Genomic DNA, 57,671 nt, shown 5'->3' with positions numbered 1-57,671 from the left:
ACCTTTATGGCGAGAACGAGCGCTGGCGCCGGTCTCCGACCTTCGCCACGGTCGTGCTCGCCGTCCCCGGCCTCGTCGCCGTCTGCTTCCGCGCGCCCGTGGCGCGCCTCGTCCGCGCGAGCTTGCTCGCCGGTGATCCGGCCATCGGCAGGCCCGGCCCGGACCTCATCGCTCCCGCGTTCGACGAGGCCGCCGCGCTCACCCGGCTCCGGCGTATGGGCCACAAGGAGATCGGCGACGCGCTCATGGATCAGCAGGTCGTCGCCGGGATCGGGAACGTTTACAAAAGCGAGATCCTCTTCCACGAGCGGCTCGATCCGTTCGCCCCCGTGGACGCCCATTCCGACGAGGAGCTCGCGCGCCTGCTCGCCTTCGCCCGCCGCATCATGGTCGCCAACGCTACCGCCAAACCCCACGCGAGCGGACCCGGCGCGCATAATGGCCACACACGAACGACCCGCGAGGGCGCGCGTCCCGGCGAGGGCCCTCTCTCCGTCTACCGCCGCGCGGGCGAGCCCTGCTACGATTGCGGCGCCCTCATCGAAATGCGCCGCCAGGGCGAGGCGCGGCGCTCCACCTATTCTTGTCCCCGATGTCAGGCACCTCGACGCGCAGCGCACCGGGAGGCACACGCGTGACGCGGACCCGAGCGAAAACCTCGAAAGGCGGCGCGCTCGCCCATTTCCACGAGGCGACGCGCGCCTGGTTCCAGAGCGCCTTTCCCGGACCCACCGAGGCCCAGGAAAAAGGCTGGCCGCCGATCCAGGCCGGCAAGTCGACCCTGCTCCTCGCGCCCACGGGCTCCGGCAAGACGCTCGCCGCGTTTCTCGTAGCCCTCGATCGATTGGTCTTTTCGGACGAACCTCCGAAAGAGGCTCGTTGCCGCGTTCTCTACGTTTCGCCGCTGAAGGCCCTCGCCGCCGACGTCGAGCGAAACCTCCGCGCCCCGCTCGCGGGCCTCACGAAGACCGCCGAGCGCCTCGAAATCCCGTTCCGCGTCCCCACCGTCGCGATTCGCTCCGGCGACACCTCGCCCGAGGAGCGCGCGCGCCTCGGAAAACGCCCGCCCGACATCCTCATCACCACCCCCGAATCGCTTTTCCTCCTGCTCACCTCGAACGCGCGGGAGATTTTGCGTTCGGTCGACACCGTCATCATCGACGAAATCCATTCCCTTGCCGCCACGAAGCGCGGCGTGCACCTCTTTTCGTCCCTGGAGCGGCTCGAAGCCCTGCGCGGCGAGGGGCCGCGGACCACGCGTATCGGCCTCAGCGCGACGCAGCGCCCGCTCGATGAAATCGCGCGCTTGCTCGGCGGCGGCGAGATCGACGACCAGGGCAAGTTCGTCCCGCGCCCCGTCACCATCGTCGATGCGAGCGCGCCAAAATCGCTGGAGCTCTCGATTGAAGTCCCAGTCGACGATTTGGGGGCTTCGCTCCGCGAGCGGAGCTACGCCCCCAAACCCCGCGACGACATGACCCGCATGGGCGAACCCGGCGAGGACGCGGGGAAGGGGCCGAATGCGGATCCGGCGGCGCGATCGATCTGGCCGAGCATTCACCCGCGCCTCGTCGAGCTCGTCCGCGCGCATCGATCCACCATGATCTTCGCCAACAGCCGCCGGCTCTCCGAGCGGCTCGCGGCGGCGATCAACGAGGCCGCAGGCGCCGAGATCGCCGCCGCGCACCACGGATCCGTCGCGCGGGACGAACGCTCGCGCATCGAGGAAGCCCTCAAAGAGGGACGCCTCCCGTGTATCGTCGCGACCTCCTCGCTGGAGCTCGGCCTCGACCTCGGCGCCGTCGACCTCGTCGTCCAGATCGAATCCCCGCCCAGCGTCTCGGCCGGCCTCCAGCGCATCGGCCGCGCCGGCCACGCCGTCGGGGCCACCTCGCGCGGCGTCGTTTTCCCGAAACACCGCGGCGATCTGCTCGCGTGCGCGGCCGCCACGAGCCGCATGATCGACGCCAAGGTCGAGGCCACGTTTTACCCGCGAAACCCCCTCGACGTCCTCGCCCAGCAGGTCATCGCGATCACGGCGATGGATTCCATCCACGAAGACGCCCTCTTTTCGCTCGTTCGTCGCGCCGCACCCTTCGCGGAGCTCCCGCGCGCGAGCTTCGAGGGCCTGCTCGACATGCTCTCCGGTCGCTACCCCTCGGACGAGTTCGCCGAATTGCGCCCGCGTATCGTCTGGGACCGGACGACCGGCGCGATCCGCGCGCGCGAAGGCGCCAAACGCCTCGCGGTCGTCAATGCCGGCACGATTCCCGATCGTGGCCTTTATGGCGTCTTCCTCGCCACGGAGGAATCCGCAGGCAAACCCGGTCGTCGCGTCGGCGAGCTCGACGAGGAGATGGTCTTCGAGGCGCGCGAAGGGGAGGTCTTCGTCCTCGGCGCGTCCTCCTGGCGCATCACCGAGATCACGCACGACCGCGTCCTCGTCGTCCCCGCGCCCGGCGAACCCGGCAAAATGCCTTTCTGGCGCGGCGATCGCGTGGGTCGCAACGTCGAGCTCGGGACCGAGATCGGCCGCGTCGCCCGCGAGATTGGAAAGGCCGACGACGTCGCGGCCGAGCGCCTCCTGCGCGAAAAACACCACCTCGACACGCGCGCCGCGAAAAACCTCATTCGTTACGTCCGTGATCAAGCCGCGGCGACGGGCGAGGTCCCGAGCGACACCACGATCGTGCTCGAACGTTTCGTCGACGAGGTCGGCGACACCCGCGTCTGCATTCTCTCGCCCTTCGGCGGGCGCGTACACGCCCCGCTCGCGAGCGCCATCGAAGAGCGCTGCCGCGCCGAGCTCGCCCTCGAAATTGAGGCCGTCTGGGCCGACGACGGCGTCGTTCTTCGTTTCCCCGAATCCGAGGGCCCGCCCGACGCGCGCCTCTTGCTCCCCGACGCCGACGAGGTCGAGGATCTCGTCGTCCGCAGCCTCGGCGCTTCCGCGCTCTTCGCCGCCCGCTTCCGCGAATGCGCCGGCCGCGCCTTGCTTTTGCCGCGCAAGCGCCCGGGCAAACGCTCGCCGCTCTGGGCCCAGCGAAAACGCGCCTCGGACCTGCTCGCCGTGGCCGCGCGGTACGGCTCGTTTCCCATTCTCCTCGAAACGTACCGCGAGGTTCTTCGCGACGTCTTTGATCTGCCGGCACTCATCGACCTGCTGAAGAAGATCGAATCTCGCAAGGTCCGCGTGCACGAGGTCGACACCCGCGCGGCCTCACCCTTCGCCGCGTCGCTGCTTTTCGGGTACGTCGGCAACTTCATGTACGACGGCGATCTGCCGCTCGCCGAGCGCAAGGCGCAGATGCTCGCGATCGACCACGCGCGCCTGCGGGAACTGCTCGGCGAGGCCGAGATGCGCGAGCTACTCGATCCGGCCTCGATCGAGCTGCTCGCGCGTTCGCTCCAGCGCCTCGACGGAAAACGCCCCCTGAAGCACGCCGATCAGGTCCACGATCTCCTGCTCTCGCTCGGTGATCTTTCGCGGGCTGAGATCCTTGCGCGCGCCGGGACCGACGAAGATGGCGGAGGCGCAACCCGCGTATCCGGTTTTCTGGACGAACTCACGCGCGCGCGGCGCATCTTCGAGGTCACGATCGCGGGCGAACGACGGTTCGTCGCGGCCGAAGACGCGGGGCGCCTGCGGGATGCGCTCGGCGTCGTGCCTCCGGGAGGTTTGCCCGCGGCCTTCCTCGAACCGTCGGCGGATCCGCTCGTCGACATTGTCTCCCGTTATGCCCGGACACACGGCCCCTTCCGTGCCGAGGACGTCGCGCGACGTTACGGCCTCGGCGTCGGCCCCGTGCGGGCGGCGCTCGCCATCCTCGCCACGCGCCGCCGCGTCACGGAGGGCGAGCTCTTGCCCGGCGGATCCGGCCGCGAGTATTGCGACACCGAGGTCCTCCGCTCGCTCAAGCAACGCTCCCTCGCGCGCCTCCGCGCCGAGGTCGAGCCCGTCCCGCCCGAGGCATACGCGCGTTTCCTCGTGGAATGGCACGGCCTCACGCGCCCGCGCCGCGGCCAGGAGGCATTGCTCTACGCCGTCGAGCTCCTGCAAGGCGCGCCGCTCGTCGCGTCCGCGCTCGAAGCCGAGATCCTCCCGGCGCGTGTAGACGGGTATCGCCCCGGCGATCTCGATGCGCTTTGCGCCGCCGGTGAGGTCATCTGGCGCGGCGTCGAGCCCGTCGGCGATTCCTCGGGTCGCATCGCCCTGTATCTCTCGCAGGCCTATCCCTATCTCGCGCCGCCGCCCGGCAAAGCCGAGGGCGCGCTCGCCGCGCGTGTTCGCGAGACCCTCGCGCGGAGAGGCGCCGTCTTTTTCAGCGATCTCCTGCGAGAAACGGGCGGCTTTGGGCACGACGTGCTCGCCGCGTTGTGGGAGCTCGTATGGGCCGGCGAGGTCACGAACGACACGCTCGCGCCTTTGCGTTCCCTCGGCCGCGAGGAAAAACGCGGCGGTCGGCGGCATTCGAGCCGCGGCGGTCTCTTCGGCGCCCGTCGCGCGGGACCGCCTGGCAGCGAGGGCCGCTGGTCGCTCCTGCCATCCGCCTCCGAGAACGGCCCCAGCGAAACCGAGCGCCGCGCCGCGCTCGCGCGTATTCTCCTCGATCGCCACGGCGTGCTCACCCGCGAAGCCGCGCATGCCGAGGGCCTCGTGGGCGGTTTTTCCGCCGTATACGATGTCCTCCGCGCGATGGAGGAAGCGGGCAGGGTTCGTCGGGGCTATTTCGTCGCGGGCCTCGGCGCCGCGCAATTCGCGCTTCCGGGCGCCGACGATCGACTCCGCTCCTTCCGCGAGCCCTCGGCCGAGGGCCGCACGCTGGTTCTCTCGGCGGCCGATCCGGCCAATCCTTTTGGCGCGTCCGTGCGCTGGCCGGGCGACGACGCCGAGCCGGAGAGCGGTAGCCGCGGCGCCTCGCGGCCAAAACGCGCGGCCGGCGCGCGCGTCCTTCTCCACGACGGCAAATTGCTCGCCTGGATGGGCAAAAGCGAGCGCGGGCTCCTCACGTTCCTGCCGCGCGACGAGCCCGAGCGCACCGCGGAGAGCCGCGCGCTCGCCCGCGCGCTCGCGGACCTCGTCGACGAAGGTCGCGCGCGGATCGTCCTCATCGCCACGGTCGACGGCGAACCCACGGCCCGCTCGCCGCTCGCGGACGCCTTGAAAGAAGTGGGGTTCGTCGCGACGAGCCAGGGATTCCTCAAGCGTCAAGCCGCCGCCGCGGCGCCCCCCTCGCGGCCTTTCGGCGCGCCCGGCGGCTGGGGAAGGCCCTGGTCGAGCAAATTCGCCTCGGCAACGCCCACGCCACAAGGTAGCGAACACGCGCCGCCGCCCGAGGACGATGGCGACCTCCTCGATCTCGAAGACGATTTCGACGGATGACCTCGGCGTACGGCCGCGAGACCTATCGCGCGGACCCTGGACATGTGAATGCGCCTGGAACCACGCCGCGCCTTGCTCAGGCCGCTAGCTGCTCGTGATCCACGTGAGCACCTCCGAAAACACACGATCCCCTTCCGCCAGGTTGCCGTGGGTACACCCGGGCATCTCGAAATACGAGGACCTGATGCCCGCCCCTTCGAGCATCCGCACCGCGCCCTTCATGCGCCGCGGAACGTCGAACGAACAGGACATCGTCGCCACCGCGCGAGCACCCTTCAGCCAATCGAGCCGCGGATCGCGCGGCGAGCCGATGAGCACCACGCGCGGATACCGATCGGGCGACGCCTTCACCAAGTTCTCGATGAGCGTCGCGCCCAGCGAATAGCCAACCAAAATGACATCGGCGGATGCCGGCGTCGCGTGACCGGCAGCGGCGAGAGCCGCCTGGATGCGCGGCTCCTCGTGTTTGGGATCCGAGGAGATGCTGCGAAAATCCTGCAAACCACCACACGGTTTATCGCCGTCGATCGCGACGGCTCCGCCGTGCGCACGCGCCGCTTCTGCAAAACCCCACAGGTAGGCGCCCGCATTCGAACAAAGGCCGGGCAAAAATACGATGCGCGGCGGGCGCCCATCCGCGCTCTTCACGATCGACGCCGGCAGGTCAAAAGGCACAGGAAGCTTCTCGACGACGGCCGGGCTCGCGGGTGCGCTGGCATCTCCCGCCGGGGGCGCGGATGGGCTCGCCGGTGGGCCGGAGGCGCTCGCGTTCGCGGAGCCCGCCGCGCTCGCCGAACCGGCGGCACCGATTGCGCCCGCCGCCGTGCTCGTCTCGGGCGCACGCGCATGATCGGGAACAAGCAAGCCGTCGCGCCCCGCTTCCGTGCAGCTCGCCGCACAGGGAAGCGCAACCAACATGAGCACGAGCAAACGCTTGGTGGACCGTGACGACGAAGGTACGAACGGGTGAGGCGGCTTCATGGCCTTCATCGTCGCGCGGGATACCCAAAGTGTGACGCCGGTCCGCAGCTCCGTCTGTATGAGGAGATAGACGATGACCCCCGGCCCCGATCCCACGCGTGAAGTTTCCGCCGACAAACGAGCTGACGTTCAACCCGACAGACGTGGGCGCATCGGCATTGGGCGCGGCATCCGGACCACCTCCGAATTCCGCACGTGCCACCGTACTACGCCGATTCCACCGACACGTCTGCCTTCCTGGACGCGCTGGATCGCGCATGATCGGCGAGGATGTCCCCCAGCTCGCCCGAGGGCATGGTGAAAGGTCCGCTCCCCACGCCAGGCTCCCAGCCCGAGGCCAGGGCCAGGCGCGCGATCCTGGCGACGAACGCGGGCGTGATCGGCCGATCGGGCCCGTAGGGCTCGGGGATGTAGATCTGCACGGCGCACCCTTTTCGTGAGGCCGCGGCGATCACGACGGCGAGCGAATCGCAGTCGGGGCAGCCGCGCGCCCCCGAGCGCCGCACCCACCAGCGCAGCTCGTGGCCGTCGATGCTCAGTCGGTGGCTCCCTCGCCGCGCGATGGTCATGCGGGTCCCAGGATAGCCCATCGAACATCGCCTCGCAGGACCGTTCCAGGAGGCGAGCGCGTACGAGGCGTTGCGGCGTCGTATACCCGCGCTCGGCGGGAAGGACAACGCAACCGGACGTGCCAGTACTACGGTCGCATGCTTGATCCCACTCGTTTGCTCGCGTTGAACGCGGGCGCCCAGATTGCGTTCTCCTCGCTCCTCGGCTGGTCGATGGTCGTTGCGCGGCAACCCTGGATGCACGATCGCGCGCGCGTCCTGCGTCATAAGGCGATGACCGCTGCTCACCTCGACTGGCTGATGCTCGCCTTCATGCAGGCCGTGGCCGCGTTCCTGCTCGACCGCTGGCCGGTGTCGAACGGCGGGACGACGGTCGCGCTCTTGCTCGTGTACGGAGGCTGGGTGAACCCGACGGCGTACGTGTTCCGCGCGCTCGGTGTCGACGCCTTTGCCTTCGCTGGAGGTCTTGGCCAGCGCGCCGCAGCCGCCTTCGCGGGGACAAGCTCCGTCGCGATCGTCGCCGGCTGGATCGCGCTGCTCGTCGCGCAGTTCACAAGGCCGTGACAGCCGTCGCCAGCCCCCGAGCTACCGCGGAGCCAAACCCCGGAGGACGCGGAAATCCTTGTTTTTTGTCCTCGATGCAAGGAGGGGCGATGTCGAAGGGAGCCATGCACCCGACGTCATCGTCCACGTTCCACAGCATCGTCGTTTCGGCCGTGCTCCTCGCTGCGGCGGGGTGCGGCGCGTCGCCCTCGGGCGGTGCGAACGACGGGGAGCTCGCTGCCGCGGCGCGGCGGCCCCCAGGGCGGCGTGAGGCGGGCGAGTCAGAGCTGTCTACCGCTCCGGCAACGCCTCCGGAATCGGCTTCCCCTCCTCTACGAGCTTCCACAACGTCGGGCAACGCGGGTCTGCATTCTCGTTGCAGTCGCTCTTCACCGCCTTCATGAGCTCCTCTTTCGACGGAGGCGGCGACTTCTCGCGGAACAGGCGGATGTAACGCAACGTCGTGGGTGTCACGCGGATTCGACTTCGGCCGAGCAGGGCGTGCTTGAATGCGAGGTTCGTGTCCTTCGGGACGCCCTTTCCTTTCTCGTAGAGCTCGGAAAGCCGTGCGTGACAGACCTTCTCCCAGTCTCGCACGACCCAGCCGCATTTCTCGTAGAACTTCGCGGCCATCGCCAGATCGGCCGGTTGCCCGAGGGCCTCCTCGGCGAGCCGACCGACGACGTAGGCGGCCAGCTCGTCCCGGTCCTCGAGCCCCGCCTCGGCGTATCGGCGGATCTCCGCGTAATCGCGCCCCAGCTCGAGCATCGCGTAGGCGGCAAAACCGCATGTCGGCTGCCCCTCGGCGCAGCGCTTCGATTGCTCGGTCGCGCTCCGCTCGTGCATGGCGCGCACCTCGGGCCATGCCGTTCGCTCGGGGTGTTCCGGGAGGAGCCGCTCGATGGCATCGTAACAGGTCTGGATGTACGCGTCGCAAGCTTTTTGCGCGAATCGCTTCTGATCTGCGTCGGCCTCGAGGTCGTAGTCGCGAGCATTGGTCACCAGCGCCAAGCATTCCGTGCCGATCCCCTGTTCGCAGGCCTTCCACGTCCACTTGATCCGATCGATAGGTGCCCCGTTGCGATACGAGAAGCACAGCGGATCGCCGCCGGTATCGCAGAGAGCCCTCACCATCTCGTGCCAGCGCTTGTCGTGGCGCACCGGGAGCTTGTCGACCTCCGCCCTCTTGATGAACGCGCAAGCGAGCTTGTTCCCAAGGTCGCAGCCGCGCTTGGCGATGGTCGGAATGCGCTCGACGTTGGGCTCTGCGAAAGGTTTGGCACCGTAGGCGTGCTCCGCCTCGAGCACGAGGACCAGCGCCGCTTCGCAGCCCGTCGCCGCGCCGTCGTCGCATTGCTTGCCCAGCTCCTCGAATCGCGCGTTCGGCGAGGTGCGCCATGGCGCGCGCCGCGGCTGGCTCCCGGCGCTCGCGGAAGTGGACGCGGACGTTATCGGCGCGGGCACGCTCGAGACCGCGGCCTCCGGCTGCGGAGTGACATTCTCCCGGTTGCAGCACACGATCCCGACGAACGCTGCGAGGAGTGCCCATTTCGCGCTCCACCTGCGCCCATCGAGCCTGTCGTCACGCATCATCGCCGACCTCATCCTTCCCTGAAATAATCGAGCAGCGGGCCTGTGAGCGTGCGCAGCCGCTCGGCCCCCTCGACGTCGTCCCGTGCATACGTAAAATCCCATGCGAGGACGGCCTCCGCAGTGTGGCCGATTTTCCCGTCCTTCTCGTGGACCGGCAGGATGACGTTGCGAGGCCCCGAAACACCAGGCAACGGCTTGGTAAAGGCGGGCGGTACGCGTGTCATTCCCTCGGCGACGAGCCGCGCGCCGCTCGGCATCACTGGCTCGCTCTTCAAGCGCCGGATGATCTTTGCGCGTCCCGGGAACGCTGGGTCCGCAATGTTGGTGAGGATCTGCGCTTCGCAGTAGTTGACGTCGATCGAGAGACCGCCATCGCGACCGAACCGGAACCAGTCGCTTTCCTTCAGCGTTTTCGGGCCGTGTTTCGACATGAAGTCCGCGAGCTTCATTTTCCGCGCCCCCACTGCCCACATGCAACGCGCCAGCGCGCCGATGGGCAAGAACAGGAACCACCACGGCTGCACCGATGAGAACCCCGGGGTGTTCCGGAGCGACCAGAGGTATCGGGTCACTGTGTAGTTCTGATGATCCTGATCCCCGTAGGTCCGGAGCAGCTTGCTCACGAAGAGCACGTCCTCGGGCGCGAGCTCGCTCGTCGGCTTGCGCTCCGTCAGCACGAGCCGCGCGAGCCCGATGGGCCGTGCCCTTTTCATGACCTCGATTTGCTTTTGCAGATCGGGCACCGCTCTGGGGATCCCCACGCCATTCGGCCCTCCCGAGGGCAAGCTGTAGATGCTCGAGAAGGCGCACGTATCCATGTTCGCCCCCATCCCGGCCTCGGGGGCGAGGCTGCGGCCGAGGGAGCGCCCCTCGCCGTCCTTCTCGGCCTCCATCGCGCCGCGCGACTGGCTCCCCCCATTGGCGTCGAAGAGCTGAACGCGCGTCTTGTCCTTATGAATGCGGAGCAAGTGGTGGATATGCGAGCCGCCAGGCTGGCCTTCCCACTTCACTTCCACGGGAGCGATGTCCTTACCCGCCTTGTCGGCAAGCTCCTCGAGCTCTTTTCGCTCCTGTTGCTCGATTGCAGCGACGACCTCCTTGAGCTTGTCTCGCCTCCCGCCAGTTTTGCTCTCGATTTCGGTCTTGAGAGGCACCTGCCGGGGGCCCGACAAGGCCTTCACGTGAACGGCAACGTTCGCGAACTGGTGATACTTGTGATACGTGTACACGGATCCAGGCACGAGCGGCGGCGACTCTGCGCACATCTTCGCCACTTCCCGCACGGACTTGTCGTCCCTCCAGAACCAGCCGGTCGTTCTGCACGTTCTCGCGTAGGTCTCGCTCGGCACGCAGAAACAGCTCCTCCGCGCCGGCCGCGTCCTCGAACGAGAGCTCGTTGTAGCCCCGCGCGTTCGGCGTGCTCGATGTGCGGATGCCCGAACGCGTCGCCGAAGGCAGCGGGAACGGGTGCGGGTGCGTCGCGTTCACCATCGAGCCGAGCACCACGGGCCGATCCGGATCACCGCCGAGGAACGATACGAGCACCTCCATGCCGATCCGCGGAATGAACTGCGATCCCCAGCCGGATCCCGCCCATGGCTGGAGGACGCGCACGAAACAGCTCGTTCGCTCTTCCGAACCGCTTCGCAGATCCCAGTGGAAGCGCACACGCACACGGCCATGTTCGTCGGTATGGATCTCCTGGCCGGCGGGCCCGGTGACGGTCGCGCTCTCCAGCGTCTGAACGACACGCCTCTCGGGAGGCGCTGGCCGGTAGGGCTTCTGCTGCGGGACCGCGTGAAAACGGGCCTGATACCGCGTGCGCTGATAGGTGTGCTCGACGCGCGTCACGACGTACGCCTCGTTGAGCGCAGCGATCGGGTGATCGTGGAGCTCGATCAGGAAGCCCGGCGCGAGCAAACGGCAGCCCGTATCGCCCGTCGCGACCTCCGCGTCGTGTCGGAGCTGTTCGAGGAGGATAGTCGCGTTGACCCCGTCCACGTTGCTCTCCTCGTACTCGCCGTGATGTTCGTACAGCGACAAACCAGGCGTGGGCTGCGCTGGAATGGACGACTGCTCGTGGAGGATCGGAGATGCGATCGGCGCGCTCTTGCCGCGGAGCTCGAGCAGAGGTCGCTCGAAGTCGTAGTCGCGCATGAGCACCGACGTGGGCGCCACGCGACGCGTGACGTGGAACCCGGCGGCTTGATCTTCGCGTAATGGGCGATCGCTGGCCATCGTTCCGACGTCGTCGCCAAGCGGCCGCGCGTTGAGCTGCGGTGCTCCGGGAACGGGCTTGAGGAGGGACACGGCATCGCAAAAGACGAGCACCGTGTCTTCGACCGCGTCGGCGAAGTGGTAGTGGATGCCCGCCTCGGCAGCGATTCGCTCGATGAACGAGAGATCGGACTCGCGGTACTGCACGCAATACTCGCGCGGCGGGTACGTATGCGCGGCGTTCCAGCGAAACGCGACGCGATGCTCGGCGAGGACACTCGATGCTGCGGCAGGCATCGCCATGTCCTGGAAGACGCGGCTTAGCGTGCGATGCCCGAGGAGCGCGAGCTGCGGCACGAGCACGAGCTCGAGGACGGCTTCGTGCCCGTCGATGTTCCCCGCGAGGTAGGTGCCGACAGATGCACGCTCGACGACGCCGTGAATGCGGCGTTCGGCCCCGTTGCTCGCGCGGAGCGTGAGCGTCGCAGGCATGCCGAGGAGGCGATCGACGAGGGCACGGGGATCGTCGACGCCGATGTGAACGACGAAGCGGAAGGGGTGGGAGACCTCCTCGACGCCGGAGAGCTGGACGACGGGGCGAGGATCGGCGCCGAAGGCGGCGGCCGAGAGGGAGATGGGGCCGTCGGAAGGGGGGGTGGTCGTTTGCATGGCGTCCGTTACTCGACCTCGACCGAATTGGCCGGATCCGTGATTTCAACCGTTCCGCCCCATTGACACATACACGTCGACCCTTCTGTGAGGACCTTCAATTCCTGTAGCGTCACCTTCGCCGCCCCCGCCGACCAGGGTGCCGGAATAACCGGTACACACGGCTGTGGGGTCAGCACGCCCTGCGCTGCCGTCGTCGCGGCCGCGACCTGCGGGTTTGTCTGCGTTTTGCACATGCCGAACGGCGCGATGTTCACCATCGGCTTGTGATCGAGCACCGTGGCCACCGGCAATTCGGTTGCATCCGCGGGACTCTGGGGCAGGACCGTCAGCGTGGAGGGCGCTGTCCCCTCGCTGCACTCGAGCTTCGCGCCGTTCACGACGAGCCTGGGCATCGAGCATGCTCCTGTCAGCGCACGCGCGTGCCGGACATCCACGCGCGATACTGCGCGACGGCTTGCTGCCACGCGGCAGCAAGCTTCGGATCCACGGCCATGCGCGCGTTCCAGGTCGCATGAAGGCGCGCATGTTGCTCGGCGCTGAGGCCGTAACGGCGCAGGATCTCGGGCCTCTGCTCGGGGTCGAGGTCGAGCTCGACGTGCAAGGACGCGTGCTGTTCGAGCGTGAGATCGGGTTCGCGTGTCGGAGGTTCGTTGCGGGAAGCTTGGGCGCCGAAGGGGAGGAGCTTCCGAGCGATCGAAGAGATCTCCTCGTTTGCCGGGAGCGTTCCGCCGATCGAGGACGCGATCGGCGGGGCCCCCTGCGTCATCTGTGCGTGTTCCACGGCGGATTGCAGGGCCGCGGTGGAGGGGATGCCCTCGACGAAGGGCAAAGGCTTGGTCGTCGCCGGAGCCGCAGTATGGACGGGGATGGCCGCGGGGGAGGCCCATGGCGACACCGCCGCAGGCGAGGGAGTTGCCGGCGCGGCGGCAGCGGCGAGCATGAAGGACGGCAGGCCCGCGGGCTTCGCCGAGACATCCGGAGGTGTGGGCTCGGGCGATGTTGCGGCGGCCTTCGCGGATGCGTCGCCGATCGATGCGATGGGTGGCTGGAGTCGGGCAAGACGCTCTCTGCGGCTGTTGAACGTGGCGGAGAATCGCAGGGCTTGCTCGCGTTGTTGTCGCTTCAGGCCCAGCGCGAGCTCGCGGGTCCACGATTGATCGACGGCACGCTAGCGCTCGAGGCTGAGGCCGAAGCGCTGCACGACCTCCTCGGTACGGTCGGTCCCGAAGTGGACGACGTGCGCGAGGATCTCGGCGTAGCGATCGAGGCGTACGGCCTTGCGGAGCGCGAGGTCTTCGGGGGTGGTGTCATCCACGCGGGTCGTTATACCAGAGGTAAAGGGGCTCGACGATGGATGGGCAAAAAGCACACGGCGGGGAGCGGAGACCACGCGGCGTTCGGTTCATTCTGGCATCGCGGATATCGCTGCGAACAAGATTTGCCGGCTGGTCTGATTGTCGACGCGTATCTGCACCACCCTGCCTTCGCGGACCGCCCGCATGATGTCGGCGCTGTTGATCTGGAATGAGCCAACCGGATCCGGGAAGAATGCGTCATTGTCCGCGACCTCGACGGACAACCGTGTAGCCCCGTTGGTCGAGACGCCGCTCCATGAGGGCGGCCCCGAAAACGTGGGCGTGAACGTGTCCCGTTGAGCTCGTAGCTGCGTCGGGGGGCCGTAGCCGGCGGCCGTCAACAACATCGCGCGGCCGATCACCTCGGGCTTGGCAAGGGCTTGATTTACCGGTGCGGCGAGGATGGCAAGCACCTCGGCATACGGGTTTGGTGCGCCCAGCGCGGTTGCAAGCCGCTCGAGCTGCCCGGGCGCGATGCGACCGAATCCGTCCCATTCACTCCCGTCCATCTTCCCCATTGCAATGGTGACGCCGTGGAGCGTTAGCCGCACCGACGTCGGCATCGGAGCAGGAAGGGCTGGAAAGGGACCCATCCTCGGGCCTCTTTGATATCCCGAGGTACTCGCATACCCCGGTGCGGGTGCTGGGGCGTAGCTCCCCGGCGGAGTGTACGCCCCCGGGGCGCCCGGCGGCGCCGCGTACGCAGGGGCGTACGATCTCGGCGTGGAGGAGCACCCAAGGAGGGCTAGCGCGACGACCAACCACGGACGCATCGGTCTTGCCGCGTCGAGCATCACTGACATTGCCCGGCCCCCCCGCAGTCGCCGTAACACTCCGAGCAAATCAGGCAGTATTGATATGCGAAGAGGTCACTGTCACCGCCTGGATACGTACTGTAGCAATCATCCACGCAGGTCTGGTCGCTGCACGGGGACAGGCAATCCGACAGACCAACGCAGTCCGGGTTTGCGAGGCATGTATCCAGGAGTTCCGAACACGCTCCCTGATCTGCGCACGCGGCGCACGTATTGCAGTCTCCGGTTCCATCACAGGAGCCCCCGCCGCCTCCGCCGCCTCCTCCACCACCGCCGCCCCCGCCCCCATCACAAGGCGGACACGAGCCTCCGCAGTCCACGTCCTCCTCGTCGCCCGAGAGTTCCCCGTCGTAGCAGTTCCAGGGCGAGTCCCCGTAGCAGGGGTCGCAGGGACCGCCGCAGTCCACGTCCGTCTCGGCGCCGTTCTGCACGTTGTCGTAGCAGTCCAGCGGCGCTTCACAGACGCCATCGACGCAATTTGCGCCGACGCAGTCCGCGGCATCCTGGCACGCGCCGCCCGAGCACTCCGGGCACGAACCGCCGCAATCCACACCGGTCTCGTCCGCATCCTGCACGCCGTTGTCGCAATTCGTCGAGGTACATTCTCCGCTCACGCACGCGCCGCTCACGCAATCGTCATCGAGGACGCACTCGTCGCCCATGCTGCACGGTCCGCACGCGCCTCCGCAATCGACGGCCGTCTCGAGCCCGTCCTCCTGTCCGTCGGAACAGTTGCCCGTGTCGATGGGCGCGGCGTCGTTCGAATCGGCCGCAGGAAGAAGGCGTCTTTCATCCTTGTAGAGGTTCAGCGTCGTGCTGGCGAGCGACGTGTGGAGCACCTTCAAGGATGGCGTGGCGTCGACCTGTACGCCGCCGTAGAGGCCCCATCCTGGCGCGGGCTCGCTGGAGGAATAGCTCAGGCGCAGCGAAGGCTTGGCGGACATCTCTAGCTGACCGCCCGTGCCGAGAGCCTTCGTCAACCCGTAAAACCCGACCTTCAGCGATCCGACAAGGTATCCTGTCGCCTGCACCTGCACGTCCGCACCCATTTGCGGGAGCTCGGGGTTCCAAGCCGGGTTGAACGAGCGCACCTTTTCCCAGCCAGAGCCCTGCTCGTAACGGACGCCCATCGAGCCGTCGAAGTCGAAGGTTTGGCCCAGTGTGACGTGCACCTGCCCGTCCGCGTCGAGCGTGAAACCCGCTTTGAGGGCGAGCGAGGCCGTACACGAGACGGGAACCCATCCGATCGGGGGCATCGGCACGCGAAAATCCTTGGATCGCCAGACCGTAACCTCCTTTGTGGTGTGGAGGGCCCACGCTCCCTCGATCTCCACCTCGAGTTTGGAGGAAAATGCTCCATTGGCGATGGCCCGAAATTCGACTGGCTTCGAACCGTCAATCGCGAGCTTGACGTCGAGCGACGGCTTGAAGGACACGAAGCCGTTCGTGATGCGCGCCGTCACGCCGTCGCCGAGGTCGAGGACCTGACCGGTCAGGCTCACGTCGAATGAGAGGAGGTCCCCGGTTGCCTGAGGCGAGAGCCCGGGGAACCCATTCGCGGACGTGGGCTCGAGCGCGGCGAAGTCGACGGTCGTCTCCGTCTCGCCCTGCTCGACGATGTCGGTGAGAGCCGCGTCCGCGGTGTACACGACGACCGCGTCCGGCTTGCTCTCGATCGATTCGACGAGACGCAGGAAGCCCGCATCGTGGTCGGAAACGAGGACGTCACCGGGGCTGACCTCGTCGAGCCAGTTTTCGCTCTCCAGGGGGAACTCGAGGCGATCCTCGAAGACGATCGCGGTTCGGACCTCCTCATCGGACAGGGGGCGGGCCTTGTCGGAGATGATGGGGTCGAGACCGCTGCGCGAACCGGTCGCGGAGCACCCGAGCGGCAAGAGGACCAGCGCTGCGAGGATGAACGGTTTGTGCCTTTGGATCGTCATCTCTACCCCACGTGTAGGTGGACCGCCGCGCCGCGTGCCAGCGTTGCGGAGCCCTAGAGAAGACGACAACGGTTGGTCGGTGTCAATGAGCTCATCAGGCGCCGCATCCACGTCAGCGTACGCGCGTCAATGCCACCAAAGTAGTATTCGTTCGTCCTTGCAGTCCACTGAGGGAGTCAAGCAACTGACGATCGCGAGCGACGCTACGACGCGCGCTAGACCCCCTCGCTTCCGAGGGGGCTCGAACGAATGTTTGTCCGCGGGGTTTGTCTCGACGTGAAGTCCGTGGGTAGGGATCTCGCACACCCCTCATGCGCTAGGGAGGAACCGTGCCGAGACAAACCGAAGCCAGGCCACTCTGCCTGAAAGTTGGCGCTCGTATCCGCGAACTCCGAAAAGAACCGTCGGTGCTCGCGACCGATCTGCACTGAGCCAGCCGTGGTCATCCACGCGGGTCGTCGGAGGGGCGGCGCCGACCGAGGCGGACCAGCGATTCAGCGCGCAACTGGCCGCACGCCGCGTCGATGTCTGCCCCGAACTGCTGTCGTCGCGTCGCCCTGACGCCCAAGCGATGTAGCCGCGCCACGAAGTCATCGACCTTCGAAGACGCCGGGGCGCGGTACGACGGGTCCGCTCCGAAGGCCACGTTGTAGCGTATGACACTTACGTGGAAGAGCTCGGGCCTGGATCGCCGCTGCACGAGTCGCGCGAGCGCAGCGAGATGTGCCTCGGAGTCGTTGAGGCCTTCGATCAGGAGGTACGCCAAGTAGGTCTTCCGGCGTGCGCGTAGAACGTGTCGATCCAGGATCTCGAGGTTCTCCTCGAGGGGAAACCGACGCTCGAGCGGAATGAGCTGGGCGCGTTGTTCAGGGAACGGAGAATGAACCGAGAGCGTCAGGGTGACCTGCGGGTGCATTTCGGTGAGCGTCGCGAGGGCCGGCGCGAGGCCAACCGTCGAGACGGTGATTCGACGCGGTGACAGCCCACCATAGCCCGGCATCGTGAGCACGCTCAGCGCAGTGAGCACGTTCGGGTTTGCGAGAGCCTCGCCCATCCCCATGAACGCGACGCTTTTCGGAGCCCCGCCAAACTCCGAGCTCCAGCGTCGGTGCACGACTTGAGCGCAAATCTCGTCGACGCTCAGGTTGCGATCGAGTCCCAAGGCGCCCGTCGCGCAGAACGAACACGCGAGACCGCAGCCCGCCTGAGTGGACACACAGACAGACGACCAGCCAGCGCGGTAGCGCGAGAGAACTGTCTCGACGCGCGCGCCAGATCGCGTGCGGAAGAGTACCTTCTCGACCTGCTCTCCCGTACGCACCCTTTCGACCTCGAGGGGAAGAACGGTCAGCCCGAAGCGCGAGACGAGCTGCTGTCGGATGTCGTTCGGTAGGTCGCGGACTTCATTGAAACTCTGCGCGCCGCGCTGAAACGCCGACACCAACTGGTGGTAGCGATACGCAGGCGCACCGAGCCCACGTAGGAACGCGTGAACTTCGGTGAGGACGCCCGGAGGCGGGTGCGGGAGTTCGTGTAGGGCGCTGCGACGCATGGCAATGGCTCCTGAAGGGACGTTGGTTGTGGTGGGAGGAAGCGCTCACAAGACGGTGCCGTGCTCCACGCGCAGCGACCGCGTCGTGACGTGAGCGGCGAAGGTGTCGTCGTGGGTAACCAGCACGACGGCGCCCGAGCTTTCTCGCTTCCCCTGGCGAGAGGTGGGCGGCCTCGGCCCGGAGCATACGTTCCGGCTCGCTGCCGACTTCTTGGCGCCGACGAGCCCATAGAAGCCGCGGTCGAGCGTGAGGGATACCGACTCAAAAATGGGAGCAGACGCCGCCCAAGCGACGCTGACTCCGTGCAGTCGCAGCACGGACATGAATCACTCTAAAACCCAAGGGCGCACGGCCTCCGTGCGCGGTTCATTCGAGAGGACGACGTGCGTCCTCGAAGCGGATGGGGATCGGGTGACTCAGGCCATCATGGCGCTGGCCGGACCAGCGCATGCCTCGTGTAGCACGCGCTCTACGGGATTGCATCCCGTTTGAGGCTCAATACCTGCCAGACGCTGCCGCCCAGAGGTTGATGATGACGCTCCCACGTGCGGCCATGCCAGGGGCGATGGGAGCCTTGACGTTCACCGCCATCACGCGGTCGAACGTGGCCTCGTCGGTGGTGGGCGTGGTCGTGGAGGCCCTACTGATGGCCTCCCCTTTCAACCCCCCGCGGCCGCCCTCACCTCGGGCCCGACGAGCTTTACGAGCGTTCGGATCACGTCCGCGACCGCCACCATGCGATCGAGCCTGGTCTTCGGGTTCGCTTCAGCAGCCGAAGCAAGGACCCCCGCTGCCCACGCGTCGAGCGCGTCGAGGATCCTCAGCACGTCACGGGTCTCCGGCAGGGCTCCCGGTCTGGGCTTCAGCTCGGGCCGCATGATAGGAATCAGCACCACAGTGAGGCAGGCGTAGGCGGCGCAGTCGGGCCGTTTTCGGGCCGACGTGTGGGCCGGTCGGGCACGGGTGTAATGAAGCGGGGGTGACTGCGTCTTCGGGTGTGTGCGGCAAAGAGGGCCGCCCGAAAAGGAAAGACGCCATGAAGGAAACCCTGCTCCAGGTCGACGGGATGAGCTGCCCGTCATGCATCCGCCACATCGACAGCGCACTGCGTGGACTCGGCGGCGTCGAGAAGGTCGACGTAAAGCTCCGCGAGGGCACAGTCCTCGTGAAGCACGATCCGTCGAGCGCGCCCACGAATGCCCTCGTCGATGCGTTGGGCGACGCCGGTTACGAGTCGCGCCCCCGCGCTGCCTGAAACGCGGTGAGCAAGCGCCGGTGTTCTCGGGGTGACGGCCCGCGCTCCGGCGCCCTCGTTGCACACTCATTTCCCGGTGAAAGGCCATGAACCAACTCGCCCCCGCAAAATCCATCGTCGCCGCTACATACTCCGCCGCTGCGGAACATTTCGACGATCCACCCCTTGCGTTCTGGTCGCGTATCGGCAACGGCACGGTCTCGCGTGTCCCTCTCCGGCCCGGCGACCGTGTCCTCGACGTCTGTTGCGGCAGTGGCGCGTCCGCCATCCCCGCAGCTCAGGCCGTCGGATCACGGGGCTCCGTGCTCGCCGTGGATCTCTCCGACGCCTTGCTCGACCGAGGCCGCGCCAAAGCCCGCGCCCTCGGGCTCCAGAACATCGACTTCCGCTGCGCTGACTTCGAGGCCATTGATGTACCGCCCGAGCACTTCGACGCCGTCGTCTGTGTCTTCGGGATTTTCTTCGCCGCCGACATACCTCCAGCCGTGCAGCGGCTCTGGCGGTGGATCAAACCGGGCGGCACCCTCGCAATCACCACCTGGGGGCCGGACGTCCTCGAACCGGGCAATACCGCATTCTGGGAGGCCATTCGCGGCCATCGCCCGGACCTCTATCGGTCGTTCAGGCCCTGGGAGCGCATCAACACGTCCGATAGCCTGCGCGAGATGCTCGCGGAGGCCGGCGTGACTGCATCTTCGGTGGACGCGGAGCATTCGCATCAGACGCTCGATCTCCCGGATGACTGGTGGACCATCGCCCTCGGCTCGGGCTACCGCGGTACGATCGACCGGCTCGATCCCGACACGCTCCACGCCGTCAAACGCGACACCCTCGGCCCGCTCCGTGCTCGGAATGCCCTCACCGCACAGACGAACGCGCTGTACGCGGTCGCGACGAAGCCTTCGCTGTCGAGGTGAGCCAATGCGTTCGGTCTGATCGGCCCACCGCTCGTTCAGGCTGCCATCGGCGACGGGGAGGTGCTTTAGCCCTCACGCCTGTTCCAACCTTGCAAGAGGCTGTGGCGCTGATGTTCGACGAGTACCGGCGGCTCGTCAAAGGCCGGCGCAGGCGCAGGCGCCGACGCTTCAACCAGCCGGGCTAGCTATCGCGGTTTTCATGGTGCGGAGCAGCTTACCGACGGCATGGTGCGCGACGCCTGCATCCGACAGCAGCGCCAGGAGCCTTTCCGCGGCATCGTGAACCACATCGGCGCGCTGCAGCACCCAGGAGGCTGACCCGGTGGCACGCAATGGGACCAAGGTCCTATGGCGAACGGTGCCTTGGCCCCGCTAGTGTCCTGAGCCAGAAGGTACCACGGTGCAAGGAGGGTGACGTGAACCGTCATGCCAGCACGCTTATGGCTGGGCCGGGGGTAGCACCCTCGGTCAGGCATTCTTCGGTCGGTGTCGTCGCCGCGGCTGCGCACTGCAATGACCCCAGCCAAGGCCGAATGCCTCGCCGATGCCCACGAGCTCCTCACCACCGTCCGACCGGCGGCCTGCGTCTTCGACTTCGACGGCACCCTGGTCGACACCTGCACCATCAACACCGACGCCGCCCGGGCGACCCTCGCCGAACTCGGCCTTGCCGTCCCCGAACCGTGGCTTCGCGAGGCCCCCCTGGCCGACCTCACCGCCCTGCGCCACTGGTTGCGGGCCGAATTGAGCCTGTCATTGCCCTGCACGGACGCGGAGTTCGTGGCCCGTGCCCGATCCCACTGGCTCGCCCGTACCAGCCTCGTCCGGCCGGTGACGCGAGTGACGGCCCTCGCGCGGCACCTGGCCGCGGCCGTGCCCACGGCCGTGGCCTCGGCCAACGACGGCCAGGTTGTACGCGCCGGCCTCGCCGCGGTCGGTCTCGCCGACCTGTTCCACGTCCTCGTCGCCCGCGAGCACGTCACCCGCCTCAAGCCCGCCCCCGACGCCTACCTGCTGGCCGCCGCGCAACTCGCCGTGGCTCCCCACAGATGCCTGGCGTTCGAGAACACCGACGAAGGGGTCAGCGCGGCCCGCGCCGCCGGCATGCCCGTCATCGACGTCCGTCACAGCGACTGGACCGTACAAGGCCCTCCCCGACGAGCGGCAACATAGCTGAATGCGAAGCGATGAATACCGGCAACTCGTCGTAAACCTGGGTGCGGGGCCTGATCCGGAGTTGGCGCGGTGGTATGTCGAGGGCAAGCGTTCACCCGAAAACCGGGGCAGAGCCGGGCGAGTATCGCTGGATTCGCCCTGAGACCACCCGGGGCAACGGTTCCTCCCTACTCGCGCATGAGGGGGTCCGAAGTCCCTACCACAGACTCCGCGCCGAGACAAACCCCGCGGACAAACATCCATGCGAGCCCCCTCGGAGATACGAGAAAGCCCGCGGTTCGTTGGGTCACCGCCGTTTCATGGTCCGGAGAAGCTTGGCGACGGCCGTGTGCGCAGCCCGCGCGGCCTCCGTGTCGTCATCTGTGTCTGCCATCATCGCCAGGAGCCGGTCGGCAGCGTCATGCGCCACCACCCACGAAGCGGTGGAGCCGGCCCCCGCGCACCGGCAGAAAAGACCTAGGCGCGGATGCTGTCACGCGGGCATGACAGGTGTCCCGGGCGCGTGACAGCGCGCTGTCACGCGGGCATACCACCTGGGGCACGGGCCCCGCGCCGCCCGCGCCGAACGTCGCGCGGTGGCCGCATTCCCGCAGGATCGCGGACGCGTTTGTGTCCCCCCTGCACGGCCGGCATACCACATGCACAGCGTGTGCTCGCTCCTTGACCAGCAACGGAAACGCGAATGCACGAGCGAGCTCGCGCGGCAGGGCGTCGACGTGGACGTCGAAGCATCGGCTCACTCGTCATGGGGCATCCACACCCACGAAGACAGCGGAGTTGCCTCTCGGAAGAGAGCGAGCTGACTGCCGCGCGCGCCGCGTTCCGCGGGTGCGACGACGCTCGAATCTCCGCCCGGCTTCAGAGCGGAGCGACATCTCATGCTTAGAAATTCTCTCTCGTTCGGCATCGCCAGCATTCTGGCCGCCTCGACGTGCCTCCTCGGTTGTCCCCAGGAGGGCGGTGTCGGGGCCTCGGCGGGGCCACTCGGCGTGGACTGCGACGTGCCCACGCCCAATCGCTCGTTCCCCTTGCTCGACGGCAAGTGCTCCATGCCGGCGCTCTGGGGCACGGCCGTGTTCAACGGGGTAGATTGCCAGATCGACAATTGCTTCGCGATCACCCAGGACTGCCTCGACGAGATGGAGGCGACGGTGGCGAGCGTCGTCGAGGGCACGCCGGACTACGGGTCCGAGGACAACAAGAGGGCATTCCTCGTCGCCATGCAGCAGCTCCTCTATGGTCCCATGGCGCGCGAGCCGGCGATTCTGCCGGGTCTCAGCACCATCCTCCCGCCGAGCCTCGATCACGTCGACACGACCGACCTCTGCTACAACGCGACGGAGGGCTCCCCCTCCTTCCACCTCGCGCTGCTCGAGGACATCCACGACTACACGGCCATGCCATACCCCGTCATCTGGGGCAGCGAGGACATGCGGAACGAACGGCATTACCAGTTCGTTTTCGAGCGGCTGAGCCACCTGAAGATCGACAGCACCAACAAGACGGAATACGTGGCCGCCAATCGCGGAAACCGGAAGTTGATCCTCGCGCCCGAGTTCGGTTCGGATCTCGGGACGTTCGGGCAGGCCGGCATCCTGCTCCACGAGCTGATTCACGGCCTGGGTGACGGTTTCTTCGCGCCACACCACCTGGGGTCGCCCCACATCGCCGCCGATTGTCCGATCCCGAACTCCGACCCGGACTACGAGTGTGATCAGGACGAGGCCAGCGCCTATGGAATGGAGGTCCTCGTGATCCACGCCCTCGCCCTCGGTTATCAGCATACGGCCGGCCACATCGTGCACGGGCTGCCGAGGATGCGGGCGGAGTGCGATAGCAACCTGGAGGATGAATTCGCGCGTGCTTGCTGGCTCGCGCGGGAGAGGGTCGTCGACGCATTGACTCCGGTCGCATTTGACTGCAACAGCGAGGCCGCCGCATATCGGAGCTTGCACGCGCCGTCCGGGGTCAACGATCCGGCCTGCCTGGCGCCGGCGGCGACGTTCCGGAACCTCGACTGCGGCAGCGTTCCGCTCGACAAGACGGGCATCGATTTCAGCGCGAGCACGAACCGCGTGACGGTCCCGCCGTCGACCCACGACGAGCTCCTCGAGGACCCCGAGTGGCTGATCGACGACGAATACGCCGCCGGCGTCCGCATCGACGTGACGCAGAACCCCGCCAGCGGCGCCGATGTGTTCACCTTCGCGGCTGTCCCGTCGGGCTCGCTGGCGCATACGCTCGGCATTCTCCCGGGCGATGTCTTGACGCAGGTCAATGGCTCGAACGCGACGGCGGTCGGCCTCGCCTCTATCGTCCTCCGGCCGCATCTGGTGGAGAATCTCACCCTGGCACGGACGACGCCGGGCAGTGGAACACAATCCAGGACGATCAGCATCCGTGAAGAGGAGGGCGGATGCGCCGACAGCGTGCAGGTGATGAATGAACAGACGTTCGCCCCCGGGATGGTCGGCTGCGCGGGAACGGTGGGGTGGGCCGACCGAGCCAATCTCTGCAAGCCAGGCTGGCACGTCTGCTCGTCCGCGGAGTACGTGGAGCGCAACTTCTCCTTCGCCACGACCACGGATGCCCCGGCGTTCCATTACTGGACCGACGACAACCTGAAGTACTCGGGGACGAGCAGCGCCTGCTCGGTCTCGACGACCTCCGGGACGTCCTGCTCGAGCCCGATGCGCGTATGCGCTCCGACCAGCACGGGATACGACCCGCTGAACAACCAATGCAACTGGCAGGGCTGCGGGTACGAAGGCGCGACCGCGAACCGTTACTTCGGTGGATGCGCCGGCAATCTCACGGCCGGCACGATGTGCTGCAAGTAGCTCTCGAGCTGAAGTAGAACCCCCTCCTCCACCCATGCTGGAACGTGTAGGCGATGGAACCGCACCGAGGTAGCTCGATGCCGGGGCATCGCGCTTCGCGTATGTCAGCCATTCGGTGGCCTTCGGCACGGCATTGCACGCCAGGGAGAACTCGACATTCTCGGGGGCATATCCGGCCACGACATCGTCGCAGCTCAGGCCGTACCCGGCGCACACGCTGTCGCACGTGACGAGCTCGGTCGTGATGATGGTCTAATTACACTGAAGATTGTAACAGGAAGGGTCTTGGCCTGGGCACTGGTGTCCGCACTGGCCGCAGTGCGAGGGATCCGACGTGAGGTCGGCACAGACGCCGTTGCAATCCGTGAACCCCACCGCGCACTTCACCTGGCCGGCGATGCAAGAGGCGTTGGGCGGCACGGTGTTTCCGCATTCGCCGCAATGCTCTTTGCTCGTCCGGAGATCCACGCACGTCTGGCCGCCGCAGGTGTCGGCGTTGCTCTTGCAAACCGCCTTGCCATCGACACATTCCCCGGCGCCGACGGCCACCCCGCAGGCCCCGCAGTGGTTCGAACTGGACGACAGATCGCGACACTCGCCGTCGCAGATGCTGCACGCGCTGGTCTTCAGCGAGGCTTCGTATCGATCGTCGCTGTCCTCCGTCGTGTACGCGATGAGCTGCGTCGTCGCCTTGGCAGGCGCGGAGAAGACCACCGAGCAACGCGTGGTTCCCCCAGGGGCGAGGGACGTGCTCGATTTGCACCCGCCGGGGTGCACCTCGGTGAGCGGGTCGCCCATGAATTCCAGTCCATCGGACGTCTGAACCGAGAACAGAGGGGGGACGAGCAGGAGCTTCTGGCTCGTGTTGTTCTGGAGGTTCAGATCGACGACGATGTACGCGTCGCCGGACCGGGCTGGGACCCCGCCGACCATCGTCCTCCGCGTGGAGCTGATGGGGTCGAGGACAAGATCGCCACCGCTGCACGCAAAGACGCTCAGCAGCGAAAGGCATGCGAGCCCCGCACAAACATGCTTCATCGTCACCATCACCGATCCTCGCTGTATCCAAAAATCTGTTTTCGCGACTAGTTTTCCAGCGTGGTGACTTTAGGCAGTGTTCCAGCCAATCGTCAAGCGGCGAAGCGTCGGCGTCCTGCTACCGCCCCCACCTTTACGAACATGCCGCCGGTTTGCCCGTACGTTTCCGACGCGTCCATCTCCTCGACGCGCATCGGCGGCGCGACGAAGCGGCCCAGGTGCACGAAGCGGTGGGGAAGCAGATGCCCGATCCGCGTCGAGCTCATGCTACCGTTCGCCACCGATGGCCACGCCCGCATGCGAGCTCGCGATCTGGAACGGCGCACCGCTCGACATCTTTCCGAAAGGAGCGCACGTCTTTCCGGCCGACCTGGATGCGGTTCGCGAGCTCGTCGACGTGTTGCGAGAGGACCTTCGAGAGACGCATCTCGTTTCCGTCGATCTCGTTGCACGAGCGCAAGGCGGAGAATTCGACCCGGCGCAGGATCCGAGTCTCGCGCAGTCCTTCTCCTTGCCGCGACTCCGCGACTTTCTCGTGCGGCGACGGCCAGCGTTCGATCGTGCTGCGCATCGACGAATCGCTGAGAACACGTTGCGCTACGGGCATGCTCGAATCGAACAACTACGTTCGCTGGGAGCGCCTGGGGTTCTGATCGATCACGCGAGCACGGAGGTCGCGCGCGTGGCCCAATCAGATTGGTCGCCAACGGTCGACATCACATCTCTTCTCCCGAGCGCAGTTGCCACTGCGAGTGCCATCGACATCGAATCGCGCGCCCCCGACGATCTGTTCGTGGATGCCGACATCACCGATCTCGTGTTGTTGGCAGCACAATGCTGCACGCCCCCTGATGCGAACGACCTCGGTGACGCGGTGTGGCTCGATGAGCTCGAATGGCTTCCACTCGCTCCACCAGAGATCGAAGACGATGCTCCGATTCCATCCAACGTCGTCCGCGTTCGCGGCGCCGTGTATGAAGAGCGTGCCCATCGCCTCGAGTTCGCCGTCGTTCCGCCGGACCGCGCCACCCTCGCAAACGCGCGGGCGTTGCTCGCCATATCACTCGCTGCGAGGTCGACGCGTTACGGACCGACCCACAGCGCCATGTAGACGTCGTCGATGTACGCGTTCGGGCCGATCTTCAACCGCCGCGTCTTGCGCCCCTCTTCGACGAACCCGAGCGATCGATACAGCGCGATCGCGCGATCGTTCGACGAGCGCACCTGGAGCTCGACTTTTTCGACGCGCGGGTTCGACCGCGCCCAGCGCAAGAGCTCGTTCATGAGGGCCCTTCCGACGCCCTGGCTTTGATACCCTTCATGAACGGCGATCGTCAGCCGGACGACGTGCGACGTCACCGCGAGCGAGAGCGACTCCAAGAGCGCATGCCCGACGATCGTGCCCGCGCGCTCGGCGACAAGAAAGATGCCGCGGCCGCGCTCTTCGAGGTCGACGATCATCCTTCGAATGGTGTCATCGTCGATCTCGTCGGGCCTCGGCGCGAGCCTCCCCGGCACGCGCGCGATCGCGCGTTCGGCCGCCGCGAGCCGCGGAGCGTCCTCCGGTCGTGCGTTTCGGATCAAAGGCGCGTCCGAGTCCATGACGCCCCGTTACCACGCGACGCCCATTTCGCGCAACCCGCGGTGATAGGTCGGGCTCCTGCCCTGCCAGCGCTTGAAGGCCTTGCTGAAGGACGGGACGCTCTCGTAGCCGACGCGCTCGGCGATCTGGGCAATGGTGTCGTCGGTCTCGCGCAGGAGCTCGGCGGCGCGGGCCATCCGCCAGCGGGCGAGGTACTGGAGGGGCGGGTCGCCGACGACCTGGGTGAAACGTTGGGCGAAGCCGGAGCGGGAGAGGCCGACGAGCGCGGCGAGCTTGGCGACGGTCCAGGGCTCGTTCACGCGGGTGTGCATGAGGTTTAATGCGTGGTGCACGGGGGGGTCGGAGAGGGCCTCGGCCAGGCCGCAGCCCTTGTGGGTGGGGAGGTCGCGCAGCACCTGGACGAACAGGACGTCGGCGAGGCGCTGGAGGACGAGGGTGCTGGCGGGGCCGGGGGAGGCGATCTCGGCGAGCATGAGGTCGATGGTGGCTGCGCTCCACGGCCGCGGCGCGCCGCCGGAGGGGGACAGGACCACGGCCTGGGGGACGCGCGTGAGCAGGATGGGCTTCACGCCGCCGGTGTAGGCGAAGAAGCCCGCGAGCAAGGTGGTGAGGGCTCCGTCGCCGCCGATGCGGGCGGGGCCGCTGGCGGCGCAGCTCGGGCCGTCGTGCACTGTGAACAGGTGACGGGCCGTTTCGTCGCGGAGGGTGTGCGCCGTGCCGTGAGGGATGAAGACGACGTCGCCGGTGGCGAGGTGGCGCGGAGGCTCGCCGTCGACCTCCAGGAGGGCGTGGCCGCGCGCGATCAGGTAGAAGACGGCGCGGTCGCGGGTCGGGACGCGTAGGCCCCAGGGGGAGCGGGCTTCGATGCACTTGAAGAGGGCGTTCGGGAGCATCGACACGCTCAGCACGTCGGCGAGGACGTCGCCGCGGGGGTCCTGGAGGTCCAGCAGTTCTGGCGTCTTGGATATGACGTTTGGACGGCGAGGCATTGATCGTCCATACCGCGGGTCGTATGACTTTGCCATGACGAATGCGACGACAACCGATTCGATTCTCGCAATGGGTGTGAAGGCGTCCGATCCGGTCCTCGTGACGGGCGCGACGGGCAGGCAGGGGGGCGCGGTCGCGCGGGCGCTGCTCGCGCGTGGGGCGACGGTGCACGCGCTGGTGCGCGACGTGGAGGCGGCAGGGGCGCGGGCACTGCGCGAGCTCGGCGCGACGCTGGTGCATGGCGACTTCGACGAGCCCGCATCGCTACGGGCTGCCTGCGCCGGGGCCCGCGGGGTGTTCTCGGTGCAGATGCCGAATATGAAGAACCTCGAAGGCGACGACGAGCGGCGGCAGGGGAAGAACCTCGTGGAGGCGGCACGGGCGGCGGGCGTGCCGCAATTCGTGCATACGTCGGTCTCGGGCTCGGGGGAGTACCAGCGCCGGCAGCCGGGGTGGGGCTCGCCAGCGTCGGGCGTGCACTACTGGGAGAGCAAGGAGTACATCGAGGATCTCGCGCGCAACGCGGGGTTCCGCTCGTTCACCTTGCTGAAGCCGGCGTTTTTCATGGAGAACTTCGTGCGGCCGTCGTTTCTGTTCGCGAACTGGGTGGAGGACCGGCTCCTGACGATGCTCACGCCGAACACGGTGCTCTCGCTGGTGGCGACGCAGGACATCGGGGCGGCGGCGGCGGCGGCCTTCACGGACCCGGTGGCCTGGAATGGGGTCGAGCTGGAGCTTGCGGGAGACAGGCTATCGATGCGGGAGATCGCGGCGGTCCTCTCGGAGGTGCTCGGCACGCCCATCGAAGCGCCCTCGCTCACCGCGGAGGAGGCGCTCGCCCAGGGGCTTTTGCCGGCCTTCGTCGTCTCGCAGCAGCGGATGAACGTCGTCGACAGCCCCGCCCGACCGGAGCACGCGCGCGCGCAGGGGCTCGCGCCCACGGACTTCAGGACCTGGGCGAAGGCGCATTTGGGGCGCCCCGAGGCCGCGAAACCAGCGGGCGCGAGCGTCGCCGGCGTCAGCAGTCGGCCGGCTCGACAGGCTTGATCTCCGTGCCGGTGAAGGCCTTGTACTTGCGCGGGTAGGTCATGCTGTTGGGGGCGACCTTCCAGGTGTCGATGCGGTCCACCGTTCTCGGCACGAGCCTCGCCGCCCAGTTTTGGCCGGCCTGGCACGCCGAGACCGGGCTGCCGATGAGGACGCCGGTGAGCTTGTGTTCGAGCGAGATCGAGCCATCCCCCGAGATCTGCGTGTAATCATAGAACACGGGTGATCCGCTCTGCCCTCCCTCGCCGTCGTTGTCGACGTAGAGCACGCCGCTCAGGTTCAAGTCGGTCGGGTTCAGCCAGCGCCCGAGGAAGCTTTTGCGGCCGGTGTCCCAGAGGGTCCCGGGGATCTTGTCGGTGCCTGGATAGCCGATGGACTGCGATTCCTCGGTCTGGAGGTAGCTCCAGTCGGTGTATCCGTATGGCATCGGCTCAGCGTCCACAGGCGCGTCGTTCAGGATCACCACCGCATAATCCCAGGCCTTGTTGGCGACGGTGTTGGACGTATTGTCGTACTCGTCCGGGACCGTCACGCTGCTTATGTACTGCGTTCCATAAGGTGTCCTGCACACGTTCCCTGGCAATCCGATGCCCCCTCCCGACGGCGGGATGGACTTCCCGAGCGAGAACGACAAGGGGCCCTGCGTGAAGTTGTTGGTCCCTTCGGTGAGGAAGCAATGTGCCGCCGAGAGCACCACGTTGCTGCCGATGAGCGTCCCGGTGCAACCATTGCCGAACCAGCCCACGTACGACCAGGGCTTGACGCCCTTCGTCGGCTCCGTGTGCCAGGTGCGATTGTCGCACCCGATGATCATGTGCTTGGCGTCGCAGTAGTTCAGGCAGAGCGTGGCATCGAGGGGCGTCTCCAGCGCGGACTCGTCCTCGCTCATCGCGACGTCCTGATCATCGTCATCGAACGCGCCGGAATCTCCGCAGGCGGCGAGAAGGGCGGGCAGCAGGAGCGAGAAGAGTTGCATTTTCGAAGCCATCGTGTCCTCCAGGGCGGTGCCGGTCATCCAAGGCATCCAGTATGCCACGGCGTCCCTGCCGCGGATTTGGCCTGGTTCGCGGGTCGGCGTATCGCCCCGGCGCGCCTGCGCTGTCACGCGCGCATGACGGGTGTCATGCGCGTGTGACACGCGCGCATGCTCGGCGCGCGCGTTCCGTCATGGGAGCGTGACGATCGGCCCCTCGACGGCGATGGCGAGAAGGCGCGGAGGTCGGAAGTGACCTCGGAGAACGGTTCCGTCACCCCTGACCCGGCGTGACCCGCGCGATCCGCTTCCGGCTAATGACAGATCGCCCCCGTTGACGCGTGGTGGTGCCAGTTCGGATCCCGAGGCCGCCGTTTCCGCCGCCCCGCTGGCGCATGGTGGTGGCACTTCGGACGTTGCCGCCCTTTGGGGCTCTGGTGCAGATCCACGCGCGGGCCTTCTCGCGGTGCTCGTTCAAGGGGAGGTTGCCGCCGCCTCTTCCGGAGACCTTCTCGCCGCCACCATCGCGCATGGGGCAGCCGAGCGGCTCCTGGCTGCGATCCCCGAGCATGACGAGAGGACGGCCGCCGCGCGAACCATGCACGAAGCGGTGGGGAAGCTCCTCGCCAGCCGGCCCCCGCGAAGCGGCACGAAATAGAAGTGGCGCCCAAACCCCCCGGAGCGACCGACCGCCCGGGGGGTTTGGGCCCGGAGCCCATCGCCTCCGCCTGGCGCCTCCGCCTGCTCCGTCTCCGCCTCGGATTCCGGGGGCCATGACTCGCCGCAACCCGCTTGATCATCGTCTAGCTGACGACAGATCCGCCCTGCTGGCGCCCGTTGGTGCCACTTCGGACCCCGTGGCCGCCCTTTGGGGCATCCCCGGAGCCGACCCGCGCACGACCCTTCTAGCTGTGCTCGTGCAAGGCGAGGTCACAGCGGCGGCGGCAGGCGACATCAACGCGGCAACCGTCGCCCACGACGCGGCAACACGACTTTTCGGGATGATGCGGGACACCAATGCCACGGCAGCCGCAAGGGCTGCACATGACGCCGTGGGCAAGCGCATTCGCGCCATGAAACGGCGGTAGTTGCGCGTGCCGGGCCTCTCACACCATGAGGGGGGCCCCGCGCGGCCCCCTGGTCACCTGGCGGGCCGGGCGGTTACTACCGACCTTCGGTTTAGGAAAAGAACGAGACGGTCTTCACTTGCACCTCGCTAAGGTCTGACGATGGCACACAAAACAGGCTGATCGAAGGCACTTCTGCAATAGCGAGGGGGCAAGCAAGACTGGACGGGACGCGACGCAAAACGACACTGAGCGACCCGTTCGTGACAACAGAAGTGGAAACGAGATCAAGGGACCTGCGTTCCAAGAAACCACAGGTCACCAGCTCGTGCGGCGTGTGCTCCATCGTACGCGCCGGAGATCTGGCTCGTGCGGCGGCCGCGTTTTCACCGCCTCCAGGGAACGGCCGATGGCTTGTGCCCCGCATCTGGAGTATCGTGTCCGCGATCCGTGTTACACGATGAGTTCCTTGTCACTCTGATCTCCCGGTTGATGGCGGCAACCTCCTTCGAGGAGGCTGCAACCGCGGTTCTACAAGCCATGCTGGGCTGCGCCGAAGCGGCGCTCACGCAGAGTACTTACGCCGCACGCGGGCGGCTGCTGCGCGGCGTGGTGCATCTCCGTCCCGCGGACAGCTATCAGCGCCTCTTCGGCATCGAGCATCGTGCCGGCGTCCGCGTTGAGGAAGTTGGTTATCTTACGTCCGCAAACGTCTGGCGGTGGTTGGTGGAGCATGGTTGCTCCGTGTCCATCGATCTGCAGCTCGGCAGGCTACGCGCCTGGACGCCGGACGGGCCGGTTCACACCGGGGACGCCCTCGATGCCACCGGATTGCCTGGGCAGGTGACGCGCGAACACATGCTGGGCCGCAACACCACCCACGTGCACGTGATTCCACTGCGCGCGCCCGGCGGCGCTGTCGACGGGATGATCACCCTCGAAGCGCGCTGCCAGGCAGCCATCGGGCGGGATTTCATCTGGCAGGCGTGCCACGAGGATCTCGCCACGATGGCCCACGTCAGCGCGCCGTACCTCGGCGGCCTGCGTCCTCGGTTGCCAGACGCGGAGCGCACCGACGAGCTCCTGCCCGTGGTGGGCGCGTCGACCGCGGCCCTCGTCGATATGCTGCGTGTGTTCGCAGGTCAGGAAGAGACGATTTTGATCGGCGGCCCGACCGGCTCGGGCAAGTCTCGGCTCGCCCGCTGGTGCCACGAGCAATCACGACGCAAATCACACCCCTTCGAGACACTCGATCTGCTGAGCGTGCCGGAAGATCTCCAGATGGCCGAGCTCTTCGGATGGAAGCGGGGCGCGTTCACGGGCGCCGTCAAGGACAAACCCGGCGCGATTGCGCGGGCGGCGCAAGGCACGCTCTTCATCGACGAGATCGACAAGCTCTCGCTCAAAGCTCAGGCAGGGCTGCTCCACGTGCTCGAGGAGCGTCGCTACCGGCCGCTCGGAGACGAGGGCGCCGAGCGTCACGCGGATGTGCGCTTCATCGTCGGCACCAATGCCGATTTGCATGCCGCCGTGCGCGCCGGCCGTTTCCGCGAGGACCTGTTCTTCCGGATCAACATCCTGCCCGTGCGGTTGCCGGCGCTGTCGGAGCGGCTCGACGAGCTCCCGCGGTGGGCGCAATACATGCTCGGCCGGCGGCACAGGGAGAGCGGCGGCGAAGGTGCGGCTCGAATCGCGCCGGACGCCGTGCAGCGGTTGCTCGGCGCCGCCTGGCCCGGCAATTTGCGGCAACTCGACAACATCATTCGTCGCGCCTATGCGCTGGCGCTCGCCGAGCGCGGCGGCGCCGTGGGATCTCTCGTGCTCGAACGGCGGCACGTCGAGCAGGCGCTCGCCCACGAAGCCCCCGCGGAATCGGGCAGCACGCTCGCCCAGCTCTGGCGGGCAGCACACGCCTTCGTGCAGGAGGTGGAACGCCGGGAGCGTGGCGGCGTTACACTCCCCCTCGACCTGACCGATGCGTTTCAAGGATTGGTCCTGGCTGCGGCGATCGGCCGCCTCGGCAGTCGGGAGGAGGCCTTTGCAATGTTCGGTCTGGACCAACTCCTCAAGAACCGCAACCACCAGCGCGCCCTGCGCCGGGAGCTCGCCCGGGTACGCAGGCTCGTGGCCCTGCTCGGCGAAGCACCCGAGCCGGGCCTCGCCGCCTTGCTGAAAGCGACCGACGAGCCCACCGAGACTCGCGAGGGGTAGCTCGTGCGCCCGCCGGGGCCTGCGTCACGTCGGGACGCGCCCAGCGTCACTTCGAGACGCGCAAGAACGCAGGCACGCGTAGCAGCTGAGCGCGCGGAGCGAGGGCGGCGCTTCCGCCGGATGGCACCCGCGTTGCTTCTGACCGGCCGCTGGTCGGCATACACGTGCCGGGCACGGAGGCCTCATGAACAAGACGCGGATACGGATACGGTCGTGGCTGTTGCCTGTTGCCTCGCTCGCCACGAGCTTCGTGGCGTGCCAGTTCGAGCCTCCGGACGATTCGACCGAGCCGGCCACGGGCGTGAGTCAGCAGGCCGCGACGTCGAATTCGAACATCAACGGCACGCTTAATGGTTCGTACAATGCTACGTTCAACGGCGCCCTCAACAGCTCGCTGAACGGGTCGCTGAACGGCGTCAATGGCACCATCAACAGCTCCCTGAACGGCACGTTCAATGCGCTGAACGGCACGCTCAACGGCACCTACAACGGGATCAACGGAGCCCTCAACAGCGCGGTCAACGGCACCGTCAACGGTACCTACAACGGGAGCCTCAACGGCACCTACAACGGCGCGCCCATCAACAATCCTGCCTACAACGGCACCGTCAACGGTACCTACAACGGCGCCGTCAACGGCACCTACAACGGCAGCATCAACAGCGCGCTGAACGGGACACTCAACGGAACGTACAACGGTACTGCCAACGGCACCTACAACGGGACGCTGAATGGTACATACAATGGCACCTACAACGGCACTTACAACGGGTCGCTCAACGGTACCTACAACGGAGCGCCGATCAACGACCCGGCCTACAACGGGACACTCAACGGTACCTACAACGGGTCGCTCAACGGCACCTACAATGGTACGTACAATGGCACCTACAACGGCACCTACAATGGCACGTACAATGGCTCCTTGAACGGCACCTACAACGGGACGTACAACGGCACCATCAACGGGCTCAACGGCACCGTCAACGGTACCTACAACGGGAGCCTCAACGGCACCTACAACGGCGCGCCGATCAACGACACGGCCTACAATGGCACGATCAACGGTACCTACAACGGGACGATCAACGGCACCTACAACGGCACCATCAACGGGAGCGTCAACGGCACCTACAACGGCACCTACAATGGCACCTACAATGGCACCCTCAACAGCTCGCTCAACGGGAGCCTGAACGGTACCTATAACGGGAGCGTCAATGGCACCTACAACGGGAGCCTCAACGGCACCTACAACGGCGTGCTGATCAACGACCCAGCCTTCAACGGGACGATCAACGGCACCTACAACGGCACCATCAATGGGACCTACAACGGGAGCCTCAACGGTACGTACAACGGCACCTACAATGGCACCTACAACGGCACCCACAACGGCAGCTTCAGCGGGACCATCAGCGGCACCTACGACGGCACCTTCAACGGCAGCTACAACAGCGCCTTCGAGAGCCTGTGGACTGGCGCGGCCGGCGGGACGCTGGTGATCGAGGAGGAAAACAAGCTCATCCCGAGCACGTCGATCACGGATTTTTCGCAATATACGCTCGACCAGATGGACGTCCTCTGCCCGGCGACGCGGATCCGCGACACACTGGCAGGCGGGGTCAAAGTCGATCTGGTGCTGCCCAAGCTGATCACGATGAACGGCGTGCACGAGCCGCTCTACCAGAGCTGCGGCAACACGGATCCGACGACCTGCCCGGTGGCGACCGTCGACATCGCCGAGGACTTCGACGGCAGCGGCTCGGCCGAGACCAACGTCACCTACGAGCTCTTCACGAGCTACGCGATCGCCTGCGCGGACAAGGTGATCCGGCCGATCCTCTTGCATCCGGTCACGGGTCCGGAGGCGCGCACGGCGAACCCCGACGGGTCGGCGCCGCTATTCAGCACGTACTTCCGCTATTTTTGCGTCAACGCCTACGATACGACGGCGCCGGCAGGCTCGAAATGGCTCTGCGGCAAGGGCCGCCTCGCGGGCGGGGTAGTGGGCTATGCCATCAAGCGGATCCCGGACCCGGCGCACCCCGGCGACACCATTGCAAGCCTCTCGCCGCGCTCGTTTTTTGCCAGGCAGTTGATTTGGGGGCCCAATGCATGGTCGACCCACTTCGAGTTCATCCACAATCACGTCGGCGCCATCATCGAGCGCGCCGAGCCGGGCGCGGTGCCCACGGGCTACACGTCGAACAACGCCTGGAACCTCAATCCGCTCGACTTTCACTCCGATGGCACGCTCAAGGATCAGGACTTCGTGGCCGCGCTGGGCCTGAAGACGTCCACCGACCGCTCCGGCGTGGCCATCAGCGTCTACAACCATGCAGACAAGACGGGCGGTCTGCCCTTCGACGAAAATGAGCTGAATCAGTGCGAGCCTGGATATGATGTGCCGGACCTGGCCTCGCGTGGCACCTTCCAGAACGACGTGCTCATCGACGTGCAGGTGGCGCCTTGGTACGCGGACAATTGTGATTGGGCCTCGGATTGGGATTTGCCACAGATCACCCCGGTGTCGAGCCCTTGCAATACCTTTGCGATGGACGCCGAGACGCGGGTGGGGGTCAATCTAGGCGATAACGTCGCTCGACGCTGCCCGACCTATGTCACGTGCCAGCCGGGGCAATTCTGCTGCGTGGGACACTTCTCCGCGGGCTCTGGTTACATGTGTGCGGCCAAGACAGACGGCACGGCGTGGTGCTGGGGAAAAGGCGTCGGGATGGAGGCGCAGCAGGTGATGAAGAGCGACGGTAGCCCGCTCACCGGCATACTCGCAGTGGCTGCAGGGCTTGGCCACGCATGCGCGCGCACTTCTGCGGGAAGCGTCTATTGCTGGGGAAATAACTCCCTCGGTCAGCTCGGTGACGGCACCATGACCAATCATGTGCATGCGACCCTGGTATCTGGGCTTTCGGACGTGGCCGAGGTAGCCCTTGGAGCGTTTCACAGTTGCGCGCGCAAGAACGATGGCACCCTCTGGTGCTGGGGAGGCAACAACGACGGTCAGGTCGGCGACGGCACCAACGTGAACAAGACGACGCCGGTGCAAGCAGGAGCGAGCACGCTCAGTAACGCCGTAGCTGCGGTCGCGCTCGGCTTTCGACACACCTGCGCGCGCAAGATCAATGGCACCCTCTGGTGCTGGGGAGACAATGCGTCCGGCCAGCTCGGCGACGGCACCACCGCGGACAAGACGACGCCGGTGCAGGCCGGGGCGAGCGCGCTCGGCAGCGCCGTGACCGACGTCGCACTCGGCGTTTACCACACCTGCGCGCGCAAGACCAATGGCACCCTCTGGTGCTGGGGAAAGAATGCCTCCGGCCAGCTCGGCGACGGCACCACCGTGAACAAGACGACGCCGGTGCAGGCCGGAGCGAGCGTGCTCGGCAGCGCTGTGGCTGAAGTCGCGCTCGGCTACGAGCACAGCTGTGTGCGCAAGACCGATGGCACCCTCTGGTGCTGGGGAGACAATGCCTCCGGCCAGCTCGGCGATGGCACCACCGTGAACAAGACGACGCCGGTGCGGGCCGGGGCGAGCGCGCTTGGCAGCGCTGCGGCTGAGATCGAGCTCTCTGTGAACCACACCTGCGTGCGCAAGACGGATGGCACCCTCTGGTGCTGGGGAGACAACGACGTTGGTCAGTTTCCCACTGGTTATCCGGCCCCACCACAGGTCCTTCCGGTCCAAATGATGGGATTGCGCTGCGATGCCAATGATGCGGTCTGCGGGGTCAACGAGGCACGAACAAGCAGCCCGGCCGACTGCCGCACCTCGAGCTGCGGTGACGAGAAGTGCGATCCAGGCGAGACTTCAGGGAACTGCCCGACCGACTGCAAGCTAACGGTCCAGATCGCGCTCGGCGGCTACCACAGATGCGCGCGCAAGACCGACGGCACTCTCTGGTGCTGGGGATCTAACCACTCAAACCAGCTCGGCGACGGAAGCGCTGTGGACAAGCCAACGCCAGTGCAGGTCGGGGCGAGCACCCTCGGCAACGCCGTGGCCGAGGTCGCGCTCGGCGACGAGCATAGCTGCGCGCGCAAGACCGACGGCACTCTCTGGTGCTGGGGAGCGAATGCGTTCGGCGAGCTCGGCGATGGCACGACCGTGTTCACGCCAACGCCAGTGCAGGTCGGGGCGAGCACCCTCGGCAACGCCGTGGCCAAGGTCGCGCTCGGCGACGAGCATAGCTGCGCGCGCAAGACCGACGGCACTCTCTGGTGCTGGGGATGGAACGCCTACGGGCAGCTCGGCGATGGGACGACCGTGGACAAGGTAGCGCCCGTGCAGGCCGGGGCGAGCGCGCTCGGCAGCGCCGTGGCTGAGGTCGCGCTCGGCGACTATCACAGCTGCGCGCGCAAGTCCGACGGCACTCTTTGGTGCTGGGGAGACAACGACTCAGGCCAGCTCGGCGATGGCACGACCGTGGACAAGACAACGCCCGTGCGGGTCGGGGCGAGCACCCTCGGCAACGCCGTGACCGAGGTCGCGCTCGGCGACGAGCATAGCTGCGCGCGCAAGACCGACGGCACTCTCTGGTGCTGGGGAAGGAACTCTTCCGGCCAGCTCGGCGATGGCACGACCGTGGACAAGACAACACCAGTGCGGGTCGGGGCGAACACCCTCGGCAATGCCGTGGCCGAGGTCGCGCTCGGCGAAGGCGTCACCTGCGCGCGCAAAACCGACGGCACTCTCTGGTGCTGGGGCGGCAGTCTTGACGACAACCTCGCCAAGGGCAGTACAACGCCAGTACAGGTGGAAGCGAGCACGCTTGGCAACGCCGTGGCCGAGGTCGCGCTCAGCGACGGCGACCACATCTGCGTGCGTAAGACCGACGGCACCCTCTGGTGCTGGGGATCGTACCCTATCCAGGTCCCCTGGTGTGGTGACGGCATCTGCAGTTTAGGCGAGCGTGATTATGGGAGTTGCGCGCAGGACTGCACGCCCGCCCTCGGTGACGGGGTCTGTGACCCCTTCCTCAACTGCACCATCACACCTGGCCTTCCTGCCTGGGAGTGCGATAGGGACTGCGCCTGTACGCCAACCTGTGACGGCAAGCAGTGCGGTAGCGACGGATGCGGCGGGTGGTGCGGGACGTGCAGTCCTGGCCAAAGCTGCGACGCGCGCTTCCTGTGCGTGTGCACGCCGACCAGTTGCAGTGCGATGGCGCCGATCTGCGGCAGTGCGATCCCGGACGGTTGCGGCGGCACGCTTGATTGCAACCTTTGCGAGGCCGAGGTCGAGTGGAACAACATCATGGCAACGGCCAACTTCGCTAGCCCGTTCACGGTCTACGCCGCCTATTTGAGCTCAGCCTGGACCGACACCGACTGGTTTAAAGTCAGCCTCGGAGCTGGCAGAACGATGACGGTGGATATGCGGCCTCCTGCGAACCTGAACTACGACGTGGAGCTTTATCAAGACATCAACATTTTTCAGCCCGTCGCGAGCGGAAAGCTGGGCGCCGGGCTGACCGAGCACGTGACATACACCAATACGAGCAGCCAGACCGTGACCATCAGTATCAAGGTCTTCGGCGTCAATGGCGCATTCTCGGCGAGCAGCCCCTACTACCTCGAGACTGTCTGGTAGCCAGCCAGGACCGGGCTGAAAACCCCGCCGAGCCTCGCGGGGCGTACCTCGTGCGCCCAACCGGTGCCTGCGTCCGATCGCGACGCGCCGCGCGTCACTTCAAGACGCACTCGCGCGTCTCGCCCACCCGTTCGAACCAGGCTGCGGCCACCGCCTGTCCACGCGCGCGATCCGCCGCGGTCAAGGTCGCGTATGCCGCCTCGCGCACGAGCGGATCACAGAACGACACCTCCTCCTCGTCCAGCAACCGGCTCGTCGGGTGGCGCTCCAGTAGGCCGTGATCGACGAGCGCCGACACGACGGCGGGAGAGCCGCCGCCGAGCACGCGGAGCACGCCGCGCACCCAGAACACGTCCCCGAAAATGCTGGCGGCGCGCAGAAAGCGCCGCTCTTCCGGGGCGAGTCCTGCGAGCCGCGCTTGAAGCATCGAAAGCACCGTTTCGGGCAACGTTTCGCCGCGCCCCTCGGCCGCGGCGCGGATCAGCTCCTCCAGGTAGAACGGGTGGCCTCCGGCGCGTTCGACGAGCGCCGCGACCTTGGCCGGTTCGGCGCCCTCGCCGAGGGCGTGATGCACGAGTCGTGCAGCTGCGCGAGGCGCGAGGCCACCGAGGTGGATCTCCTGCGCGTCGCGCTCGACCCACATCCGCGGGAAACGCTCGTGCACCTCCGGTCGCGCGAGCGCGAGCACGAAGAGCGGCCGATCCTGGAGCCGATGCAGCGCTTGCTCGACGGCCAGCACCGACGGCGCATCCGCCCATTGCAGGTCGTCGACGATGAGGAGCAGCGGCCTGTTCTCGACGGCGGCCTCGGCCAGGCTCGAGAACGCAGGGGCTACCTCTCCGGGAACATGGCCTCGCGCCTGCCGAACGATCGAGCCGAGAACGCCGAACGGCGCTGCATCGCCGGCCATGGGGCCGCGGGCCGTCCAGATTTCCACCTCCGGCGCCATGGCGCCGATACGCAGGACGGCTTCGTGGCACAGCCGGGTCTTGCCGATCCCCGCCGGCCCCGTCACGAGCACGGCGCGGGCGAGCCCCTCGCCGGTGCAATCCTCGAACAGGGCCATCAGCGCGGAGAGCTCGCGCTCGCGGCCGACGAAGGGGCTCGCACAATCGATTACGACGCGCGCGCCCTTTTCGCGTTCGCCGTGGAGCTCCCAGCCGGCCGGTCCGCGGTGGACGTCGAGCCGGGTGCCGAGCAGCGCCTGGGTCGCATCGTCGACGTACGCGGCCCCCGCCACGAGCGCAGGCTCCGCCAGCAACGAGGCCGCACGATCCAGGAGCTCGCCCGCAGGCAATCGACCGGCGATCTCGGAGGTCCCCGTGACGATCGCGATCCTCGGCACCTCCGTGACCTCGCGTTCGAGCAGAGAGCGTAACAGCAGCGCGCCGCGTGCCGCCTGGAGCGCCTGGTCGGGGCTCCCAGCGTCCTTCGAGCGCACGAGCAGAAGCCCGCCCGTCATCGCGTACGCGCGCATGTCGATACGGGCGAGCGCGGTCTCGACGCGTGTAAACCACGCGGTGTCGGTGTCACCCGGTCGCTCGTCGAACGACGGAGCGGCGACGACCACGGAGATCACGCGCTGCTCGTTTTCACCGAACGCATTGCCGCCTTCCGGCTCGCTCGCATCCCGCCGGAAGCTCCGTGGGCTCAGGCTGCAGATCGCCTCCGCCACCGCGGCGCCGTCGGCCAGCCGCGCTTCCGGCTCCTTGGCGAGCATGCGCGCGATCAGCGCATCGAGCTCCGGGGGGATATCGCCGCGCACACGGCGCAGGGGCGGCGGCTCATGCACGAGGAGCCTCGCCAGCACGGCCATCATGGGGCCACCCGCGAAGGCGGGCCGGCCAGCGAGGCACTCGTAGAGCACGGCCCCGAGCCCGAAGACGTCGGCGCGCGCGTCCGTGGGGTCGCCGCGGACCTGCTCGGGCGCGATGTACCCCGGCGTTCCCACGACCACCCCGCTGCGCGTGATGGCGTGCGTCACGTTGGTGCGGCGAGCGACCCCGAAGTCGAGGAGTTTGACCCGGCTTGGGTCGCCTCCGACCAGGAAGAGGTTCGAGGGCTTGATGTCGCGATGAATGATGCCGTGTGCGTGCGCGGCCGCGAGTGCCTCCGCCGCAGCGAGGCCGACGGCGAGGCACTCCTCCACGGTGAGCGCCCCGCGGACGAGCCGCGCGGCGAGGTCCTCGCCTTCGAGCCACTCCAGGGCGAGCCAGCGCTGCCCGCCCGCATCCTCGCCGTGCGCGATCCACTGAACCACCCCCGGGTGGGCGAGGTGGGCGAGGATCCGAGCTTCTTCGGCGAAACGTGCGGCGTAACTTGCCTCGCCTGCGGCGAGGAGCTTGAGCGCGACGCGCTGCCCCTGCGCGCGATCGAAGGCACGGTAGACCGCCCCCATGCCGCCGGTGCCTGCGAGGGCTTCCACGACGAACCGATCCGCGACGATCGTTCCTGGTTGCACGGTCGCAGGATGCAGGCATGGCGGGGGGCCGAGCGCAAGGCGAATCGCTTCTGCTGGATCAAGGCAAGCTGGTAGCCGCGGACCGGCCGTCCAGAGGGCCCTCGAACCCCACCCGCGACGCGAGCGTCAACGTGCGGGCATGGTCCGGAATGACGGTGAGAAACCGTTCCCGCACGGCAGAGTCGCGGATCTTGCTGGCCTTCGCGAGCAGCAGATCCCGCGCCGAGGTGATGGCACGCGCGAATCCCTCCGCGTCGCCGTGCGCGGCCAGCGCTTCGGCATGGACCAACCGCACCATTGCCTCCCCTTCTTCAATCGTGCCCAGGGACTCCAGCAACCTGTGGGCCTCCCGTGCCGCTCCAAGCGCTTCTTCTCCTTGGCCCCGAGCAAGCAGGACACGCGCGAGCACGGCCAGCGCGCCCGCGAGGAGGGGGGGCACCCCGGAGAGCGAGTCGACGGCCGCGCGCGCCTCGGTCTCGGCCGCCGCCAGATCGCCGGCCAGGAGCTCGAGCTCGGCGAGATACGCGTGCGAGAGGCCCTCGAGGCGTGAATGCTCGTGCTTGTGTGCCGCGTCGATTGCCTGCTTCTGGACGCTTCGCCCCTCCTCGAAATTGCCTCGGTACGCGAGAACGTACCCGAGGTTCTGGAGGGCAGCGGCCGCGACATCGTGGAGGCCCATTCGCTCGGCGACCGACAACGCAGACCGCAGCGCATGTTCGGCGCCTTCGTAATCGCCGAGCGCCACGAGGGCGAAGCCCAGGTTTTGGCGCGTAAGGCAAGCGTTTCGGCGATCACCTGCCTGATCGAAGAACGTCAGGGCCTTCTCCAGGCTGTCACGGAGCGCGCACGGATCCCCCGAAGCAGAGGCGCGGATCGCGCAGAGCTGATGGTACATCCCGACGGCCTGCGCGCTCTGCGCGGCGAGCTCCGCGGTGTCGGTGAGCGCCCAAATCACCGCGTCGGCGGCCGGATAACGCCCGCCATAAATGAGGTGGTTGGCACACACGCTGAGACAGGTGGTTCTCGCGCTCGTCGCGTCGCGGGCGGGGATCGCCGAAATCGACGGGCTCACCCAGCGCTCGACCCTGTCGAAGGCGCCGAGCTTGCCCGCGGCATCGGCAGCCTGCTGAAAGGCGCGGAACCACGCCGTCGTTCCCGACGTGAGAAGCCCGATGGCTTCGATCGCACGCTGCTCCGAGAGCACGAGCTCCCCACGCCAGTTATGGGCCTCGGCCTGGATCATGCGGAGGGCGCCGAGTTCCTCGCCCGAGGCGCCGCGGGCGACGCCGCGCTCGGCCCGTTCGAGGGCGGCGTCCAGGTCGTCGGCCTCGAGGGCGTGCTCCGCGGCACGACGATAGGCGCTCGCCGCCCGTGACCAGTCGTCGCCCTGCTCGAAGTGATTCGCCAGGAGCATCGCGTCCGGCTCGCCGTGCTCCTCGAGCCATGCGCCGGCGAGCCGATGACCAAGCTTGCGATCGGTATCCGTGAGCATCGCATAGGCGCCTTCCCGGATGAGCCCGTGCCGAAACATGAACTCGACGTCGCCGGCAAAGCGGCATTGGCTGCGCCGTTGAATGAGCTCGCGCGCGACGAGGTCGCCGAGCAGGACGTCGAACATCGGTGAATCGGTGGTCGTGCCGAGGAGCGTCATGAGCCCATCACGAAAGAAGATTTCGCCGAACACGCTCGCAGCGCGCAGGTATCGCCGCGCCTCCGCTGGCAGGGCCTCGAGCCTGGCCTGGACCATGGCGAGCACCGTCTCGGGCAGCTCCGTCCCCCCAGGCGTGTCTGCGCTCCTCGCTTCGGCCACCGCGCGGACGAGCTCTTCCAGGTAAAACGCATTGCCATCGGCGAGCGCGACGATCCGCTTCTTCGTCTCTGGACTCACGGTTTCGCCCAGCACCTGCGCCACGAGCCGCTCGCTCGCCTTGGAAGAAAGCGGTCGGAGGCGAACCTTGTGCAGCGGGCGCTCGCTCCAGAGCTTGGGGAAGAGCTCGTCCACCTCGGGACGTGCGAGGGCGAGCACGAGGAACGGGCGATGCTGGAGGTTGCGCAGCGCGGCGTCGACGAAGCGGACCGTCGGCAGGTCCCCCCAGTGGAGATCTTCTAGCACGAGGAGCACTGGGTGAGCGGCGCTCTCCGCGTCGAGGAAGTCCTCGAAGGCGTGGCGGAGCTGTTCGCCCATCAGCCGCGCGTCCTGCCGGGCTGCGTGGAGAGGCGAGCCGGCCGTGGCAGGGAAAGGCGCGCCGACGAGTTCGCCGAGGAATTCGGCGACCCTACTCGCATCGTCCCCGCGCACGTGTCGCGCGACGCGCTCCCTGATTTTGCGATGTCGCTCCTCGAGCGGTCCTCCGTCTTGGAGGCCGCACGCGCCCCGCAGGGCGTCGCCCAGGAGAGCAAGCGCCGAGCCTGCAGCCAGCGAGTCGCCTCGTCCCGTCCAGACGACCATTTGAGGAGTGCTCTGTCGTGCGATGCCCAAAAATTCATGCAACAAGCGGGATTTGCCCATACCGGCACCGCCGATGACCAGGATCGCTCTGGCCACCAGATCGTCCACGCACGAACGCCAGACGTCTTCGATGATGCGGAGCTCGCCGTCGCGTCCGACGAAGGTCGTCGGCTTGCCGAGCAGCGTCCGCATCCCGCCCTCGTGCATGCCGCACAAAGTGAAGCTCCCTCGGACGCTGCCGATTTCGAAGCGGCCATCGAGCAGACGTGCCGACGTTTCATCGATCGCGATTGGATGATGCAGCTCGGTGTATTCGCACTGTGCGAGCATCCTCGCGGCGCGATCGATCACCGCGCCCACGGGGAGCTTTCCTCTCACCTCTCCACGACCCGTTGAAAGCGCAATGGATCGCTCCGAAGCGATCGACCTGAGCGCGAGCGCGCAGCGCGCTGCCTGCGCGGTCAGTTCGGTACCACTCTCTGGCCTATCCGTGAATGTCACGAGGGCGGACCCGTCGGCCAGGAGTGTCAGCACACCTCCGTGGTTCTCTGCGGTGATGCGCAGGTCCTCCTGGGCGGCGAGGACGGCTGATTGCGCGAGCGTCAGCGCGGCACCATCGGGTGGCGCTTCCTTGCCGAGCAGCACCAGCGAGAGCACCCGTTGCTCATCTCCTGTGAGCCAAGAAGAGAGGGCAAACCTCGACGATACTACGTTGTCATCATCCAGCGCCGCCTGTGTGCGAAGCGCCGCGAGCGCTACGGCTACCGCCCCGCCGTCGCTCGGGCGTGCATTCGGATCTTTCGCCATCATCCGGGCGATCAGCGCATCGAGCTCCCGCGGAAGATCGGGGCGAAACTCCAGGAGACGGGGTGGATCCTGGATGAGGATCTTCGCCAGCACCGCCATGACATGCTCGCCCATGAACACGGGCACCCCCGTCAGACACTCCATCAAAATGCAGCCGAGCGCGAACACATCGGCCCGTGCGTCCACTGTCCGCAAATTTCGGGCCTGCTCGGGTGCCATGTATGCTAGCGTACCGACCATCGCGTCCGTTCGGGTGAGCCGCGTCGCGCCGGTGAGCCAGGCAATTCCGAAGTCGAGCACCTTGACCTGGTTGATGTGCCCCTCGACCAGGAACAGGTTGCTCGGCTTGAGATCCCGATGGACAATGCCTCGCTCGTGCGCCACTGCGAGTGCGTCCGCGATTTGTGTGATGAGCGTCAGCGCATCCTGGAGGTCGAGCGCGCCGCGTTCGAGGCGGACCGAGAGGTCTTCCCCTTCCAACCATTCCATCACCAGGTAGGGTTCGCCCGCGTCGGTGACGCCGTCCGCGATGTATTGCACGATCCCCGGGTGACGGAGGTCCGAAAGCAACGCGGCTTCTCGCATGAACCTCAGCGCGTGCTGCGATTGCCCATCGAGCATCACCTTCACCGCCACGGTATCCCCCGATGCCAGGTCTCTCGCCCGGAAGATCTGCGCCATTCCACCGGCCGTCACGCGGCGTTCAATCTCGTACTGTCCTCGAACCAGATCTCCGGGCTCCACAGAGCCAGTGTCGCCGTTCGAGCGTGATCCAGTCCAGCGGAATCATGCGCTTCCCGCCTGACCCGCATCCTCGGACGGGAGCTCAAGCGAGCTTTCGTCCGTGCACCCTGCGACGAGGATTCCCCCCGCGTTGCGCGCTGCGCCGGGGCACGATGGTAGAGCGCGTTCGTCTCGGAATTGAAGAAGAGCGCCACGCGTGGCGCCGCAACGGGGCAAGCGAGGCGCCCTCTCGCCGGGTGCCTCGTCCGAGAGGTTGCAGGCTCCCGCATCGCTTGTGCGTACGGCCCTCGTCCTCAAACACGCACGCGAACCACCCGAGCGGCCTTCCATTGCCGCGGATCTCCCTTCGGCGAACCCGCGCAGTGTCCCGAGCGCCATCGCAAGGGCCCGAAGCGGTCGATGTGCAGGAGGTAGCGCGAGCGCCGGGAACCGCTCTCAGGGCGAGCGACGCTCCGCGCCGTGTGTTCGACGGCGCAGCCCTCGCGGCGCTCGGCGCGGCCCTGGGAAGCTCGCCGATCCGGCGGAAGGCAGAGCCGAACTGGCGCGTGAGATGGGCAACGACGAACGCGACGAGGATCCGGATCCGGTTTGCCGACCCGCAGGATTCTGTTTGTCCGGCGGGGTTTGTCTCTACGCGAAGTCCGTGGTAGGGCTCTTTGTACACCCCTCATGCGCGAGTAGGGAGGAACCGTGCCGAGACGAACCGAAGCCAAGCCACTCTGCGTGAAAGTTGGCGCTCGTATCCGCGAATTCCGAAAAGAGCGCGGCATGTCCTTGCAGGATCTCGCCGAAGCTGGCGCGATGTCGAAAGGACACCTGTCGAGCATCGAGCAAGGTCTCGCGGCGATCGATCGTGTGACACTGATGGCCATTCGGCGCCTATACCGGTGTGATCCGCACCGGCTTACGCCGCCGCTGCACGCTTGCTCGCGAATACCTCGACCGTAACATTGGACGCAACGCGGTGAATTTCCTCGGCCGCGCGGATTGCTTCCTCCGGAGTGGCGGCAAACCCGCGGAACACGTCACGCCCCGTGGGGTCGATCGCACCCTCTTGCACATAGATGCAGCCATCACTTCCAAGCGCGAGTTTGTGGAGCATCGCCCAACCGAGCAACCCCGCCGCGCCCAACTTCGTGGCCTCGTCGGCACGCAGGGCATAGCCCACGAACACCAGACGGTCCGGCGGTGGGACGCTTTCGAACGCGAAGTAGAGCTTCCCGTCGCTGGCGAGGGCGAACGCAGTGGACAATTCCGCAGGTTCGGACGCCTCGGGAACGACATTTTTCTGCATCTTGTTTCTGGGCATCTTGTCTCCTGAGTTTCAAAGGGGAATGCGGAGCTGCACACGCTCGGGTCGGGCAAGGTTGGACGTGAGCGAGACGATGCCCGCGCTTTGCAGCCGATGCAGCGCAGGCACGAGCGCTCCTGAATACGACAGGTCCGGGAGTCTGTCGCGCAGGCGTGCGATAGAGACGAACCCGTCTGCGTCGACGCGCATCCGAGACAGCGCGTAGTGGACGACCCCCTCGGCGTATGCTTCCTCCCCGAGCTTCCGAAGGGCACAGGCGTAATGCGCGACGCAGATGGCAGCTTCCTGATAGGCAGGTTCGGCGCGCACGAGATCGAGGAGGAGCTGTTCGCCGCGTTCGTCGTGAGCGACAGCTCTCGCGGCAACCAAGGTGGACCTCGCGGAGCGACGCGGCGGAAGAGGAGGAAGCCGATCCGCGAGCCGTCTCCCTCGGATGCGTTCACGGATGCTGCGAACCAGGGCATCGGCCAGAGCCCGGAGGCGACTCCAACGCGACGGCGGATCGAAGACCGTATCCCGAGGCGGCGGCTCCGAGTGCGCGATGCTTGGGTGCGCGATGCTTGCGTTGTGGTCGCTCTCCGTCAGGGCACTCAATCGTTCCTCCATTTTCGTCGCCGGCTGGAGACCGACGACAAGCGACCCCCAGGAGAGGGCGATGGGAAAACGCATGCCCAGAAAAAGCATCTCCCACCGCCCCCTTCTGCGAGTCGCTTGTGGTTGTCCCTCAAAGACAAACAACGCGTCGGAGAGGCAGCGGGTAACGACGCCCGTTGCTGATTTGTAGGGAGATGTCGTACCTGCGGAGCGTGCGCCCGAGGTCTATTCGTCAAAAATGTACGATTGTTGACAGCAGAACGTCACAGCGTTCTCTTCATCTTCGACCGCCTCGCCGATGGGCTCCCCGCCGCCCGCCTCGCACGTGCCCTTGACGTAGACGTGTTCCGTGACGGACTTCCCGCCGAGCGCCCGGCCCGCTGGAAGGATGGGATCGCAGGCGCTGTCCTGGGACGTGACGATCCGCTGGTGGAACTCGCCAGAGCAGACTCCGTCGTCGAAGAGGCGCACGGTTGCCACGCACATGCCCCCTTGCGGCGCGCCGCAGGAGCATTCTGTGCACTCGCGCGATTCCTTGGGCTGAAACGGGTACATGACCCGAGGTCCCTCATAATCGTAGGGCTTGGGGCACTTGGTATGCTTCCCCTTCTGCCACAGGCATTGACGGTGGGGATAAAGAACCTTGGGCACGCATAGTTGATCCCCCGCGCCGCAAAGCGACGTATCGAGGCTCGACCGACATGCAACCGCACCCGTCTCCCATTCCGTGATCAACGTCCCGCCCGCCTTGATGATGGGCGACGGCTTGACGTCGCACTTCTCGTTGACCGGAGGCGGAAGCGCCGAGAACGTGATCGACTGCGCGCACGGAACGCCGCTCCCTGGGGGACACTGCGCCCCCGCGGGTAGCGCGCTCGCATCCGTACAGCTCCCATCCCACCCCCCCGGGCCGTCAAAAGGGAGCGACGGCGCCCCCACTGCGCCGCACATGCCAGCCCCGATCGTGATCTCACCCGGAACGCCGCTGCATTGCCCCGTGGCGTCCTGGCATTCGCAGGGGTCGCACTGCGCGGGGGGAGCGGTAAGGCCGGCGTAAAGCCTGAACTGCTCGCCCCCGATGAAGGCGCACTCCTTCGGCATGTCCGCGGCAGGGCCGAACCAGACGGGCAACGGAACCTGGCTCCAGAAACCGGCCTCGGGGTCGTCGGGAATCTTGACGCATTCACCGCCTTGCGCTTTGCATGCAGCTTGTGGTTCGGTCTCCGGGTCGGCGTCGGCGTCTGTTCCGGCATCCGTGCCACCGTCGATGCACTCGGGCGCCGGGAAAAACGAATCCGGATCGCACTCGAAGTCGTAGAACGATGGCGCCGCTGTGCAAGAGGCAACGATCATACCCACGCTAAAAACGAACAATACAACCGCCGTGCGCATAGCCTAAAACTCCCAACCTCCGCCAATCTGCACGCCTAACATGACCGGCGGCTGATCGGAGAGGACCGTTGGTCCAACAACCACCTGAACGCCGCTCGACAGTCCAAGGACGTCGGCTGCCCCGTGGATCGTTAAGGACTGTGTGACTCGAACCCTGGCACCGATGCGCCCACCCGCTCCGGGTTTGACATCAGCGAAACTCGCGGGTTTGTAGCTTCGCGATGTAGATTCAACACGAATTACGCCCAGATGACCAAGGGCGCAGCCGAAGAACCACTTGTAGTGCCCGCACAAGGTCGCGATCCCACCCGCCGTCATCGCGTTGATCGGCCGATCCGCGACGCCCACTGTCAACCACGCCGCGCGCGCCTCCAGGCCGATCGATACGTAATCGTTGGGCTGCAACCCTCCGGCGAGCGTCGCCCCGACGGCAGGCATCCACGACGCCACGCCAAACACCACCACCGGCCCCGCCCCGACAAAACCCCGCAAGCCGTTTTTCTCGCCGGGCTTCGTCGGATCCTTCGCCTGGTCATCGTAAGCGAAGGGATCCTCCTGTTTCGTAAATCCCGGCCCCGAAACCACCGCGGGCAACGTCACGGTCGGGTCCTTCTCGGAGACATGGATCGCCGGCTCCGGCTCCACTGTGTGTGGCGTCAGGAGGACGCGGATCTTCGTGTCTTTCCCCTTTACCGCCGTGAATTTCACAACGGCCTCTTCGAAGCCGTCGAGGGTCGCGCGAATCTCGTGCTCTCCTCCCGCCACGAACGTCCAGAAGGCAGAACGGCCAAGAGCGTTGCGATCGACGCCGTCCACCATCACACGCGCGCCAGCGTGAGAGACGATCACCTCGACCCACGAGCCATGAGCACGCGCCACCTCGTGCGCGTCGAAAAAGCGCCTGCGCTCTGCTCGCTCTGCGGGCGTCGTGGCGGGGGCCTGATGAAGCGCGTAGAGCAGGAGCTCGGGCGCATCCTCGGGCCTGCCGCCCTCGACCAGCACGAGCCCGAGACGCCCCGCGACGAGCGGATCGGACCGAACGTTGAGCGCCTGGCGGTAGGCCCTTCCGGCTTCACGCAGCCGCCCCGCGGCGCGCTCGCGGTCCCCGAGCTGCGCGAGCGCCTGGAACCGTAGCTCCATGTCCGCCTCGGGGCTCTCGTCGGTGGCGCTAGGTAGGCTTTGCGCCCACGCCGCGGGCGGCGCGAGAAGCAGGATCGAACAGCATACGATCACGCGCATGGGACTTGGATCTTTAGCACACTCGGAGGCTCGGATCCTAGAAGGACGAGTCCGCGGACGAACCCCTCTGGTCCGCGGACAAACCGATCGTGGGGCGGCCTTGCTTATCGCTGTCGACCAGGGGACGCCGCGGCGTGTGCGTCTGCTTCTTCGGCGTGGGTGGCGTCATGACAGGCACGGATGCAGCAGCGTGATCGAACGAGGGCACCGGCTTCGCGGCGTGCGCGACGTCCGCGGCGGAGGCTGCCACGACGCGCGCCAGTCCCGTGACCACCGCGTGCAGCTCGGGAGCACGCTCGCGCGGCGAGAGCGCGAACGACGCGAACAGCATGGCCATGAGGAAGGCCCAGAGGTGCCCGAGCAAGTGAACGCAGTCGGAGAGCAGCGCGAGCACGGGAGGCGGGACCGTGAAGAGCGTGTTGCCGAATCGAGCCCGGAGGAACTCCCGCGCGCGCGAGAGCGCCATCTTCGCGGCGTCCTCGGAGATCCCGAGCGCCACGCCGGCCTCCTCGTGCGACCGCTCTTCGACGCAGACCATCCAGAGCACCGCAGCTTGCGAGGGGGGCATGTCTCGGAGAGCGAACATCACCTTCTCCAAGGCCTGCTTCAGCTCCGCCGCGCGCTCGGGCGAGACCTCCGGCGTCTCGGCCGTGTCGACATGCCCGTCGTCAGGCTCGAACACCCGCTCGTGACGTTGCGTGTCGCGGTGCGCGTCGCTCATCACGTTGCGGGTGATGGTCAGGAGCCAGGGCTTCATGCCGTCGGGGTGCGGCTCGTAGTTGGGGAGGTGGCGGTAAGCCTTGTCGTACACGCGCTGGACCTGGTCCTCCGCGGAGTCACGCGTGTACGCATCGTCATCACTCATGACGATGCGTCTGATCTCGGGGCGCAGTCCGAGGAGTTCGGCAAGACGATCGAGGAGGGGCACAGGCGATCGAGGAGGTCCCATGTCCAAATCAACGCTGCGCTCCGGGCAAGGTAACGAGAAAAGTGGCGGGCTTGGCGTTTGGCGGGCCAATTGGTGGCATGGGGAACCTATGTTCTGGACGCCGAGGCGCTGCGAGGATGCCGAGGAGCCCAGGGGCTTGGCTGTTGCTGCCCGTGCTGCACAAGCGGCCCACGGTGGGCGTCCAGGGCCGCGGGAGTGAAGGTGGCGGGTTATTTGCCCGAAGCGCCCCGGTTCGAGTCCATGCGGGTTCCCGAGGGGACTTGGCGTAGATACTTCTCTTGGCCCAGGCTGGGATCCTTGGTAATCTGGCCGCGGTCAGGTGCGGGCAAAGCTCGCACCTCCGTCAACCGAACCTCGTTCACGGTGGAGAGTCCCGACATGGCCGTCCCGGTTGCTCCGGGGGACATCCTGCTTGGCAAGTACAGGGTCGAACGTGTCCTTGGTCGAGGCGGGATGGGCGTGGTGGTTGCCGCTCGACACATCGAGTTGGGGGAGCTCTACGCGATCAAGTTCCTCCTCCCGAACTGGGCCGGGGATCCCGTATTACGCGAGCGCTTCTTGCGCGAGGCTCGCGCCGCCGCGCGGCTCCGCAGCGAGCACGTCGCCCGGGTGCACGACGTCGGCCGGATGCAGGACGACGTGCCGTACATGGTGATGGAGTATCTCGAAGGGCGCGATCTCAAGGCGGTCCTGCGGGATCAAGGCCCATTGCCGGTCGAGCAGGCCGTCACGTACATGGTGCAGGTATGCGACGCCATGGCGGAGGCGCACGCGGCCGGTATCGTCCACCGCGACCTCAAGCCGGCCAACCTCTTTCTCACGCGGCGCGCGAATGGGAACCCCTGTGTCAAGGTCCTCGATTTCGGCATCTCCAAGCAGACGGGGCCCGAGGAGGTGGATCTGACGGGGACCGGGCAGACGTTCGGGTCGCCCCTGTACATGTCGCCCGAGCAGATGGCCCGGGCGAAGTCGGTCGACGCACGGGCGGACATCTGGGCCATCGGCGGGATCCTGTATGAGCTCCTGACCGCGCGCTCGCCGTTCCTCGCGGCGAGCGTGATGGAGGTGGTCTCGCGTGTCCTGCAGGAAGAGCCGATCCCTCCGACGCAGCTTCGCCCGGACCTGCCGCCGGCCGTCGATGGGGTGGTCGGGCGTTGCTTGCGCAAGCAGCCGGCAGACCGGTATGCGAGCGTCGGGGAGCTCGCCGTTGCGCTGCGTGGCATTCTGGGTCTGGCCGGCGAAGTGGGGTTCGGCGGGGCAATGCCGCTGCCCGTGCGTCCGGTCATGGCGTCGAGCCCGGGCGGCGTGTCCACGAGCGGTAGCCCCGCGATATCGGCTCCCGCGGTGCACGGCGCGCCGAGCGATGCGACGGCCGCTGCGTGGGAGAAGACGGGGACGAAAGGCACATCCGGAGGCGGGAGGTGGCTTGCGTGGGCCGGGGCGGCGGCCCTGGTGTCTGCGTTGCTCCTCGGCCTCGCGTGGTTCGGCCTCCACGGCTCTTCCAGCATCGAAGAGACGCCCGCGGCCGCCACGTCCATCGGCGCGGCGACGGCGAGCGCCCCGGTCATCGTCGACCCGGTGCCGATGGCGCCGGCCACGACCTCCGCCGCGGCGCCGGCCGCGCCCGAGCCTACCGTCTCGCCGGAATCGCCGCCGCCGAGCCTTCCACCGGCGACCGTCCCCGCACCCACGGCCACCACGAAGGGCCCGGTGGCTCCGCGGCCTTCGGCGACGAGCACGCCGAAGCGCGGCCCATCGAAGCCGAGCCGGCATGAATCGATGTTTTGAGGCGTCCTCCCGTCGAGGGCAATCGTCGAGGCGCGAATGCGTGAACGAATCATTGGCTTCGTATCGCTCTTGATCCCGCTCTTCGTCGCGGGACCTGCCGCCGGCCAGCCCGGGTCTCAGGACAAGGTGCGTGAAGCGAAAGCGCTTTACGATACGGCGCTCGAGGAGCTCGACGGGAGGCAATACGAGAGTGCCTGCCCCAAGCTCGAAACGGTGACGCGCCTCCTGCCGGAGGCCCTCGGCGCCAAGCTGACGCTCGCGAGTTGCTACGAGGGCTGGGGGCGGCTCGCGAGCGCGTGGGCCGAATACAACCGAGCCGCCGAGCTCGCGGCGGCGACGAAGCAGGACGAGCGCGAGCGGAAGGCGCTTCGAAGCGCGGCCGCGCTGGGGCCGAGGCTCGCGCGATTGCGCGTGGTGATCCCTTCGTCCATGGTCGCCACGCCGGGCTTCGAGGTTCGCATCGATGGCGCCCTCGTGACCTCGAAGGAGGGGATCGTGAACCTTCCGCTCGACGCGGGGAGCCATGTCCTCGAATTCGCGGCCCCAGGGTTCGACAGGGAGCGGCGTGCCGTGGTGATGAAGGACGGCGAGGAGACGCGGGTGGAGGGCGTGCACCTCTCGCCTGCGTTCGCGCCCCCGCCCGTGAGTCCCCCGAAACCCTCGGGTTCGGGGCCTGCCACGGGTCCGGGGCCTGTCACGGGTCCAGGGCCTGCCGTGGTGAAAAGCGAGAAAGACAGCGGGGCCGAGGGACGGGGCGCGTGGGCCTGGGCCGTGGGAGGCGTGGGTATCGCGGCGCTCGGCGTGGGTATCGGGTTCGTCGTGGATTGGGCGGACGCGCAAGGTGAGCTCGAAGCGCGTTGCCCGGGGCGCACGTGCGAGCTGGGAGAGGATTCCCTCGCGAGCCTGACGAGCATGGGCGATCGATGGAACCGCAGCCTCGGCGTGGGCGTGGGCCTCGGGACGCTCGGGCTCGGCTGCGTCGTCGCGGCCTCCGTCGCGCTCGTGTCGAGCAAGCGGCGGAGCGACGCGTCGATGCTCGTGCCGATCGCGGGTCCCCAGATGGGAGGTGTCGTATGGCGCGGGCTTTTCTGAAGCGGAATGCGGGGCCCATGGCCTTTGTGGCGGCGTGTCTGCTCGCCGGATGTGTCACGTTCGAGGTGAACCCGCCGCCCGAGGGCGTCGGCGGCACCGGCGGCGGAGGCGGCGCGGGGGGCGTTGGGGGCGCTGGGGGCGCGGGCGGTAGTGCCCCGGCATTGCCTTTCTGTACCGGGGGCTCGACCTGGGTGATGGCGGCTCAGAAGCTCTACCTGGGGGACACGGCTCTCGACGGGACGCCGGAGCCGACCTCCGGGTGGAAGCAATACGGGTTCGATCTCGATGGCCGGAGTTCCACGAAGGAATCGACAGACCTGTGCAAGACCGTGGCGGGCGGCTCGCCTGCCGCGGTGTATCCCGATGGCAATGACGGCATCGACAATTCGTTTGGGAAAAACGTGCTGCCGGTTTTGCTCGGCATTTCCCCGGACGCATCCGCGCAGATGAACGAGTCCATCACGAATGGGGTATTCACGGTGCTCGTCGTGATCGACCATTTCTCGCCGGGGGAAAGCTGCAGGACGTCGGCGAAGCTCTACCTGGCGAGCGAGCGCGGGGCGCCGCCGAACTTCGACGGGGCCGACGCCTGGCCTCTCGACCCCGACTTCCTGGTCTCCGCCATGAATGTGTACCCGGAGGTCGAGATCGTGGGCACGAAGTTGCGGAGCGTGACGGGCGGGAGCTTCGATCTCAGGTTCCCGTGGCTGAATACGTCGACGGTGTTTCCCCTCCGTCAGGCGCGCCTCGAGCTCGATTTCGACCCGAGCTATCAGAGCGCCACCTGCATGCTCGGCGGGGTCATGGATCGCGAAGAATACATCCACGAAATGTCGAAGATGATGCCGCACTTCGACGAGTCGTTCTGCGATCCTTTCTCCCCCACGTTGCAGTCCATCGTGAACCAGATCCGTCAGAGTTCGGATATGCCGCTCAGCGGGGTCCACGACCCCGCTGTCGAGTGTGACGCGATTTCGATCGGCATGGCCTTCCGGATGACGCCTGCGATCCTCGGCGGCATCGGCACGTCGGCGCCTCCACCGCCGGATCCGTGCCTCACCTTTGGGTGCACCGAGTCCTGCGCCGAGCTGACGCAGGATCCATTGATCCCGAGCTGCGCGACGCCCAATGGCATGGATGCACAGGATCTCTACAACCTACTCTGGGCTTGTAGCTGCGAAGCAGGGGGCGCGTGCAAGTCCGTGTGCGGGGACAACCTCTGCACGGGAATCGAGCCATCGCAGAACTGCACCACCTGCGTCCTCAACACGGCCGAGCCATTGGGTTGCTCGGGCGTCTTTGGCGCCTGCGCCACCGACTGAGACGCGCGGCGGTGACCGCAGCAGGTCCACGGCGGAGCTCCGCGGGTCACGCCGGGTCAGGGGGGATGGAACCTCGGAGGTCGGATCCGAGGTCGGCGCCGGCTCAATTCAAGGGCAGTCGATCGTGTGGACCGAGCCGGCCACTTCATTGGTGAACAGCCTGATCTGAGCTTTGACAGGCCGCGGCTCGGCGCTCGTGGCCTTGCAGCAGACCGTCGCCGAGACCTCGTCCTCGCCGGTGACGCGTAGCCCCCGCGATCCTTCGGGCAACTTGACCTTTGTCACGGGCGGAGTCGTCGCCAGCCACACCGACTCGCCCCGGTCGAGCTCGGGACAGCGTAGTGTCAGCGCGACGCAGCGGTGATGACCGTCGCTCGCGGCGCTCTCGCTCGAACTCGAGCACGCGGGCTTCATGTGGACCGGACGATGCTTGATGAAATCGGGCTGCGGCTCGGCGTCGACCGCCGAGCCTCTTTCGCCGCTCACCTGCGGCGCCATCACTTGCGGCGCCCCGGAGGCAGATGGATGCGGCGCCGGCTTCGAGGCCTCCTCGTCGCGACGGGCGCAGCTCGCCGAGGCGAGAAATACGAGCGCGCTCGCCGCCGAAGCCAGGCGCTCCACCCTTCCCCGATGATGTCGATCGAGCACCGTGCTCCTCGTGTTGCAAGACGTTCGAGGCATTTGCGTCGGCACTACCACGCGCCTCTGCCGCTCGCTTGCCGTGCGACATCATGACGCACGGGCTCTCCCGCCTCGCATGTTAGTCCTTCGCCACGGCTTCGAAGGAGAACATGGAAATGAAACACACGCCGCTCAAGTTCCTGATCCTCGCGGGCGCGCTCGCGATGAGCGCCGCGGCAGAGGCGCACATCAGCGCGGTGAGCCCGACGGCCATCGCCGGCAAGACCACCCTCGTGGAGCTCAGCGTCGGCCACGGCTGCGAAGGCTCGGACACGTATGCCATCACGGTCGAAATCCCGAAGGGCATGACCTCGGTGCGCCCGATGTTCAGCGACTTCGGCAAAACCTCGCTCACGTACGACGCGGCGGATCCCGCGCTCGTGACGACCGTGACGTGGCAAAAGGACGACGTGGACGCCCTCCCCGGCGACACCAATTATTACACGCTCGCGTTCCGCGCGAGGGTGCCGAACGCGCCGTTCACCTCGATCTATTACAAGGTCCATCAGGTTTGCCGCGCCGCCGACGCGACGCTCTCGTACGCCGAATGGGTCGCGCTGCCGGGCGAGATGGGCGAGCCCGCCGCCGCGCAGGCCATCGTCCCGGATCACCTCCCGGGCTGGAACAAATACACCGTGCCCGCCGACATCGCGGACCTGAGCGTCTTCTTCAGTCACGCTCTCATCGTGTGGCGGGGCGCGGACGCCTACAGCTTCAACGACAACACCGTCGACCTCATCAAAGGCACGTCCGGCGTCACGTTGCTCCCGGCGGACGGGGTGAAGGCGAACGACGAAATCTGGGTCCGTTACTAACCACGAAGGGAGCCGTCATGAAACGTTGGCTCTTTGTGGTGATCGCGCTGGCCTGTCTTTGGGGGTGCTCCGACGAGGCCTCGCAAAACACGAGCACCAGCAGCTCCGCGTCGAGCGGCAGCGGCGGCGGCAGCTCGTCAAGCGGGAGTTCCGGAAGCGGGGGCGGCGGGGGCACGGGCGGCGAGCAGCCCACCGCGCTCGTTCCGTGCCTCGACGAACCGGACGCGTTGCCGAGGCCGCCGAGCGGAAAGTTGCCCTGCGAGTACGTCCCGCCCGGTCTCAGCCTGCCGCAGTGAAGCCGGCCGCGGCGCGGGATGCGACAGAACGTCGCATGGCCGAGTGTCGCGCGCTCGGTGATACTCCGTAGGCCCATGCGCATTCGGAATTTTTTCATTCACCTGCTGCCGCTCGTCGCCGCGCCCTTTTGGGGGTGCACCCTCGAACCTTTCCCTGCCGTCGTTCCCGATGCACCCGACGGCGGCGGGGGTTCCGGGGGAGCCGGAGGCGATGGCGGCGTCATCGACCTGGGACCCAATGAACTTCCCTGCGACGTGCGAGAGGTCGTCGAACAGGTCTGTTCGAACTGCCACTCGTCCCCGGTCGCCGCGGGCGCGCCCGCGCCCCTGCTCTCACGACACGACTTTCTCGCGCCGCATATGAGCTCCGGAAAAACCGTCGGTAAGCGGAGCCTCGAACGGATGAAGTCGGCGGTGGCGCCGATGCCTCCTTTCTCCGAACCCCCTGCCTCCGCGGGTCAGGTGGCGGTATTCGAACAGTGGGTGGCGGCGGGTATGCCGCCGGGGACGTGCGGGGCCATCCCCGCCAAACCGGCGGAGACCACCTGCGCGAGCGACAAAACCTGGGATCCGAACGCGACCCCGACCGCGCAAATGAATCCGGGTCTCGCATGCCGCGCGTGTCACAAGACCCAGGCGTCGAACTTCAATTACTTCTTCATGGGCACGGTCTTTCCTGCATTCCACGAGAAAGACCTCTGCATGAGCCCGCCGCCTCCCGGCGCGAAGGTCGAAATCCTCGATGCGATGGGCAAGGTGACGATGACGCTCACGCCGAACGCCGCCGGCAATTTCATGTCGAGCGCCGTCGCGGCGGGCGTGCCCGTCCCCTACACGGCGCGGCTTGTCGCGAATGGGCTCACGCGTTCCATGAACGGGCCCCAGACGGACGGGGATTGCAACAAATGCCATACCGAGCAGGGGACCGAGGGGGCGCCCGGACGATTGGTTTGGCCCCGCTCCTACGACGCGCCACCCCCGCCGACCCCTCCCGTGCTGGTCGGCCTCATCCCGATGGGAGACGCGCTCCACGTCACGTGGACCGCAGCGGGCTGCGACAAGATCCTCCTCTTCCGCAACGAGAACGGCGGCGCGTTCTCGCTCGTCTACACGCTCGGAGGCAGCACGATCGAGCAGCACGACGACGGCGCGTACTCGTCCGCGACCGTCTACTGCTATCGCGCACAATGCAAGGCCGGCGGCATCGCAAGCGTCGACTCGAACGAGCTCTGCGGGAGCCCCTGACGCAGACCTGAGATACCGGGACCCCCACGCAAGAAAAATCGTCAGTCCGTAACCGACGCAGCGGCGAGCTGCGGCGTGAAGGGTCGACGGTTTTTCGCGACGCTGTAGACCGCACCGAGCAGCTTGCGCATGG

45 protein-coding genes (1 of these 45 running past the window's edge) are annotated in these 57,671 nt (G+C 67.0%); 20 read left to right on the top strand and 25 right to left on the bottom strand.

Annotation, left to right across the window (positions count from 1 at the left end):
* Both KEG57_RS46285 and KEG57_RS46280 read left to right on the top strand, forming a co-directional pair.
* Window positions 1-638 carry the 3' portion of an Fpg/Nei family DNA glycosylase gene (locus KEG57_RS46285; RefSeq protein WP_272427591.1) on the top strand. Its footprint begins 214 nt before the window's first position, so 638 of the gene's 852 nt are visible here — the last part of the coding sequence; the start codon falls outside the window, past its left edge; its stop codon occupies window positions 636-638.
* Window positions 635-5,383: a DNA glycosylase AlkZ-like family protein gene (locus tag KEG57_RS46280; protein ID WP_272427589.1), complete on the top strand. Its 4,749-nt coding sequence runs from the start codon at window positions 635-637 to the stop codon at window positions 5,381-5,383. Before KEG57_RS46285 ends, KEG57_RS46280 begins: the two co-directional genes overlap by 4 nt.
* 84 nt (window positions 5,384-5,467) lie before the next feature.
* On the opposite strand, the gene KEG57_RS46275 is transcribed toward KEG57_RS46280, so the two are convergent.
* Complete coding sequence (locus KEG57_RS46275) at window positions 5,468-6,058, bottom strand: alpha/beta fold hydrolase (RefSeq protein ID WP_272459697.1); 591 nt, start codon at window positions 6,056-6,058, stop codon at window positions 5,468-5,470.
* A gap of 512 nt (window positions 6,059-6,570) precedes the next feature.
* Window positions 6,571-6,933, bottom strand: a complete 363-nt coding sequence (locus KEG57_RS46270) for a hypothetical protein (RefSeq protein WP_272427585.1) — start codon at window positions 6,931-6,933, stop codon at window positions 6,571-6,573.
* 138 nt (window positions 6,934-7,071) lie between these two features.
* Between KEG57_RS46270 and KEG57_RS46265 the strand changes: the two genes are divergently transcribed.
* The gene (locus tag KEG57_RS46265; RefSeq protein WP_272427583.1) at window positions 7,072-7,497 is read left to right on the top strand and encodes a hypothetical protein; all 426 of its coding nucleotides are present in this window, start codon (window positions 7,072-7,074) and stop codon (window positions 7,495-7,497) included.
* A 270-nt stretch (window positions 7,498-7,767) separates the two neighbouring features.
* On the opposite strand, the gene KEG57_RS46260 is transcribed toward KEG57_RS46265, so the two are convergent.
* The 10 genes from KEG57_RS46260 to KEG57_RS46215 all read right to left on the bottom strand — a co-directional run bounded on the left by KEG57_RS46260 (window position 7,768) and on the right by KEG57_RS46215 (window position 18,502).
* Window positions 7,768-9,069, bottom strand: coding sequence for an SEL1-like repeat protein (locus KEG57_RS46260; RefSeq protein ID WP_272427581.1), 1,302 nt, complete (start codon window positions 9,067-9,069; stop codon window positions 7,768-7,770).
* A gap of 8 nt (window positions 9,070-9,077) precedes the next feature.
* Window positions 9,078-10,085: a hypothetical protein gene (locus KEG57_RS46255; RefSeq protein WP_272427580.1), complete on the bottom strand. Its 1,008-nt coding sequence runs from the start codon at window positions 10,083-10,085 to the stop codon at window positions 9,078-9,080.
* A gap of 13 nt (window positions 10,086-10,098) precedes the next feature.
* The gene (locus tag KEG57_RS46250; protein ID WP_272427578.1) at window positions 10,099-11,955 is read right to left on the bottom strand and encodes a type VI secretion system Vgr family protein; all 1,857 of its coding nucleotides are present in this window, start codon (window positions 11,953-11,955) and stop codon (window positions 10,099-10,101) included.
* 8 nt (window positions 11,956-11,963) lie between these two features.
* Window positions 11,964-12,350: a DUF4280 domain-containing protein gene (locus KEG57_RS46245; protein ID WP_272427576.1), complete on the bottom strand. Its 387-nt coding sequence runs from the start codon at window positions 12,348-12,350 to the stop codon at window positions 11,964-11,966.
* Between the two features lie 14 nt (window positions 12,351-12,364).
* Window positions 12,365-12,739: a hypothetical protein gene (locus KEG57_RS46240; protein WP_272427575.1), complete on the bottom strand. Its 375-nt coding sequence runs from the start codon at window positions 12,737-12,739 to the stop codon at window positions 12,365-12,367.
* A 387-nt stretch (window positions 12,740-13,126) separates the two neighbouring features.
* Window positions 13,127-13,273 (bottom strand): hypothetical protein, encoded by a 147-nt coding sequence (locus KEG57_RS46235; protein WP_272427574.1) that lies wholly within the window; start codon window positions 13,271-13,273, stop codon window positions 13,127-13,129.
* Window positions 13,274-13,360: 87 nt separating this feature from the next.
* Window positions 13,361-13,876 (bottom strand): hypothetical protein, encoded by a 516-nt coding sequence (locus KEG57_RS46230; protein WP_272427573.1) that lies wholly within the window; start codon window positions 13,874-13,876, stop codon window positions 13,361-13,363.
* 230 nt (window positions 13,877-14,106) lie between these two features.
* On the bottom strand, window positions 14,107-16,071 hold the full coding sequence (locus KEG57_RS46225) for a hypothetical protein (RefSeq protein ID WP_272427572.1): 1,965 nt from the start codon (window positions 16,069-16,071) through the stop codon (window positions 14,107-14,109).
* Window positions 16,072-16,513: 442 nt separating this feature from the next.
* Window positions 16,514-17,623, bottom strand: coding sequence for a 23S rRNA (adenine(2503)-C(2))-methyltransferase RlmN (rlmN, locus tag KEG57_RS46220; protein ID WP_272427570.1), 1,110 nt, complete (start codon window positions 17,621-17,623; stop codon window positions 16,514-16,516).
* A gap of 660 nt (window positions 17,624-18,283) precedes the next feature.
* The gene (locus KEG57_RS46215) at window positions 18,284-18,502 is read right to left on the bottom strand and encodes a hypothetical protein (RefSeq protein WP_272427569.1); all 219 of its coding nucleotides are present in this window, start codon (window positions 18,500-18,502) and stop codon (window positions 18,284-18,286) included.
* Between the two features lie 158 nt (window positions 18,503-18,660).
* On the opposite strand from KEG57_RS46215, the gene KEG57_RS46210 reads away from it, so the two are divergent.
* The 4 genes from KEG57_RS46210 to KEG57_RS46195 all read left to right on the top strand — a co-directional run bounded on the left by KEG57_RS46210 (window position 18,661) and on the right by KEG57_RS46195 (window position 23,812).
* Window positions 18,661-18,879: a heavy-metal-associated domain-containing protein gene (locus KEG57_RS46210; RefSeq protein WP_272427567.1), complete on the top strand. Its 219-nt coding sequence runs from the start codon at window positions 18,661-18,663 to the stop codon at window positions 18,877-18,879.
* Window positions 18,880-18,965: 86 nt separating this feature from the next.
* Entirely contained in the window at window positions 18,966-19,796 is an 831-nt protein-coding gene (locus tag KEG57_RS46205) for a class I SAM-dependent methyltransferase (RefSeq protein ID WP_272427565.1), read from the top strand.
* Between the two features lie 513 nt (window positions 19,797-20,309).
* Entirely contained in the window at window positions 20,310-20,969 is a 660-nt protein-coding gene (locus KEG57_RS46200) for an HAD family hydrolase (protein ID WP_272427564.1), read from the top strand.
* A gap of 881 nt (window positions 20,970-21,850) precedes the next feature.
* The gene (locus tag KEG57_RS46195) at window positions 21,851-23,812 is read left to right on the top strand and encodes a PDZ domain-containing protein (RefSeq protein ID WP_272427563.1); all 1,962 of its coding nucleotides are present in this window, start codon (window positions 21,851-21,853) and stop codon (window positions 23,810-23,812) included.
* 252 nt (window positions 23,813-24,064) lie between these two features.
* Here KEG57_RS46195 and KEG57_RS46190 read toward each other — a convergent pair whose 3' ends face one another.
* Window positions 24,065-24,859, bottom strand: a complete 795-nt coding sequence (locus KEG57_RS46190) for a DUF4352 domain-containing protein (RefSeq protein ID WP_272427561.1) — start codon at window positions 24,857-24,859, stop codon at window positions 24,065-24,067.
* Window positions 24,860-24,942: 83 nt separating this feature from the next.
* Complete coding sequence (locus KEG57_RS46185) at window positions 24,943-25,116, bottom strand: hypothetical protein (protein WP_272427559.1); 174 nt, start codon at window positions 25,114-25,116, stop codon at window positions 24,943-24,945.
* Window positions 25,117-25,133: 17 nt separating this feature from the next.
* On the opposite strand from KEG57_RS46185, the gene KEG57_RS46180 reads away from it, so the two are divergent.
* Complete coding sequence (locus KEG57_RS46180; RefSeq protein ID WP_272427558.1) at window positions 25,134-25,961, top strand: hypothetical protein; 828 nt, start codon at window positions 25,134-25,136, stop codon at window positions 25,959-25,961.
* On the opposite strand, the gene KEG57_RS46175 is transcribed toward KEG57_RS46180, so the two are convergent.
* Window positions 25,934-26,452 carry a GNAT family N-acetyltransferase gene (locus KEG57_RS46175; RefSeq protein ID WP_272427556.1) on the bottom strand — a complete coding sequence of 173 codons (519 nt, stop codon included), beginning with the start codon at window positions 26,450-26,452 and terminating at the stop codon, window positions 25,934-25,936. The genes KEG57_RS46180 and KEG57_RS46175 overlap by 28 nt on opposite strands.
* Before the next feature lie 9 nt (window positions 26,453-26,461).
* Window positions 26,462-27,442, bottom strand: coding sequence for an AraC family transcriptional regulator (locus tag KEG57_RS46170; RefSeq protein ID WP_272427555.1), 981 nt, complete (start codon window positions 27,440-27,442; stop codon window positions 26,462-26,464).
* A gap of 34 nt (window positions 27,443-27,476) precedes the next feature.
* On the opposite strand from KEG57_RS46170, the gene KEG57_RS46165 reads away from it, so the two are divergent.
* Window positions 27,477-28,490, top strand: a complete 1,014-nt coding sequence (locus tag KEG57_RS46165) for an NmrA/HSCARG family protein (protein ID WP_272427554.1) — start codon at window positions 27,477-27,479, stop codon at window positions 28,488-28,490.
* Here the strand turns inward: KEG57_RS46165 and KEG57_RS46160 are convergent.
* A complete protein-coding gene (locus KEG57_RS46160; RefSeq protein WP_272427553.1) occupies window positions 28,462-29,478 on the bottom strand; it encodes a trypsin-like serine peptidase in 1,017 nt (338 codons plus the stop codon). The two genes, KEG57_RS46165 and KEG57_RS46160, sit on opposite strands and share 29 nt — an antisense overlap.
* Window positions 29,479-30,236: 758 nt before the next feature.
* Here KEG57_RS46160 and KEG57_RS46155 point away from each other — a divergent pair.
* The 3 genes from KEG57_RS46155 to KEG57_RS46145 all read left to right on the top strand — a co-directional run bounded on the left by KEG57_RS46155 (window position 30,237) and on the right by KEG57_RS46145 (window position 38,352).
* Window positions 30,237-30,551 (top strand): hypothetical protein, encoded by a 315-nt coding sequence (locus KEG57_RS46155; protein ID WP_272427551.1) that lies wholly within the window; start codon window positions 30,237-30,239, stop codon window positions 30,549-30,551.
* Window positions 30,552-30,980: 429 nt separating this feature from the next.
* On the top strand, window positions 30,981-32,741 hold the full coding sequence (locus KEG57_RS46150) for a sigma-54-dependent transcriptional regulator (protein WP_272427549.1): 1,761 nt from the start codon (window positions 30,981-30,983) through the stop codon (window positions 32,739-32,741).
* Between the two features lie 184 nt (window positions 32,742-32,925).
* Window positions 32,926-38,352, top strand: coding sequence for an RCC1 domain-containing protein (locus KEG57_RS46145; RefSeq protein WP_272427548.1), 5,427 nt, complete (start codon window positions 32,926-32,928; stop codon window positions 38,350-38,352).
* A gap of 94 nt (window positions 38,353-38,446) precedes the next feature.
* On the opposite strand, the gene KEG57_RS46140 is transcribed toward KEG57_RS46145, so the two are convergent.
* Together KEG57_RS46140 and KEG57_RS46135 are read right to left on the bottom strand one after the other, a co-directional pair.
* A complete protein-coding gene (locus tag KEG57_RS46140; RefSeq protein WP_272427546.1) occupies window positions 38,447-40,813 on the bottom strand; it encodes a serine/threonine-protein kinase in 2,367 nt (788 codons plus the stop codon).
* Window positions 40,814-40,871: 58 nt separating this feature from the next.
* Window positions 40,872-44,813 (bottom strand): serine/threonine-protein kinase, encoded by a 3,942-nt coding sequence (locus KEG57_RS46135; RefSeq protein ID WP_272427544.1) that lies wholly within the window; start codon window positions 44,811-44,813, stop codon window positions 40,872-40,874.
* 690 nt (window positions 44,814-45,503) lie between these two features.
* Here KEG57_RS46135 and KEG57_RS56320 point away from each other — a divergent pair.
* Window positions 45,504-45,761 (top strand): helix-turn-helix domain-containing protein, encoded by a 258-nt coding sequence (locus KEG57_RS56320; protein ID WP_372518240.1) that lies wholly within the window; start codon window positions 45,504-45,506, stop codon window positions 45,759-45,761.
* On the opposite strand, the gene KEG57_RS46130 is transcribed toward KEG57_RS56320, so the two are convergent.
* From KEG57_RS46130 to KEG57_RS46115, 4 genes are all read right to left on the bottom strand, one after another.
* Window positions 45,718-46,122 carry a hypothetical protein gene (locus KEG57_RS46130; protein ID WP_272427541.1) on the bottom strand — a complete coding sequence of 135 codons (405 nt, stop codon included), beginning with the start codon at window positions 46,120-46,122 and terminating at the stop codon, window positions 45,718-45,720. The two genes, KEG57_RS56320 and KEG57_RS46130, sit on opposite strands and share 44 nt — an antisense overlap.
* A 15-nt stretch (window positions 46,123-46,137) precedes the next feature.
* Window positions 46,138-46,494: a hypothetical protein gene (locus tag KEG57_RS46125; protein ID WP_272427540.1), complete on the bottom strand. Its 357-nt coding sequence runs from the start codon at window positions 46,492-46,494 to the stop codon at window positions 46,138-46,140.
* 450 nt (window positions 46,495-46,944) lie between these two features.
* Window positions 46,945-48,072 carry a hypothetical protein gene (locus KEG57_RS46120; RefSeq protein ID WP_272427539.1) on the bottom strand — a complete coding sequence of 376 codons (1,128 nt, stop codon included), beginning with the start codon at window positions 48,070-48,072 and terminating at the stop codon, window positions 46,945-46,947.
* Window positions 48,073-48,114: 42 nt separating this feature from the next.
* Window positions 48,115-48,930 (bottom strand): hypothetical protein, encoded by an 816-nt coding sequence (locus KEG57_RS46115; protein ID WP_272427538.1) that lies wholly within the window; start codon window positions 48,928-48,930, stop codon window positions 48,115-48,117.
* A gap of 45 nt (window positions 48,931-48,975) precedes the next feature.
* On the opposite strand from KEG57_RS46115, the gene KEG57_RS46110 reads away from it, so the two are divergent.
* A complete protein-coding gene (locus tag KEG57_RS46110) occupies window positions 48,976-49,245 on the top strand; it encodes a hypothetical protein (RefSeq protein ID WP_272427537.1) in 270 nt (89 codons plus the stop codon).
* A 142-nt stretch (window positions 49,246-49,387) separates the two neighbouring features.
* Here the strand turns inward: KEG57_RS46110 and KEG57_RS46105 are convergent, their stop codons facing one another.
* Window positions 49,388-50,299 carry an RNA polymerase sigma factor gene (locus tag KEG57_RS46105; protein WP_272427536.1) on the bottom strand — a complete coding sequence of 304 codons (912 nt, stop codon included), beginning with the start codon at window positions 50,297-50,299 and terminating at the stop codon, window positions 49,388-49,390.
* A 378-nt stretch (window positions 50,300-50,677) separates the two neighbouring features.
* Here KEG57_RS46105 and KEG57_RS46100 point away from each other — a divergent pair, with 378 nt between their 5' ends.
* The 3 genes from KEG57_RS46100 to KEG57_RS46090 are packed head-to-tail and all read left to right on the top strand — an operon-like array spanning window position 50,678 to window position 54,501.
* Window positions 50,678-52,087 (top strand): serine/threonine-protein kinase, encoded by a 1,410-nt coding sequence (locus tag KEG57_RS46100; RefSeq protein ID WP_272427535.1) that lies wholly within the window; start codon window positions 50,678-50,680, stop codon window positions 52,085-52,087.
* Window positions 52,088-52,123: 36 nt separating this feature from the next.
* The gene (locus KEG57_RS46095; protein ID WP_272427534.1) at window positions 52,124-53,179 is read left to right on the top strand and encodes an outer membrane protein assembly factor BamD; all 1,056 of its coding nucleotides are present in this window, start codon (window positions 52,124-52,126) and stop codon (window positions 53,177-53,179) included.
* A gap of 17 nt (window positions 53,180-53,196) precedes the next feature.
* Window positions 53,197-54,501 carry a hypothetical protein gene (locus KEG57_RS46090; protein ID WP_272427533.1) on the top strand — a complete coding sequence of 435 codons (1,305 nt, stop codon included), beginning with the start codon at window positions 53,197-53,199 and terminating at the stop codon, window positions 54,499-54,501.
* Between the two features lie 108 nt (window positions 54,502-54,609).
* On the opposite strand, the gene KEG57_RS46085 is transcribed toward KEG57_RS46090, so the two are convergent.
* Window positions 54,610-55,182, bottom strand: a complete 573-nt coding sequence (locus KEG57_RS46085; RefSeq protein ID WP_272459696.1) for a hypothetical protein — start codon at window positions 55,180-55,182, stop codon at window positions 54,610-54,612.
* A gap of 110 nt (window positions 55,183-55,292) precedes the next feature.
* On the opposite strand from KEG57_RS46085, the gene KEG57_RS46080 reads away from it, so the two are divergent.
* The 3 genes from KEG57_RS46080 to KEG57_RS46070 all read left to right on the top strand — a co-directional run bounded on the left by KEG57_RS46080 (window position 55,293) and on the right by KEG57_RS46070 (window position 57,538).
* Window positions 55,293-55,997, top strand: a complete 705-nt coding sequence (locus KEG57_RS46080) for a DUF1775 domain-containing protein (protein WP_272427530.1) — start codon at window positions 55,293-55,295, stop codon at window positions 55,995-55,997.
* 17 nt (window positions 55,998-56,014) lie between these two features.
* Window positions 56,015-56,293: a hypothetical protein gene (locus KEG57_RS46075; protein ID WP_272427529.1), complete on the top strand. Its 279-nt coding sequence runs from the start codon at window positions 56,015-56,017 to the stop codon at window positions 56,291-56,293.
* Between the two features lie 255 nt (window positions 56,294-56,548).
* Entirely contained in the window at window positions 56,549-57,538 is a 990-nt protein-coding gene (locus tag KEG57_RS46070) for a hypothetical protein (RefSeq protein ID WP_272427528.1), read from the top strand.
* Window positions 57,539-57,671 lie beyond the last annotated feature (133 nt).

The sequence above is a fragment of the Polyangium jinanense genome (assembly GCF_028435365.1).
Note: the sequence above shows the minus strand (reverse complement) of the source record. Positions and strands in the feature narration are given on the sequence as shown.

Coding starts and splice junctions, on each gene's coding strand:
- KEG57_RS46080 (WP_272427530.1), top strand. CDS start 55,293: ATGGAAATGAAACACACGCCGCTCAAGTTCCTGATCCTCGCGGGCGCG.
- KEG57_RS46165 (WP_272427554.1), top strand. CDS start 27,477: ATGACGAATGCGACGACAACCGATTCGATTCTCGCAATGGGTGTGAAG.
- KEG57_RS46230 (WP_272427573.1), bottom strand. CDS start 13,876: ATGCCGACGTCGGTGCGGCTAACGCTCCACGGCGTCACCATTGCAATG.
- KEG57_RS46190 (WP_272427561.1), bottom strand. CDS start 24,859: ATGGTGACGATGAAGCATGTTTGTGCGGGGCTCGCATGCCTTTCGCTG.
- KEG57_RS46095 (WP_272427534.1), top strand. CDS start 52,124: ATGCGTGAACGAATCATTGGCTTCGTATCGCTCTTGATCCCGCTCTTC.
- KEG57_RS46075 (WP_272427529.1), top strand. CDS start 56,015: ATGAAACGTTGGCTCTTTGTGGTGATCGCGCTGGCCTGTCTTTGGGGG.
- KEG57_RS46180 (WP_272427558.1), top strand. CDS start 25,134: ATGGCCACGCCCGCATGCGAGCTCGCGATCTGGAACGGCGCACCGCTC.
- rlmN (WP_272427570.1), bottom strand. CDS start 17,623: ATGCGTCGCAGCGCCCTACACGAACTCCCGCACCCGCCTCCGGGCGTC.
- KEG57_RS46115 (WP_272427538.1), bottom strand. CDS start 48,930: ATGGTGGACGGCGTCGATCGCAACGCTCTTGGCCGTTCTGCCTTCTGG.
- KEG57_RS46225 (WP_272427572.1), bottom strand. CDS start 16,071: ATGACGATCCAAAGGCACAAACCGTTCATCCTCGCAGCGCTGGTCCTC.
- KEG57_RS46110 (WP_272427537.1), top strand. CDS start 48,976: ATGAGCACGCGCCACCTCGTGCGCGTCGAAAAAGCGCCTGCGCTCTGC.
- KEG57_RS46170 (WP_272427555.1), bottom strand. CDS start 27,442: ATGCCTCGCCGTCCAAACGTCATATCCAAGACGCCAGAACTGCTGGAC.
- KEG57_RS46215 (WP_272427569.1), bottom strand. CDS start 18,502: ATGCGGCCCGAGCTGAAGCCCAGACCGGGAGCCCTGCCGGAGACCCGT.
- KEG57_RS46265 (WP_272427583.1), top strand. CDS start 7,072: ATGCTTGATCCCACTCGTTTGCTCGCGTTGAACGCGGGCGCCCAGATT.
- KEG57_RS46245 (WP_272427576.1), bottom strand. CDS start 12,350: ATGCCCAGGCTCGTCGTGAACGGCGCGAAGCTCGAGTGCAGCGAGGGG.
- KEG57_RS46260 (WP_272427581.1), bottom strand. CDS start 9,069: ATGATGCGTGACGACAGGCTCGATGGGCGCAGGTGGAGCGCGAAATGG.
- KEG57_RS46085 (WP_272459696.1), bottom strand. CDS start 55,182: ATGCCTCGAACGTCTTGCAACACGAGGAGCACGGTGCTCGATCGACAT.
- KEG57_RS46185 (WP_272427559.1), bottom strand. CDS start 25,116: ATGAGCTCGACGCGGATCGGGCATCTGCTTCCCCACCGCTTCGTGCAC.
- KEG57_RS46210 (WP_272427567.1), top strand. CDS start 18,661: ATGAAGGAAACCCTGCTCCAGGTCGACGGGATGAGCTGCCCGTCATGC.
- KEG57_RS46200 (WP_272427564.1), top strand. CDS start 20,310: ATGACCCCAGCCAAGGCCGAATGCCTCGCCGATGCCCACGAGCTCCTC.
- KEG57_RS46105 (WP_272427536.1), bottom strand. CDS start 50,299: ATGGGACCTCCTCGATCGCCTGTGCCCCTCCTCGATCGTCTTGCCGAA.
- KEG57_RS46205 (WP_272427565.1), top strand. CDS start 18,966: ATGAACCAACTCGCCCCCGCAAAATCCATCGTCGCCGCTACATACTCC.
- KEG57_RS46175 (WP_272427556.1), bottom strand. CDS start 26,452: ATGGACTCGGACGCGCCTTTGATCCGAAACGCACGACCGGAGGACGCT.
- KEG57_RS46195 (WP_272427563.1), top strand. CDS start 21,851: ATGCTTAGAAATTCTCTCTCGTTCGGCATCGCCAGCATTCTGGCCGCC.
- KEG57_RS46250 (WP_272427578.1), bottom strand. CDS start 11,955: ATGCAAACGACCACCCCCCCTTCCGACGGCCCCATCTCCCTCTCGGCC.
- KEG57_RS46145 (WP_272427548.1), top strand. CDS start 32,926: ATGAACAAGACGCGGATACGGATACGGTCGTGGCTGTTGCCTGTTGCC.
- KEG57_RS46130 (WP_272427541.1), bottom strand. CDS start 46,122: ATGCCCAGAAACAAGATGCAGAAAAATGTCGTTCCCGAGGCGTCCGAA.
- KEG57_RS46120 (WP_272427539.1), bottom strand. CDS start 48,072: ATGATCGTTGCCTCTTGCACAGCGGCGCCATCGTTCTACGACTTCGAG.
- KEG57_RS46270 (WP_272427585.1), bottom strand. CDS start 6,933: ATGACCATCGCGCGGCGAGGGAGCCACCGACTGAGCATCGACGGCCAC.
- KEG57_RS46090 (WP_272427533.1), top strand. CDS start 53,197: ATGGCCTTTGTGGCGGCGTGTCTGCTCGCCGGATGTGTCACGTTCGAG.
- KEG57_RS46100 (WP_272427535.1), top strand. CDS start 50,678: ATGGCCGTCCCGGTTGCTCCGGGGGACATCCTGCTTGGCAAGTACAGG.
- KEG57_RS46160 (WP_272427553.1), bottom strand. CDS start 29,478: ATGGCTTCGAAAATGCAACTCTTCTCGCTCCTGCTGCCCGCCCTTCTC.
- KEG57_RS46155 (WP_272427551.1), top strand. CDS start 30,237: ATGACTCGCCGCAACCCGCTTGATCATCGTCTAGCTGACGACAGATCC.